The following is a 55,395-nucleotide window of genomic DNA, read 5'->3' on the forward strand; positions in this document are numbered from 1 at the left end:
CCCCGCACCCCGCACCCCGCACCCCGAACCCTCAGCCTCCGATATTCTCCTCCCACCAAGCCCGATAGGCCGCGTCCGGCGGCACCACCTTGGCCGTTGCCTCGCTGACACGGTTGCCCTGCGGGTCGACGATGGCGATCTGCATCTCGACGATTCCGCCGCGGATCAGGCGTGCGACCTCAAGCGTCACGACCAGCTCGTCGCCGGGATACAGGGGGCGGCGCAGGCGCTCGGGCGAGAAGGTCAATCCAAGCGTCCCGTCGCCCGGAAACTCGGTTCCGAAAAGGGCGGAGATGCGGGTCTGGACGAGTCCACCCGGGACGATGATGTCGCGGGCATCCGGGAACCGCACCCGTGCCGCGTCGAGGTCGCGATGGATCGCGTTGTGATCGCCGACAAGGGCACAGTAGTGGTCGACCTCTTCGCGGCTGAAGCTCAGGCGCGCCTTATGGCGCATGCCGACCTCGAGCATCGCGTCGGTCAAGCAGCGGGTTGGCGTCATGGTTGGGATCTCCCTGTTGTCCTGCCGAGTCCGGCACAGGCGTTCGCGGCCTTCGTGGCGACCGCGACGCCGCTCAAATGACTTCCAGCGCGCGGATCAGTGCCATCACGTCCGGCTCTTCCGCCAGCTCGCCTTCCCAGACGCGATAGACGCGGGTGTCGGGCGGGACGCCGAGGGCCAGCTCGGCGATGAACCCGGTCGCACCTTCAGGTGCCGGGTGCTCTCGGGGAGCGCCCAAGGCATCGATCAGTGCGGCGATCTCGCGGGTCTGACGCTCGTCGAGCGCGCCTTGGCGTGGCTTATGGCTGGTGTGATCGCCGCAGTCGATCCGATAAGTCCCCGTGGGCTCCAGGGTGATCTCCAGCACGTAGTCGTCTTGTCCGACGACCCGGTAGTGGACGCGCGGTAGTGACATGACGTGTTTGCCTCCCTCATGGTGGTGTGCCGGATTCGGGCGATTCCGAGTCCTGTCGACGCCCGTTAGTTTATACCGTGCCGCTTGCTTTTCCCCGAGTCCGTTGGCACGCTCCAAGCCTGCCGGGCGGCTACAGGGCGCTTGGCCGACGACGAAAAACAGAATATTTTAGGAGGAATTCGATGAAGTCTCGTTCTTTGGCGGCGCTCCTCGTTTTACTCGGAGCCGCCGCCGGCGCTTCCGCCCAGCCTTACGGCTACGCTCCCCCACCCATGCCTCAGGGCTACGGCCCGATGCAGATCCCCCACGGCGGCGCGTATCCGGCCATGCCCGCCATGCCGGAACTGCCCGCTGTCCCGGCGCGTCCGGCCGAGCCGCCAGCGCGTGCGCAGACCGCGGCGCCGGCTCGGGGTGCCGAGATGCCCGAGGGTCCTGCAGCGGCGGCCAGCGCGACGCTCAAAGAGGGCATGGATAAGCTCCTCGGCTTTCTCGCCCTTAAAGATGTGCCGAATCGGCTTCAGGTCGCCGCCTTCCTCGATCGCGAAATCGCGCCCTATTTCGACTTCGACCAGATGGCCAGATGGGTGGCCGGTCCGGCGTCCGGAGGTATGAGCGCCGAGGATAAGAAGGCGTTGTCGGCGCGGTTGGAGGCCGATTTCCTTGGCACCCTGGCGTCCCGGCTGATGGACTATCAGGGGCAGCAGATCCGCATGTTGCCGCCGCGCATGGGCCCGCGCGGCGACGTCAGCGTCAACGTGGCGCTTGTGCGTGCGCAGGGCTATCCCTCCAAGCTTGAGTTTCGGATGTACAACTCGCCGACCGGCTGGCGCGTCTACGACGTCGTCGCGAACGGTCAAAGTGCGGCCGCCTATTATCGGGTGCAGTTCCAGCGCATGGCTGGACAGGGGGCAGCGCCCGCGCGTTGATCCTCGACCGAGCCGCTCCTCGCCCGGGGCGGCTCGGTTGTAGGTGTGAATTGATTCGCACGGATTGATTTGCACCCGATGATTCCAGAGTGCGAATCAATTCGCACTCACGGGGTCGGCATGCCCCGCCGGCCCGGATCCGAGCGAACCACTTGAAGGAGAAGTAGCCAAAGGCCATAGACCGGACATTGCGAGAGGTCGCGACCTGCGATCATTTCGCCCGAAGAGGAGCCGACGATGGACGGACCGATGAACAGCGCGCCGCCGGGCGCCGACGACATGCCATCGAAGGTCGGTCGGGCGATGCTGTTTGCGGCATGGATCGTCGGATTGGCGCTGTTGGCCATGTTCTTCGACGGCGTGATCACCGGCCGCGACAATCCCAACCCGGATCCGGTCGCGTTGCACAGCGGCAGCGGCGTCCCCGAGGTTCGCCTAGAACGCAACCGTGCCGGACACTATATCGCCGGCGGCCGGATCAACGGTGCGCCGGTGCGCTTTCTGATCGACACCGGTGCAACCGATGTCGCCTTGCCGCTGTCGTTGGCCGAGCGCCTCTCACTTCCGCTCAGACCCGGCGGCATGAGCAAGACCGCAAACGGCATGGTGCGGACCTGGACGACCCGGCTCGACACCGTCGACCTCGGCGGAATGGTCGCGCGCAACGTTCGCGCCACGGTCTTGCCGAACATGCCCGGAGACGATGTCCTGCTCGGCATGAGTTATCTGAGCCAACTGGAACTGATCCAGCGCGGCGGCGTGCTGACGCTGCGTCCTCACCTCGGACCATCTTGATCTGTGTCGTGGTAACGGCTGCCCACGCCGGCTCGACGACACAACCTCGTCATCTTTATGGTTTCGGTTTAAGCTGGACCGAACCCGTGCATCGACGCGATGGCTCAAGCGCAATGACGGGTGGGCGGCCTGCGGCGATCCGGCCCCGCGATCGGGCATCGGAGTCAACGCCGACGGCGCTTCATTGGTATCGACGCACCCCGACGAACGATGATCAGACTGCAACGTATCCGAGAGAGCTCAGTCGCTTGGCTCAGACGCAAGATGCCGATCCCCGTGTTTTTGCTCGCGAGTCTGCTGGTGATCCTGCTGGCGCGCGATTTGGCGGAGCGCCGGGAGAATCCGAATCCGAACCCGGTCGCCTATCTCGGCGCCGGTGACGTGCCCGAGGTGGTTCTCAAAGAGAATCAGGTGAGTCAATACGTGACTACGGGTCGGATCAACGGGACACCCATCGAGTTTTTGGTCGATACCGGGGCCGTGGATGTCGCCATGCCCTACATGGTCGCCCAGACGCTCGGCTTGACGCTCCAACCCGGCGGGATCAGCAAGACCGGAAACGGCGATGTCCGCACCTGGGTCGCGCGGCTGGAGAGTGTGGATGTCGGCGGGCTGGTCGCCTACGACCTGAGCGCCACCATCCTCCCCAACATGCAGGGCGATCAGGTCTTGCTCGGCATGGCCTACCTCAGACGCATGGAGCTGGTCCTGCGCGGCGGAGAAATGATCCTGCGGCCGTATTCGAGTGAATAAGTAACCTGTCGGAAATCAGTTGGGCACCGTCTAATTGTTGTCGTTGTCGTTGTCGTTGTCGTTGTCGTTGTCGATTACGACAACGACAACGACAACGATTACTGTGGCAAAGGGACTTAATTCACCTGGAGCGCAACCCCCCCGCGTCTCGGATCACCCGCGCCGTGCGTGCTGCCGTCCGGGGCGACCGCCACGCTGTGGGCGCCGCCGAAGAAGACGCTTTCCCGATTCCAGACCTTCAGCGCCGGCCAGTGTGCGCCGATCGCGGCGAGCGTGTCGTCCGCGATCGGCGGCTCGAGATTCAGCACCCCGTCTTCGTAGTGCATCCTGGGGGATGCCACGGCCGCCTCTAGATCGAGCCCAAAGTCGATCAGGTTGGAGACCACCTGCAGGATGGCGCTGCGGATCCGGTTGGATCCGGACGAGCCGGTCACGACCCACCCCCTGTCCGCCAGTGCCAGAAGACTTGGCGCCATCATGGAGCTGATCCGCCGATTCGTCGGCCAGCGATGAAAGCCGTGCGGGTTGATGTCCTCTTCGCCCAGCATGTTGTTCAGCATGATGCCGGCGCCGGGCAGCACATAGCCGGCGCCTTCGCCGTTGGACAGGGTCACGCTGGCAAGGTTGCCCTCGCGGTCGGCGACACTGATCTGCGTGGTCCCGCGGCTGAAGGTCGCCGCACCCTCCATGAGCTTTCGATAGGCTTCCGGAATGCTCGGGGCCGAGTCCGAGAGCGACGCTAATAGCGGCTCTGGGAGCGCAGCCGGCTGCGCGCGACGCAGGCGCTGAGTCAACTCCTGGGCGAGGGCGAGCGCGTGCAGATGCGAGGCGCTGCCGCGTCCGAGACGGGCCGGCTCGACGGTGCCGAGTAGACCCAGTGTGATGCCGAGCAGGAACCCGCCCTGCGAGGGTGGCGGATTCGTGTATAGGTGCGCCTCGCGATAGGGGTGGACGAGCGGGGCGCGTCGCTCGACCCGGTAGTCGGCGAGATCCGCCGCGCTCAGATGTCCTCCGTGCTCGGCGCAATCGCGGACCAAGCGCACTCCCAAGTCGCCGCGATAGAAGGGATCAGTGCCCTCGCAGGCGATCCGCTCCAGGGTCTCGGCAAGCTGCGGGTTGCACAGCCGCGCGCCGACCGGGGCGAGCCGGTCGGGTTGCTCCGGGTCGGCATAGAGTGCGAGTGCCGCGGGGCTCGCGTGCAGGATCGGCGCAACGATTTCGGCGATAGTCAGTTGGACGCTGTTGACGATCACCCCGTCGCGGGCGAGACGGCAGGCCGGCGCGACGATGGCTGCGAGAGGAAGCCGACAGTGCTCGCGATGGATCGCGACGAGACCGGCGATCGTCCCCGGTGTCGCGATCGATCCTAGTCCGATGTGGAACTCCTGCGTCGCGTCGCCGAAATCGGCGAGGATCGGATAGAAGTCCAGCTCCTGCTCGGGGCGGTGTTGTTGCGGGGTCTGCACGAAAAAGTCGAAGAGCTCCGGCGCTGCGCCGGCGGGTCGGGCGAGCAGAAAGCCGCCGCCGCCGAGCGAGGCCAGGACCGGCTCGGCAATGCAGGCCGCGCACATCGCCGCGAGCGCCGCATCGAACGCATTGCCGCCGGCACGCAGGGCCTCGGCGGCCGCCTCGGCGGTCCGCAGATGCCCGGCTGCCACGCTACCGAGGGTGGTCATGGGAGCCGCTGTCCGGATGGGGTGTCGCGTGCATTGTCGACCTGTCGTCTGCCGATGGCGTGGTCCGAGGGATGGGGCGGTCGCCGCCTCTCGTGCTGGATGTGTCGTGCTCGGTGTTGCCCGAGACGTCGGCGGAGGTTCAACCCAAGGTGCAACCGACCGCCGATCATGCGAATCTTACGCGTCGCACGCGCGCAGCATGATCCGACGATGCCACCCGACGCTCAAGCCGTTTCAACCAATCCGATGCCCTCCTGAATGGTCGACGAAACGAACGTACAACCAACGGATGCCGATCGCGCCGAGACCGCGTTGTTGCGGCAGGCCCTGGGCGAGGTACGTCGCGAGGCCCAGCAGGAGGCCGCGCGCATCAATCGCCAGTTGAGCGAGCGCTCCGCGGTCGAGGGTGGAGCAGCCTCGGCCGCCGAGCAATTTGCCCTTCGTCAGGAGCTCGACAGCCTGCAGCGGACCCTCGGCGCGAAAGAGCAGGCACTCGACGCGATCACCGAGGAGTGTCGCCGTCTCGAGGACGTGTTGGAAGATCAGCATCTGGTCTTCGACGGCCTGCGCAAAGAGGTCGAGCGGCGTGAGCTCTCTCTGACGGCCGCGCAGGAGGAGGTCAGTCGTTTGAGACAGGCCCTGCTCGATCTGCAGGCGCAGGCGAGCGAGCCGGTGTTGCTTGAGCAGGCACCGCCGCGCGGACCCTCCGCAGAGGCACCGCAAGCCCGACGTCGCTCAATCAGCCTTGGCCTCTGGCCGCTGTTTCTTCTCCCGGTGCTCGCGTTGCTCCTCGTCGTCTGGCTGCGTGCCGACCGCCCGCCGGCCCCGGAAACAGTTTCCCCGGAGTCCTCGGGAACGGAGACCGTGGTTGGTGAGAGTACACGGCCTCCCGCCTCCGAGTCGACATCCGAGCCTCCTGATTCAACAATCGTTTCTGTCCCGACGCAGCGTGATCGGCTGCGCAACGGCGGCTTTGGTCCGATGCTCGCGAGGCTCCCGGGCGGGCGTTTCCGGATGGGTCGCAATCTCACGGTCGCGACCGATTTCGGGCCGGCGCACGAGGTCGAGATCACGTCCTTCTTAATTGGCGCCTACGAAGTCACCTTCAATGACTACGATCGCTTCGCCCGCGCCACCGGCCGCGGCCTTGCGAGGGACTTCGGATGGGGCCGAGGCAACCGCCCGGTCGTCGGTGTGAGCTGGGAGGATGCCCGTGCCTACACGACCTGGCTCTCCCGCGAGACCGGACGCGCTTACCGCCTGCCGAGCGAGGCCGAGTGGGAGTATGCGGCGCGAGCCGGCGGGCGCGGATCCTACTGGTGGGGGTTCGGGCTGGAGCCGAATCGGGCGGTCTGCTTCGATTGCGGCAGCGACTGGGACAACCGCTCGACCGCGCCCGTAGGGAGCTTCGACCCGAGCCCGTTCGGTCTCCACGACACGGCGGGCAATGTCATGGAGTGGGTCGCGGACTGTTATCAGGCGGGTTACGAAGGCGCACCGAGCGACGGTCGCGCCCGCACCGACGGTCCATGCACCTATCGTGTCGCCCGGGGCGGTGCCTTCAACAAGCCGTCCGCCTCGATGCGGACCTACGTTCGCGCACGCTTCGTTCCGGGGACGCGTCTGGATATGCTGGGGTTTCGCATTGCACGAGACATCTAATCCCGCCGGGTCCGTTCTGGGTGTCGGCATCGCCGTGCTCGACCTCGTCAACGAGGTCGAAGTCTATCCCTCCGAGGACGACGAGGTGCGTGCCCTCGCCATGCGCCGGGTGCGCGGCGGCAACGTCACCAATAGCCTCGCTGTGTTGTCGCGACTCGGACACGGCTGCCGTTGGGTGGGCACGCTGGGCGACGACCCGGCGGCCGACCTCATCCTCGCCGACCTTGCCGGTTACGGCATCGAGATACGCGATGCCGTGCGTGTCCCCGCCGGGACCACCCCGACCTCTTCGATCTTGCTCAGCCGCGCCGGCGGCAGCCGGACCATCGTCCATTTTCGGGACCTGCCCGAGCTGAGTGCGGACGATTTCGGTCGGGTCTCGCTCGATGGACTCGCCTGGGTCCATTTCGAAGGGCGCAACCCGCCGGAAACGGCGCGGATGATCCGCCGTGTCCGCGAGGAGGCCCCGGATGTGCCGATCTCGGTCGAGCTCGAAAAACGCCGCCCGGGGATCGATGCGCTGTTGACGGGGCCGCAGGTGCTGCTGGCGAGTCGTGCCTTTGCGCGTGCCGGCGGATTCGCGGATGCGAGTGATTTCCTGGAGGCCCTCCTCGAGCGAAGCGATGCACGGCTTTGCGTTGTTGCGTGGGGCGCGGAAGGTGCCGCGTTCCTTGTGCGAGGCGGTCATGTCCAGCGAGTGCCGGCCTATGCCCCGACGCCTGTCGTCGATACGCTGGGTGCTGGCGATGTCTTCAACGCCGGGGTCATCCACGGCCTGCTGCAGGGTCTGCCCGTCGCCGAGGCAGTCGCGCAGGCGGTCAAGCTCGCGGGTCTCAAATGCGGGCATCCTGGACTGGTGTCGGGGCGCGAATCGCCTCCGGCCTCCGACGGACCGACCGGCTGCTGAAGAAGAAGACTGCACAAGAGGGTATGCCCGCCGACGGTAGCACCGATCGGTTTTTAGACCCTCTCACGAAGTCACAGAGATACGGACGGCACGGAGGAAAGATCTCGAGCTCTCCGCGTTCTCCGTGTCTCCGTGAGAGGCATCTTGAGCTGGAACAAGGGTGCCGGCGTCAACTGATCGGTGGCAACCAGCCGAGTCGTGCGCAGGTCCGCTCCGATCGCATGTACAGCAGTGCGTCAGCCGCCGACCGGGTCCGCGATCGCTCCTTCCAGAAAGTCCATCGAATCCGGCATCCCGAACCCCTTCTCCCGTTGCGTCCAGGCCCACGCCGCCTGGATGGCGCACAGCAATGCGTCGAGCCGGTCCCCGCTCGGATCCTCGGCGAGGTTCGGCTCCGCCTCGACCTTCAGGCCGTAGATGGGTTGTGTCTCGCCTTCGAGGATCAGCGCAAGGAGCCTTTTCCTGGTCTCGTCCCGTTGCGCCGTCTGCTTGGACCGCGTGTCGTGTTTGTAACCCTGCTTGCCGATGAGCCGACGGGCGAGGACGCCGGGATAGGCTTCGACGACGATCCGCTCGGGGTCGCCGTCTTGGAGCCCGGGAATCTTCACGCCGGCCTTGCGCAGCCGCGGTGCACCCTCGAAGAACATAAGACCGACCGGTGTGCCGTAAAGCTTCTGCGGGCTGATCGCACCGGTTGCGCGATCCGTCGCGCGGCGGTGTTCTTTGTCGCCAGGCGCACGGACCGCCCTGTACCCATCGAGCGCGGCGCGGAATCCGTCGCGGCCGAGTCCTGCCGCGTGATCCAAGTAGCCCGCCCAGGTGCCCGGCCAGCCGACGTTTTCGATGAAGGTGCGCGATTGGCCGAACGGAAAGTCGATCCCGGCGATCCAGGGTCCGGGTCGCTGCAACGCGGTCTCGAAACCCTTGAAATCGCGCCATTCGGTCAGCTCGCCTGCTTCCAGTCGCACCCCGTCGAACCCGCACTCCAGACAGGTGATAGGCTTGCGGCGACTCGGTCGGCTGGTGAAGTCGATGCCGTAGATCTTCATGCGCGCGAGGTCCCGCGTAGGTGCGAAATGATTCGCATCGTCACGCTGCGACGTGCGAATCATTTCGCATCTACCACGCCTACGGCGCCGGATTCGGCTGCCGCGTATGGATCGCCTCGATCTCCGCGATCACCTCATCCGAGAGCGTGAGATCCGCGCTGGCGAGGTTGGCCTCCAACTGCTCGGGGGTCGTCGCGCCGATGATGTTGGACGTGACGAAGGGGCGGCTCGTCACCCAGGCGAGGGCCATCTGCGCCGGGTCGAGTCCGTGGCGGCGGGCGAGTGCGACATACTCGGCCGTGGCGCGCTCGGCCTCCGGGTTGGAATAGCGGTTGAAGCGCTCGAAGAGGGTGACGCGTGCGCCGGCCGGACGTGCGCCGTCCAGATACTTCCCCGAGAGCACGCCGAAGCCGAGCGGGGAGTAAGCCAGGAGACCGCAGTCCTCCCGAACGGCGACCTCGGCGAGGCCGACCTCGAAGGTCCGGTTCAGCAGACTGTAGGGGTTCTGGATGCTGACCATGCGCGGCAGGCCATGCTCCTGCGCGAGGGCGAGGAAGCCCATCAGTCCCCAGGGCGTCTCGTTGGAGACGCCGATTTGCCGAATCTTGCCGGCCTGGACCTGATCGGCGAGGACCTCGAGGGTTTCCAGCAAGGGGACGCTGTACGCGTCGTCCACGGGCGAATAGCCGAGCTTGCCGAAGTAATTGGTCTCGCGATCCGGCCAATGGAGCTGGTAGAGGTCGATCCAGTCGGTCTGCAGCCGTTTCAAGCTGCCGTTCAGTGCTGCCACGAGATTGGCGCGGTCCAACCGTGACCTGCCGCCGCGAAGATGCGGCAGCCATGCGCCCGGGCCGGCCACCTTGGAGGCCAGAACCATCCGATCCCGACAACCGCGCGACGCAAACCAGGTGCCGATATGGGCTTCTGTCCGGCCGATGGTCTCCGCGCGCGGCGGGACCGGATACATCTCGGCCGTGTCGATGAAGTTGATCCCCGCGGCGAGCGCGCGGTCGAGCTGTGCATGTGCCTCGGCCTCGCTGTTCTGCTCGCCGAAGGTCATGGTGCCGAGGCAAAGTGCGCTGACGCGGATGTCAGTGCGTCCGAGTGGTCTGAGCTCCATTGCGTCCTCCTCAATCGTATCGGTGATGGATCGAATCGCCCAAGCACATGATCGAGCGAAGAATCATCCCGATTCTAAACCGCGTCCAGAGCGACATGCGTCATTTTCATTTTGCTATTGGCTTCGGAGATGTCCTCGATCTCGGTGACACGCGAACGTTCGTGGGCCCTTCCCGCTCGTCAGGAGCCCCGGCCAGAGGGCGTTCCACACGCCATCGGCCGGGACCCGTGGCATCAGAACGCCGGCCCGCCGCGGGTCTTGCCCTCCGCACAGGGTTCGCCCGGACCTCCGCGCTTGGACCCGGGTCCGCGGGACTCGAAGCGTTTGAGCTGATCCTCGGTCATGACGGCCTTGATCTGCTCTCGGATCTCGCCTCTGGCCATGCCGGAATTGTCGTTCTTGGTCTGCATGACGGTGCGCACTTGGTCAACCTGCTCCTCGCTCAGATCCAGTCGGTCGGCGAGCCGATCGAGATGCCTTTCCATCCGCGCGTCCCGCTGCTCTTGGATGCGGGCCTGTTGCTCGGGCGTGAGAACGGCGCCGATGCGCGCCTGTACCTCCTTACGCTGTTGCAGCGCGTGCGCGCGTTGCCCCTCCAAGATGGTTAGGATCTCACTCTGCTGCTCGGCCGTCAGGTCCAGGCTCTTGGTCATACGTTCAATGCGTTGGTCCGCGCACGCGCTCGGGTCCTGCTCGTAGCCGCGTGGTCCGGCCAAGACCGAGGTGGAGGCCATGACTGCCATGACGGCGAACGCCAAGGTTGCGGTGCGAAAGCTCTTGCCTGTGTTCATAATGTGTCACCTTTGATGTCTTCGTTGCGTCTCGGGAAGGTCCCGATGTGATGTCGAGTCCAGTCCCGACGTACTGCAGGTTAGGTGACCAGGGTGCAGGAGTTATGCAGAGATCGTGCAGATTTCGTGGAAGCGGACGGGTCGGAGCCGAACGGTCGAGGCTCAGCCCGCTCCCCGCGAGAGGGTCTCGTTGGCGTCGGGCTCCTCGTAGCGATAGCCGACGCCGTAGACCGAGTGGATCAACTCGACATCCGGCGCCAGCTCGGTGAGTCGGCGCCGGAGCTTCTTGATGTGGCTGTCGATGGTGCGATCGGACACGACCCGGTTGTCGGGATAGATCCGGTCCATGAGGTGGTCGCGCGAGAGGATTCGGCCCGCAGCCTGATGGAGCGCGGCCAGCAATGCCAGCTCCACGGCGGTCAGCGTGATGACCTTGCCGTCGTGCGAGACCTGCAATCGCTCCGGCTCGAGTATCAAGAAACCGCTCCGGCGGTGCTCGGGCGCCTGGCTCGTCCGTCTCAGGACGGCCTTGACGCGGGCCACCAACTCCCGCGGGCTGTAAGGTTTACAGACATAGTCGTCGGCACCCAGCTCAAGTCCCAGCAGGCGATCGATCTCCTCGACCCGTGCCGTGGTCATGATGATGGGCACCTGAGCACGGCTGCGCACCTCGCGACAGATGCTCAACCCGTCCTGACCCGGCAGCATGAGGTCGAGCAGGATCAGATCCGGTCCTTCGCGCTCGATCCAGGCGACCGCACCCGTGCCGGTCGCCAAGTGATGGACCCGGAAGCCGGCGACGCGCAGATAGTCGCCGACCACGTCGGCCAAGCGCTCCTCGTCCTCGACGATGAGGATCAACGGCAGTGCGGTTCGGTTCATTTAAGGCGATGTCCGGAAAATTCGGTACCAGTAGGTTGTGCTGACGATAGGAAGCACAACTTGCGCCGACGGTTGGCTGTGCCTCGCACGGCTCGGCACAAACTACGGCTCGTCCGGCGTGGGGCCCTCCGATGCGCAGTTTGGCATAAGGGTTTCCGGAATTCGCCTAGATCTTCCCCCCTCGGTTTGCCGGCAGCTCGATCCGGATCGCACAACCGCCCGCTGCCGCAGCCTGTGCCTCGATGGTCCCGCCATGGGCCAGCACCAGGTTCTTCGCGATCGCCAGACCCAATCCCGCGCCGCCCGTGTGGCGGCTTCGCGAGGCGTCAACCCGATAGAGTCGGTCGAAGAGCCGCGGCAGATCCTCGTTCGGGACGCCGGGCGCCGTATCCTCGAAGGTGACCCGATAGCCGCCGAACGCAGCTGCGTCCAGGATTACCGTCAGCCCTCCGCCCGGATCCGTGTAGCTCAGGCTGTTGTGAAGCAGGTTGCCGAAGAGTTGGGAGATACGGCCGGCGTCCGCTTTTAGCGGAGCATCCCCGGCCTGAGCCGCGTCGCGCCGACCGGCAAGCCGATTGTCGAAGACCAATTCGAGCCCCGCGGCCTCGAAACGCGTCCGGAAGGCATCGATATCCTCGCAGAGGATCTCGGCAAGATCGATCTCCTGCATGCGGTAGGCGAGTGCACCGAGATCCGTCGTTGCGAGATCATTCAAGTCTTCGACCAGGCGCGAGAGCCGCAGCACGTCCCCGTGGAGTCGATCGACCTCCGCGCGGTCGAGCGGCCTCACGCCATCCTGCATCGCTTCCAGATGCGCCCGCAACAGCGCGATCGGTGTGCGCAGCTCATGGGAGATATCCGCGACCCACTGACGCCGCGCCCGATCGTTGCGCCCCAGCGCATCCGCAAGGGCGTTGATGTCGCGGCCCAAGCGAGCGATCTCGTCGCCGCCTCCGATCGCCACGCGGGCGTCATAGTCCCCGGCCGCCAGTCGGCGCGCGGTCCGCTGGAGCGCCTTCACCGGCCGGACCAGACGACTGGACAGCGGATAGGCCAAGGCGGCCGCAAGCACCAGCATCGCCGCCACGATCAGCCAGAGTCGTCCGCCTTGGCGCTCGACGAAATGCAGGTCGGCGAGCTCCGCGACCGGGGGACCCGCGATGACCGCAAGCGCACCGATCGGCGTACCGTCGAGATTCAACGGAAAACGCCGGGTGTCGGGCAACAGCTCCGGCCGACCATAGATCAGGGCGCCCTCGGCGTCGAGCAGCATCAAACGCAGCTCGATTGGCGGCCCCTGACCCCGTCGCTCGTCCCGCAACGCCGACGGTGGTGGCCAAACGAAGCCATCGCCTCCGTCCGCCTGATGATGCGGTGCGAGAAAGCGCCGCACCCACGGCGGAGAACGTGAGCCCTCGCCCGGTCCGCCCCAACGCCCCTCCGCGGGCCAATCGCGCCCCAGCAGCGCGCCGAGCCACAGCCGTGGCGACGCGCGCAGCGGCGCCCAACTCTCCTCCCGGGCATAGATCTCGGTGAGACGCTCGGCAATGATCTCGATCCGCGCCTGCTCGCGCGCCTCGGCCAGCTCGACCAGTCCGCGTTGAAGCGACCAGTGCACGAACGCCTGGGTGCCCGACAGCACCAGCACGCACGCGAACAGAAGCGTGAGGAAGACCTTGGAGTGAATGGAGAGTGACATCTTGACGGCAGCTCCGGACGGCTCGGCAAGAGCGGCCCGTGAATGGGGTGTTGCAGCAGGTGTGGTTTCGGTCGAGGGCATCGCCCCGCGTCGACGCAGGCTCGGCGCAATCAACGCCGTCGGGCGGCATCCGTTCGCCTGGATCGTGAGGCGGGCCACTCAAAACAGAAAGGGACTCGTGACACCCGCTCCGCGGTGTCGCGCATGCGCGCGGCGCTCTTGCGCAGCCTGCCGCGATGGGCGGAGTGACGGACAAGGCCACATCCGTTCTCGATTGACGGGCGACAATAACAGGCGACGGTGCATCAAAAAGGAATGCATCGACCCCGCGACGCTCGTGTTCCACATTTCGCAATGCGCGATGTATATCCGTGCGTTTCAATGGCGCCCCACGGATTTCGCGTCCAATCCATCCGAACCCGCGTCTACCAGGCGCCTGGCGCACGCGCCGAATCTTCGGGTGCGATCCCGGGGATGCGTTCTGTAAGTCCATCGGGCCGTCAGGCCAGCGGAAAAGACGACTGCAAGTGGTCGATCCCAGGGTGTTGTCGTTTCGCGACAATCGTAGGGCTCGCTGCCGGGCTGCGCGATGAGCGTTGCCGCCGTCTCGCCGATCTGACCTTGCGCCCCGAAAGAGCGAGGACAGTCACTCATCGACCTCGACCGGAGAGCATGATGACGATAACACGCATTATCCATGACGGGTTTCGTACCGGCATGATCGCCCTATACATCGGGGCTGCAGGCACGGCCCACGCGCAATCCTTCGCCGTGGACAATGGCGTCATCAGCGGCGTGACGGGTATCGAGATCCAAGGCAACCTCTACGAGGTCACCTTTGCGGATGGCTCCTTCAATGGCGTCTACCCCTCCGCGCTCAGCGGATACGGGGGGCTCGCACGGGCGGTCGCTCAAGCCCTCCTCGTTGCAAGCGAGAGCGGTGCGCTCCCGGCCAACCCCGGCGGTCAACGGAACCGACAACTCCATGGATGCAGCTCTCGTGAATCCTGCACGGTCTTGATCCCGGAGCATTCGACCGGCGCGGCACCCTCTGCGCAAACGATCTACGCGGTCGAGGTGATCTATTCCGGGGAGCTGTTCCGCTCGGTTCCATCCAAACTGTGGCCTTTCGATGCATCCACGGACACCACGCACATGCCGGACATGCTGTACGCGATCATCACTCCGGCCGGTTAGCGGTCGATTCGCGCGACAAGGACGCGTTGCGCGGCATCCTCGAGACGCTGCATTTCCTGGTGCAGCAGCACAACTACAAAGAAGAGGGGATTGTATACGATGACCGACGGGGCACTGCCGCAGCGAGCGGCGGACATGGCTGAGCTGATAGAGGATGCCCTGGTTGGGAGCGGATTGAACCGGCATGCCTTGGACGCAGCGATCGGCAAGACCGCTGCGGGACCACCAATCAAGCCTTTAGGCGATTCCCGGAAAATTCCATAACCGTAGGTTGTGCTGACGACAGGAGGCACAACTTGCGCCGACGGTTGGTTGTGCCTCGCACGGCTCGGCACAACCTACGATTTTCGGAGCCTGGAGCGCTACGATGCGCAACCCGGCATAACGGTTTCCGGAATTCGCCGTAACTGCGAGCACAGCGGGGTAGCCAACGGACCTCGCAAGGCCGTCGTGTTGCCGTGCGAAGTGACGAAGACCGAGCCCTGCTGTCATTCGCACACCGGCGGGCGGCGGGTTCTAACCTAGCCCGGCGAGGCCGCCTTCAAGCTGCCGGGAATGCATCGGAACCAGATGGCGCCCACGGCGGCTGGGCGCCCATCAAGACATCCTTACCTGGTTATGACGCTCTGGACGGCCGCATAAGCGTCCAGAATCCCTGCGCCACACAGGTCGGGGTCATCGCCACAGTCTGTGCCGTTCGGAAAGGGACGAGCGCTTGATTGAAGGGCTGCAAGGACCTCGCCGGGAGTCAGGCTCGGATTGACTGAAAACATCAAGGCGACCACACCGGCGACATGTGGCGTCGCCATGCTGGTCCCGTTGTACGCGCCATAGGTATCGCCTGTCGGTGCTTTCGTGCCGCTATCCAGTGTGGATAAAATGCCGCCCCCCGGCATCTGAACATCCCCGCCAGGGGCGCTGATCTCGATGCCCGGGCCGAAGTTGCTGTACCGTGCGAGATCCCCGGTTGGGTCGGTTGCGGCCACCGTGATCAGGTCGTCGCAACTGGCCGGGGTGAAGTTTGCTTCGTCGCTGCTGCTGTTGCCGGCCGCGACAACCAACACGCTGCCCTCGCCGACCACATCATCTACAGCCGATTGCCAAGCCGCATCACAGGCGCCGGAGCCGCCGAGACTCATGTTGAGCACCTTCGCCGGATTGCTGTTATCCGGTACACCCGGCACCGACAATCCAGCGGACCAACGCATTGCATCCAGAATGTCCGAGGTTATGCCCCCTAGGCGCCCGAGCGTTCTGACCGGCTGAATCGTCGCACCGAAGGCGATTCCGGCAACCCCGGTCGCGTTGTCGGTCGCCGCGCCGATCGTCCCGGCAACATGAGTCCCGTGCCACGAGCTGGACTGAAAAAAGGAGTAATCCCCTGGGTCGGTCGGGTCCGCATCTCGTCCGTTGCGATCGCGTGCGTTGAATCGACTGTTGATAAAGTCGTAGCCGCCGCTCCATTGCCCGACGAGGTCTTCGTGCTCGCCGCGGATGCCGGTATCCAAGACTGCAACATGGATATCTGGATCGCCGACCGTCAGATCCCAAGCGGCAGGCAAATTGATGCCCCCGATAGGACTAAAGTAATGCCACTGATCCTCGTAAAGGGGATCGTCCGGGGCAAGCTGAACTGTCGGACTCGCGGTGAACAATTGTGGAAACATAATCCGGTCGGGTACGGCGTAAGCAACGCCCGGCAGGACCTTGATACGGTCTACGATCGCCTGAGCTCTCTCGAGAGGCAGTCGAGCCGGGAGAGACAGCACACGGGCATCGCCCGACATGGCCCGAACCCGCGACAGGCGCAAACCGGCCGCCTGAGTCATCCGGGCGAGCTGCGCCGGGCTGATGCCGAGGTCACGCGCCGACCCATCGTAGCGTTCCAACCGCACAATGAGCGCTGAAACCTCGGTCGAGGTAGGATCCACCGCCACGTCGCTGCTCGCGGCAAGCGCGGGGGCAGACGTTCCTGCAATGAGAAAACCAGCCAACAGAGAAGCGGGCAATGCACCCATTTGCCGAGACATAAGAACCACCCTCAAGAAAACGGAGTTAACCGAACACCTATCTTAGGGTAGAAGTCACTGACAAGCCCGTCAAAAAATACTGTCCAGACGTCGTGGGCCGTGAGATCGCCCTTGTCCAGCGGCAAGCCCCCGGGCCGCGGATCGATACGTTCATGACGCCAGCCTCGCGTGGACAGTTGATCCACACCGAAACCTACCTAACTTTCCTTCAAATGAGGTTACCCCGACCAAGCCACCCCAGGCAGGCTCGACATGACGATCGACGGTACGCTGTTCTCGCCGGCCCTGCTCTGGGTCATGAACCTTCTCTTCGCCTTGATCCTGCTGCTCGCCTTGCGGTTGACGCCGTGGCGGAAGTTTCGCGACATGGAGCAACTGAACGTTTTTCTTGGGGCAGTCGTTGCGCTGCTGGTGCTCTGGCACATGGACGTTCAGGTGCAGTCCGGGTTGTCGTTTCATCTGCTCGGGGTGACGGCAATGACCCTAATGTTTGGATGGTCGTTGGCTGTGCTCGGGGCGGCGTTGGCGCTGCTCGGGGTGGTCCTGAACGCGGGAACGGGCTGGGACGGGTTTGCGATGAATGCCTTCCTCACGGGGGTCGTGCCGGCGACCCTCACCCAGGTCGCCTTGATCCTGATCCGCTGGTATCTGCCCAAACAGTTCTTCGTCTATGTGCTGGTGAACGGGTTCCTGACCGCCGGTTTGGTGGGCGTGATGACGGGCTATCTGGCAGCCGGGTTGCTGGTGGTCAGCGGCGCTTACAGCTTCGCCGACCTCAGCGAAACGGTGCTACCCTTCTTTCCATTGATGTTCATGCCGGAGGCCTTCCTGAACGGCTGGATCTTGGCCGTGCTGGTGGCCTTCAAGCCGCAGTGGGTCTACTCCTTCAGCGATGAACAGTATCTGAAAGGTAAGTAAGGGAGTTTTCGACATGGGTTGGGTCGGCACAGCCGTCGGCGGCGCCATCGGTCTGGTCGTGGGAGGTCCGGTCGGCGCGGTGTTTGGTGCGGCCTTGGGTCAGGGTGTCGATCGGGGCTGGATCGGCGGTGCGCGGCGCCCGGCCTTGACGGGTGCACAGCGGGCGCGGGTCCAGGCGCGTTTCTTCGAGACGACCTTCTTGGTGATGGGGCATGTCGCCAAGGCCGACGGGCGGGTCAGCGAGGCGGAGGTCGCCCTGGCGCGTTCGGTGATGGATCGGATGTCCTTGGGCACCGACCAGCGCCGCGTGGCGATTGATCTCTTCAACCAAGGCAAGTCGCCGGACTTCGATCTAGCGGGCGCCATCGCTGCGCTGAAGGCGGTCTGTGCGGGCCAAGGGACCTTGATTCACCTGTTCCTCGAGGTGCAGCTCCTGACCGCCTATGTGGACGGTGCCCCGACGCCGGACCAGCGACGCGCGCTCGAGACCATTCGGTGCGGGCTCAACGTCTCGGCCTTCGCCTATCGGCAGCTCGAAAACCTTTTGGTGCTGCAGCAGCGGATGTATGCCGGTGCGACCGGTCAGTCCGGCCGCGGCAGGTCCTCGACGGCTGCAAGGCCGGCGCCGCTCGCCAGCGCCTACGCCACCTTGGGGGTCGGACCCAAAGCGAGTGATGCGGAGATCAAGAAGGCGTATCGGCGTCTGATGAGCCAGCATCATCCGGATAAGTTGATGGCGAGGGGTCTGCCGGAGGAGGCGATGCGGATGGCCTCGCAGAAGACACAGGAGATCCGGCGTGCCTACGAGACCATCACTGAAGCCAGGGCGGCCTAGGCATGTGCGTCCGCGCGCCGAGTGAAAATCCGGTCCGCTTCGGTTAGAGTTCCTCACTTCCAACATCAAAACGGATCCGCGCCGAGGCGCATGTGCCGCGGTGCGCGAGATCTTAGAGGACAACAGCATGACGCCTGATCTGATCGCACCGTCCATCCTCTCGGCGAATTTCGCCCGGCTCGGCGAGGAGGTCGACAATGTGCTCGCCGCCGGCGCGGACATCGTCCATTTCGACGTGATGGACAACCATTACGTGCCGAATCTGACCATCGGCCCGCTGGTCTGCGAGGCCCTGCGCAAGCACGGCGTGACGGCGCCGATCGACGTGCATCTGATGGTGAAGCCGGTCGATCGGATCATCCCGGACTTTGCCGCCGCGGGCGCGACCTACATCACCTTCCATCCGGAGGCGAGCGAGCACATCGACCGCACCCTGCAGTTGATCCGCAACGAGGGTTGCAAGGCGGGTTTGGTCTTCAACCCGGCCACCTCGTTGAGCTATCTCGATTATGTGATGGACAAGATCGACATGATCCTGCTGATGTCGGTGAACCCCGGCTTCGGCGGGCAGAGCTTCATCCCGGCGACGATGGACAAGCTGCGCGCGGCGCGCAAGATGATCGATACGTCCGGGTTCGACATTCGGCTCGAGGTCGACGGCGGCGTGAAGGCGGACAACATCGGCGAGATCAAGGCGGCCGGCGCGGACACCTTCGTCTCCGGCTCCGGGATCTTCGGCAAGGGTCGCGACAGCGATCCGCATCGCTACGACAGCATTATCCGGGAGATGCGGGAGCAGATGGCGCGCTGAACCGCGTCCTGGGCTATGGTCGGGGTGGGAGTTTGGTCGATGCGGCCGAGCTTCCCTTCGCGATTCGAGTTGACGCGGTTCAGGTGAAGAAGGGCCTGAATGGTAAGCTCGATTTTTTGATCGTGTCGGTCGGGTTAGGCGCGTGTGGGACAGCGCTCGCTCTTGGCCCCCGGGTTTTGACGCGCGCCGTAACCGGAAGTCGGCGGTCTGCTCGGAGGTTTGATGTCGGATGACGCTGCGCTAATCCGACCTGCGGGGTTCTCTCTTTGACGTTTTGGTGGAGCTGTGATCGCATGCTGCGACCGAAGATGATCCTGATCGATGTGGATGGCACGCTGGTGGACAGCGTCCCGGATCTGGCCTTTTGTGTCGACGCCATGATGGAGCGGCTCGGCCGTCCGCCCCACGGGGAGACGGCCGTGCGCAACTGGGTGGGGAACGGCGTGGAACGGCTGGTGCGCCGGGCGCTGATCGGGCAACTCGACGGCGAGCCCGACGAGGCGGATTTCGAGGCGGCGCTTCCGATCTTTCTGGAGCTCTACGCGGACAATACCTCCAAGCGCTCGGTGCTCTATCCGGGCGTGATCGAGGGCATCGCCTTCATGAAGGGCGCGGGTTATCAGCTCGGCTGCGTGACCAACAAGGCCGCTCAGTTCACCGAGCCATTGCTGCGTGATTTGGGGATCCGCGACAATTTCGGCCTGGTGGTCAGCGGTGATACGCTACCCAAAAAGAAGCCGGATCCCATGCCGTTGCTCCACGCGGCGCAACACTTCGGTGTCGAGCCTGCGGAGGCGCTCATGATCGGCGACTCGGTGAGCGACGTGAAGGCCGCGCGTGCCGCGGGTTTCCGGATCATCTGCATGAGCTATGGCTACAACCACGGTCAGGACATCCGCGGGGCCAAGCCCGACGCGGTGATCGACACCATGGTCGAGCTCAAGGGTCTGTTGGCCGCGTAATCCGTTGGTCTCGTAGGGTGGCAAAAGCGAAACCCATCCTCCAGACCGCTCTAGTGCAGCACGACAGGTGTGTCGAGACTGTTCGTTGTCGTAATCGACCATCGATACGATTACGACAACGACAACGACAACGACAACGACAACGGCAACGGCAATGATCCCGGACGATCTCGGAATCTCTGCATTGCTCCACTAACCACTAACCACTAACCACTCTATGAAACCCGGGACGATGCGAGCGATGAACGGGTGGCGATGGCGAGGTTGAGACCGCGTTCCGACCAGCCTTAAATCCCATTGCTCGGAGACCCCGATGACACCCGCTGCCTTTCGTGCCTTGGCCGACCAAGGCCACAACCGGATTCCGATCCTGCGCGAGGTCCTTGCCGACCTCGACACGCCGCTCAGCGTCTATCTCAAGCTCGCCGAGGGGCCTTACTCCTATCTGCTCGAATCCGTCCAGGGCGGGGAGAAGTGGGGGCGTTACTCCATCATCGGCCTGCCCTGTCGCACCCTGCTGCGGGTGAGCGGGCATGCGATCCGCGTCGAGTGTGACGGCGATGTCATCGAGTCCGTCGAGACGGCGGACCCGCTCGCCTGGATCGACGCCTACCAAAAGCGATTCAAGGTTGCCGATCTCGCCTGTCTGCCGCGCTTCACCGGCGGTCTGATCGGCTATTTCGGCTACGACACCATCCGCTATATCGAGCCTCGTCTGGCGACCTGCCCCAACCCGGACCAGCTGCAGACGCCGGACATCCTGCTGATGGTCTCGGACGAGGTGGTCGTTTTCGACAATCTCAGCGGACGGATGTACATCATCCTCAACCTCGACCCGAGCGCCGGGGATACCCTGGAGGCCGGCGAGGCGCGCATTGATGCCCTGTGCGAGCGGATGCGGTGCGGTGCCCCGCGAGGTTCGTCGGAGCAGGGGCGCACGGTGAGCGAGACCGATTTCGTCTCCGGCTTCACCGAGGACGGCTTCAAGCACGCGGTCGAGCGCATCAAGGACTACATCCTCGCCGGCGACTGCATGCAGGTCGTCATCTCGCAGCGTCTCTCCATCCCCTTCCATGCGCCGCCGCTGGATCTGTATCGGGCGCTGCGCGGGCTCAACCCCTCGCCCTACATGTATTTTCTCGATCTGGGCGATTTTCACATCGTCGGCTCCTCACCCGAAATCCTGACCCGGCTCGAGGAAGGCGTGGTCACGGTCCGCCCGATCGCCGGCACCCGCCGTCGCGGCGAGACCGAGGCGGAGGACCAGGCACTCGAAGCCGAGCTGCTGGCCGATCCCAAGGAGCTGGCCGAGCACCTGATGCTCATCGACCTGGGCCGGAACGATGCGGGGCGCGTCGCCGCGATCGGCAGCGTGCGGGTGACCGACAAGATGATCGTCGAGCGCTATTCACACGTGATGCACATCGTCTCGAACGTGGTCGGCGATCTGCGCGAGGGCATGAACGCCATCGACGTGCTGCGTGCGACCTTCCCGGCCGGGACAGTCTCCGGTGCGCCCAAGATCCGCGCGATGGAGATCATCGACGAGCTGGAACCCGTCAAGCGCGGGATCTATTCGGGTGCGGTCGGCTATCTCTCCTGGAACGGCAATATGGACACGGCGATCGCGATCCGCACCGCCTTGATCAAGGACGGCATGCTCCACATCCAGGCTGGCGCCGGCATCGTGGCCGATTCGGTCCCGGACGCCGAATGGAAGGAGACCATGAGCAAGGGCCGCGCGGTCTTTCGCGCCGTGGCCTTGGCCGAGGCGGGCATTGAGCGCGGCGTTGGGCGAGTCGTTTGACCCTTGCGTTGCTATCATTGTTAGCACACTGGTTCGCCGGAGCAGGCTCGTGGCTAATCTCGTTGTCAGGAATCTCGACCACAGCATCGTCGAAGCGCTCAAACGTCGGGCGGCCGTCCACGGGCGCAGCGCCGAGGCCGAGCATCGTTTGATCCTGGAGCAGGTCTTATTGCATCCGCCCAAGCGCAGCTTTGCCGAGGTTCTGGCGTCCATGCCGGATGTCGGACGCGACAGCGACTTCGAGCGCGCCGAGGCCACGTTCGGATGAATGCGAATGTGGAAAGTGCTGCCAGACGATTCGTCGATCGGTTGCGCACGCGGTACGACGTCGCCGGTGCGTTGCTTTATGGAAGTCGCGCCCGTGGGGTCGCCGGCGATCTGAGCGACGTAGACCTTGCGGTACTTCTCGGAGGTCCGCAAGGAAATCGCGCCGATGCAGCGGTGGACATGGCTGGAATCGCCTTCGATCTCATGCTCGACACAGGTATTCTGGTCGACCCCCTGCCGATCTGGCTGGAGGAGTGGAAGCACCCCGAAGGATTTGCGAATCCAGCGCTGATCGAGACAATCCGGCGGGAGGGGATTCCCCTATGACCCCCGATGCCGAGTTCGATCGCGGATGATGGTATTCCCGTTTCAGAAGATGGCGTGACGTTCACTATGCTCCTGATGATCGACAACTACGACTCCTTCACCTACAACCTGGTGCAATACCTGGGCGAGCTGGGTGCGGAGGTGCGCGTGGTGCGCAACGACGAGCTGAGTCTCGACGAGGCGATTGCGCTCGAGCCCGAGCGGATCGTGATCTCGCCCGGACCCTGCACGCCGAACGAGGCCGGGATCTCGGTCCCGCTGATCAAGGCGATGGCCGGGCGTGTGCCCATCCTCGGTGTCTGTCTCGGCCATCAATCGATCGGCCAGGCGTTCGGTGGACACATCATCAAGGCGCCGAGCGTGATGCACGGCAAAACCTCGGCGATCCACCACACGAACGTCGGTGTGTTCAGCGGCCTGGAAAACCCCTTTGAAGCGACCCGATACCACTCGCTGGTGATCGAGCAGGAGACCCTGCCGGAGTGTCTCGAGGTGACGGCCTGGACCGAGACCGCCGACGGCGAGCGCGAGGCCATCATGGGGGTGCGCCATCGCGAGCTTGCGGTCGAGGGCGTGCAGTTCCATCCGGAGTCCATCCTGACGCGGCACGGGCACGACCTCCTCGAAAATTTCTTAGGAACGGTTCAAAAATAAGTAGAACAACTCGACGAGAGGATACCTTTTCGACGGTTGTCGTTGTCGTTGTCGTGATCGACAACGAGAACGACAACGACAACGATTAGATTCGGTGCTCAACATATTTCCGACACGTTATTTACAAACCGCGTCCATCGCGACCATCGATGTCGGCGGCGATGTCGACTCAGCAGTTCTCCAATGGGCTGGTGAGACGTGGTTTAGGATTTTAAAGAATAAAAATAATCACTTAAAACGCGCCGCTCCGGCGGTCGATGAGCGTGACAAGGTCAACCCAACATGAAAATCTCACCTAAACCAAAAGGCGCGTTTTAATGGAGCTGAAAGAGGCGATCAACCGCTGCCTGGAACATCGTGACCTGACCGGCGACGAGATGACCTCGGTTATGCACACCATCATGACCGGTGGGGCGACCTCGGCGCAGATCGCCGGCTTCCTGATCGCCTTACGCATGAAGGGCGAGACGGTGCCCGAGATCGCGGCGGCGGCGGGCGTGATGCGCGCGCTGGCGACCGGGGTGGATGTCGGAGGGCTCGATCATGTGGTCGACATCGTCGGCACCGGCGGTGATTCCTCGGGGACCTTCAACGTCTCGACCACCAGCATGTTCGTCGCGGCGGCGGCCGGCTGTCATGTCGCCAAGCACGGCAACCGGTCGGTCTCCAGTCGCTCCGGTGCGGCCGACGTGCTCGAAGCGGCCGGTCTGCGGCTGGATTTGACGTCCGAGCAGATCGCGCGCTGCGTGCGCGAGGTCGGCGTCGGCTTCATGTTCGCGCCGGGTCACCACAGCGCCATGAAACACGCGATCGGCCCGCGCAAGGAGCTGGGCGTGCGGACCATCTTCAATGTCCTGGGTCCGCTGACCAATCCGGCGGGTGCGCCTAATCAGGTGCTTGGTGTCTTCAGCGAGGATCTGCTCGAGCCGCTCGCACTGGTGCTGCAGCGTCTCGGCAGTCGTCATGTCTTGGTCGTCCACGCCCGCGACGGTCTGGACGAGATCAGCATCGGCGATATCACCGACGTGGCAGAGCTGAAGGACGGCGTGATCCACCGCTACGCCATTCATCCCGAGGGCTTCGGTCTCAAGCGTGCGGATCTGGATGCGATCCGCGTCGGGGATCCTGCCGAGAGCCTGGCGATGCTGCGCCGCGTGCTCGCCGATCAGCCGAGTCCGGCGCGCGATATTGTTCAGTTCAACGCAGGCGCGGCCATCTATGCCGCCGGACGTGCGCAGACACTGGCGGATGGACTGGCGAAGGCCAATGCAGCGATCGCGAGCGGGGAGGCGCAGCGTCGGCTTGAGCGCTTGATCGCGCTCACGGCGAGCTTCGAGCGTGCGACGGATGGCGTCTGACCATGGCCGATATACCTGACATCCTTAAAAAGATCATTCACCGGAAGGTGGAAGAGGTCTCGGCCCGGTCGGCGCGCGTACCGCTCGGTCGACTCGCTGCCGGCTTACCCGAGGTCGATCCCCCACGCGGATTTGCCGATGCGCTCCGGGCGAAGGTCGAGGCCGGTGTCCCTGCGGTGATCTCCGAGATCAAGAAGGCCAGTCCGAGCAAGGGTGTGCTGCGCCTGGATTTTCGACCTGCCGAGATCGCGCAGAGCTACGCCCGCAATGGCGCGGCCTGTCTCTCCGTGCTGACCGACCGGGATTTCTTCCAGGGAAGCGACGAAGATCTCAAGGCGGCGCGTGCGGCTTGCGCCCTGCCGGTGATCCGCAAGGACTTTATCGTCGACCCTTATCAGCTCTACGAGGCCCGTGCCCTGGGCGCCGACTGCATCCTGCTGATTGCGGCCTGCCTTGACGATAACCGGCTCGCCGAGCTCAATGATCTGGCCGAACAGCTCGGGATGGACGCGCTGGTAGAGGTCCACGACGCGGACGAGTTGGCGCGGGCGCTGGCGATCCCTGGCCGCCTGATCGGGATCAACAACCGCAATCTGCGGACCTTCGAGGTGACGCTGGACACGACGCTTGGACTGCTGGATCGGGTCCCGAGCGACCGGCTTCTCGTCACCGAGAGCGGCATCTTGACGCCGGAGGATGTCGAGCGGATGCGCGCAAGTGGTGTAAACGCCTTCCTCGTCGGCGAAGCCTTCATGCGTGCCGATGATCCGGGCGAGGAGCTGGCGCGGCTATTCTTCGGGGCTTCCTGAGCTCGCTCCCCCGGGATCGTCGACTTGCAGTCGACTCTTCGGCCTCCCGGACGAGCTCGGGTGACTCGTTATCGTTGTCGTCCGGAATCCGATTACGATCACGACAACGACAACGACAACGACAACGACAACGACAAATTCTGCGACGGTTTGCTCGAGACTGACGGCGTGACTTCCCTGTGACGCCTGCGCGGGTTGGGCACGCTGCGCTTTGCCCAACCTACGGCTGGCGGCCCCCTACCGCGTCCCGAACACCACGATCGTCTTGCCCTTCACGCTGACCAGCCCCTGCTCCTCCAGGCTCTTGAGCACCCGCCCGGCCATCTCGCGCGAGCAGCCGACGTTGCGCGAGAGCTCCTGTCGGGTGACGCGGATCTGCATCCCGTCGGGATGGGTCATGGCATCGGGTTGTTTGCAGAGGTCGAGCAAGGTGCCGGCGATACGGCCGGTCACGTCCAGGAAGGCCAGGTGACCGACCTTGCGGCTGGTTTGGCGCAAACGCTGGGAGAGTTGTAGTCCGACGCTGTAGAGAAAATCCTTGGCGTACTCTTTGAGCTCGACATCAAGCAGGCGATCGAGCCGCTGGTAGCTGATCTCCGCGACCTTGCATTTGGTGCGGGTGCGGATGATGACGCTGCGTGTCTTCTGAGGGACGAAGAGCCCCATCTCGCCGATGAACTCGCCCTTGTTGATGTAGGCGAGCAGCAGCTCGCGACGCTCCTCGGGGTCGTCGATCATCGCCGCGACCGAACCTTCGATGAGATAATAGAGCGTGTCCGCCGCTTCACCTTCACGGATGAAGTCCACGTTCTTGTCGTAGCTCTTGGCATGACAGTACTGCAACAAGGGTTCCAACCAGCGGGGATCTTGTTTCGGCGGCGTCAAAATGGTCATGGATCGCTGTGTCTGTCTGTCCCGGACATGGCTCTGGATTCTAGGCGTGCGTCTTGCCCTTGTCGAACCCGAGGGGAGGTTGGTTGCCCACTGGTCAGATTCAAGAATCTCTCACGGAGACACGAAGGGAGCAACGGAAAGAACTCGAATTCTCCGTGCTCTCCGTGCCTCCGTGAGAGGCATCTCGATCTGGAGCCGTGGAGCAGGGTGCCGGCGTTGATTGATCGGTGGTCATAGGGGCTGGGGCGTGCGTGGTCGCCGGATAAACCCGGAGCGCGCAAGACAGGGGCACGCGCCTGGCCTCTTCATGTTCAAGCGGAACGAGTCAGGGCGGAGAATCGAGATGAAGGCACGTGTGAAATGGATCGAAGGGGCGGCGATGCTGGGCGAGGCAGGCTCGGGTCATGCCGTCGTGATGGACGGGCCGCCCGATCTCGGCGGACGCAACATCGGGGTGCGCCCGATGGAGATGGTACTGATCGGGTTGGGCGGCTGCACCCAGTTCGACGTCCTGCTCATTCTGCGCAAGGCGCGGCAGGTGGTGACCGACTGTGTGGTCGAGTTGACGGCGGAGCGCGCGGAGACCGACCCCAAGGTCTTCACCGCGATCCATGTCCATTTCATCCTGACCGGGCGCACGCTTGATCCGCAACGCGTCGAGCGGGCGATCAAGCTCAGTGCCGAAAAATACTGCTCCGCATCCATCATGCTGGGGGCGACCGCGACCATCACGCACGACTTCGAGATCCGCGATCTCGATGTCGCTCTTGCATCCGACGAACCGGAACGGTAGCGTGCGCGCTCTCGTTGTCCAGGAGGTCTCACGCCGATGCCCATGACTCTGAAAAAGCTGCGTCTGGAGGGGTTCAACAACCTCACCAAGACGCTCAGCTTCAACATCTACGATGTCTGTTATGCGGACTCGGACGAGCAGCGCGAGGCCTACATCCAGTATATCGACGAGGCCTACAACGCCGAGCGTCTGACCGCGATTCTGACCGACGTCGCGGAGATCATCGGCGCGACCATCCTCAATGTCGCGCACCAGGATTACGACCCGCAGGGCGCGTCGGTCACCATGCTGATCTCCGAGGAGCCGATCGCGGCGGGGCAGATCTCCAACACCGCCTCGCCGGGCCCCTTGCCCGAGGCCGTGGTCGCCCATCTGGACAAGAGCCACATCACGGTTCACACCTACCCGGAGAGCAATCCGCAGACCGGGATCAGCACCTTCCGTGCGGATATCGATGTCTCGACCTGCGGGCGGATCTCGCCGCTGCGGGCCTTGAACTATCTCATCCATGCGCTGGAGTCCGACGTGGTGATCATGGACTACCGGGTGCGCGGCTTCACGCGCGACGTCGGCGGGCGCAAGCACTTTATCGACCACAACATCAGCTCGATCCAGAACTATCTGTCGCGCGACACCAAGACCCGCTATCAGATGGTCGACGTGAACGTCTACCAAGAGAACCTCTTCCACACCAAGATGGTGATCAAGGACTTCAGGCTTGACGACTATCTCTTCTGCGTCGAAGCCAAGGATCTGTCGGAGCGCGACGATCAGCGTATTCAGAAGCTGCTGCGCCGTGAGCTCAGCGAGATCTTCTACGGACGCAATCTCGGCCGGAACCTGGAATATCTCGGGGGCTGAATTCCGCTATCGCGGAATTCAGTGCGGTTCAGACCCAGTAGACCGTGCCTGTCATCACCTTGGAGGTCAGCCGCATCGCCGCACGAATCGGCGCCGGCAGCTCGGCTCCGCCGGCCGCATGAGCAATCTGCGCATGGTGGACCTCGTCGGCCTTCATCTGCTCTAGTATGGTGCGTGTCTTCTCGTCGTCGATCGGGATCTGCGCCAGATGCTCGTCGAGGTGGTCCTCGACCTGACGCTCGGTCTCGACGACGAAGCCGAGGCTCCATTTGTCGCCGGCCAGCCCGGCCGCTGCGCCCATCGCAAAAGAGCCCGCGTACCAGAGCGGGTTCAAGAGACTCTTGCGATCCCCCAGGTCTTCCAGGCGTGCGGCACACCAGGCGAGATGATCATTCTCTTCCTTGGCGGAGCGCTCCAGGCGTTTGCGCGTGTCTGGCAGCTTGGCGGTCAGCGCCTGACCCTGATAGAGGGCCTGGGCGCAGACCTCGCCGGTGTGGTTGATCCGCATCAGGCGGGCGACATGCCGGCGTTGCTCGTCGGTGAGGTCGGCCTCCGGGATGTCCTCTGCAGGGTTGGGCCGTTCGGTGGTCTGAGGACGCCCGAACAGGGTCCGCAAGGCGTGATCGGCGTTGATCAGGACCTGGTCGATCGGCGTCAAACGGCGTGTCGTCATGGGTTGCTCCGGTCGAAGGGTGTTGAGGTGCGGTCAGTATCGAGGATTCGCCGCTGTGTGACGAGTATGCGGGCGGCCGGGCTCGGTTCCATGTCCAATCATTGTCGTTGTCGAGATCGACGACAACAAACCTGCCAAAGCCCTTCTCTCGCCGAGCGCAGCGCCGGCATCACAGGGTGCAGAACAGGTCGGCTGGGAAAAGCGCAGCGTGCCCAATGGCTCCCCGTGATGCCGGCGCGGGTTGGGCACGCTGCGCTTTGCCCAACCTACGGCCTCTAAGCCTCGGGATCGAGTGCCGCGGCGATCAGCTCGACGGGGTGCATGACCGCGATATCCAGCCTCGCCTCGCGAACGCCCGCGGCCAGGTGCAGGGCGCACCCCGGATTGGTGGTCACGATCACGTCCGGGGGGTCCAGCCGCACCGGCGTCAGCAGATCGGCGAGCAGGGCCTCGGCCATGGCCGGGTGCTGGAGCAGGTAAGTCCCGGCAGCACCGCAGCAGCCTTGGCCCGGCGGCATCGGCGCTACCGCCAGACCGGGGATGCGCGCGAGCAGCCGATGGACGGCGGCATTCCCGCCAAGCTGGTTGCGATGCGAGCAGGGCTCGTGGACCAGGACGCGACGTCGATCGGGTTGAATCCTCAACGACTCAGGCCACTCGAGGCCGTCCAGGAAGGCGCACAGCTCCCGGGCGCCGTGCAGCGCCGGATCGCCCCGAAGCTCGGCAACGCAAGCGCTCGCCAAACCGATGAGCGGGCGGTCGCCGTGCGTCCGCACGCAGGCATCGCGCTGCGCATCGGCCTGCGCGGGCAATCCGTTGTGTCTGAGCATGGCCCCGCAGCAGGTGTCGGGCGAGACGATGCGGAAGCGCAGATTCAGTCGAGCCGCGACCCTCAGGGTCGCCTCGACGGCGCGTCCCTCTGCGGCCGAGCCCATGCAGCCGAGGAAGAGATCGCCGTCCGCGCCATCGGGATCAATCGGGGCGATCGGCCGCGCGACGTCCCCCATCGCGGTCGCCATTCTATGGTAGGGACGAAGTGCGGGGATTCGGTCGAGCCGGATCAGCTCCGCCAGTCGGGCCAGGCCAAGACGGAGGTAAAGGCGGGGGACCCAGGCGAATCCGCCCATCAGCCACGCGTTGGACAAGCCGCCGAGGGCGAGCCGCTTCAAGGTCCGCCGGGGCGCCGGCAAGGCGCCCGTACGCAGTGCCTTCGCCTGATCGGCGATACGCCCGTAGGCGACCTCCGAGGGGCAGACGCGCTCGCAATTCAGGCAGCCGAGACAGCCGTCGAGATGCCCGGCGAGGGTCGGCGTCAACGCCAGGTCCCCGCTTGCCCACCCTTGGATCAGGGCGATCCGCCCACGTGGTGAATCTGCCTCTTGGCGCGCATGATGAAACGTCGGGCAGTGGGGCAGACACAGCCCGCACTTGACGCACTGATCGGCGAGCTGCACCAGCTCACGGATTGCGCCGGCCTGCGAGAGGCTGCGCGGGTCTTCGGTCGAGGTCTTCAATCGCGGGGTGTCGTCCAGTGGCTTGCTCAGTTCGTTTACAGTGTGTCCATGCCGGCGAATCAGGTGCCCCGGACGCAGCATTCGGCCGCTGCAGACCTTGCTTATGTTACCCTTCCGGGGCGCCCTTAGCGTTGAGTTCAGGTGAGGCATTGGTCATCCTTTCGTCCAGGCCTCTTGGGTTCCCCGACCGGACGCGAGACTCCGGCCGCACCCCCGGGTACGCCGACTTCAGTCGGCACCTGGGGAAGGCGGACTTCAGTCCGCCGCGCGGGCGCGATCGGTCGACCGAAGTCGCCCGTCCCCGGGTGCCGGATGAATCCGGCGTACCCGGGCGGTCGCGGTCGGCGACCTAGTCACGGCCGATGTGGCCGAAACGATGATCAAGGCCCTCAGGTGATACTCAAACACGCGCCGGTTTTTCGGCTAACTCACTGTTCATGCGTTCGTTTCCAGCCACTAACCACTAACGACTAACCACTAACCACTAACCACTATTTTAAGATGTCGTACTACCGCTATCATGTCTTCTTCTGCACCAACCAGCGCGAGGACGGCAGCCAATGCTGCAACCAGTGCGGGGCCATGGCGATGCGGGATTTCCTCAAGCGTCGCACCAAGGAGCTGGGTCTGACCGGGCGCGGCGGGGTGCGCATCAACACCGCCGGCTGTCTCGACCGTTGTGCCGAAGGCCCCGTGATCGTGGTCTATCCGGAGGACACCTGGTACACCTACGTCGACCGCGAGGATCTGGAGGAGATCCTGCAGGAGCATCTGATCGGCGGGCGCGTGGTGGATCGGCTGCGGTTACCCTAAGCCGCGTCCAGAGCGAGATGCTGAATTTTCGAGTGAGCTCGACGTTTGGTGCATCCACAGCCCCTGGCGGGGACGTGGCTTTAAATCATCTCTTTTTTGAATACCTTAAACCGCGCTGGCTCCAACGTTCGTCAAATCTGCCGGGGCCGATCCCATCCAGAAACATCGCATACCGCGCCGGGCGCGGTTTAAGGTTACCGGCCTGAATCGCGGCTCAAATTCGGGTTGCGTACGATGCTGTCGTCACGTAGACTTCGCGGTCTTTCTCGACCCAGAAAACGAAATCGACGGCCCGCGCGCGCCTCGGTACTCGAACCGCACCGGCACGATGCCGTGTGAAGTGTTCGTTGTCGGGACAACGCGAGTACGGCATCCCGGAGCGAAGGACATGACGACGACAGTGAGTACAAAACCGGCGGAAGTCCGCCGTGCCTGGTATCTGGTCGATGCCGACGGCAAGACCCTCGGGCGGCTCGCCAGCGAATTGGCCCTTCGCCTGCGCGGCAAGCATAAGCCGCAGTACACCCCCCACGTCGACACCGGCGACTATATGGTTGTCATCAATGCCGAGAAGGTGCGGGTAACCGGGAACAAGCGCGAAGACAAGATGTATTACCATCACACCGGCTACATCGGCAACCTCAAGTCGACGAATCTCGCCAAGTTGCTCGAGTCCAAGCCCGAGCGAGCCATCGAGATCGCCGTGAAGGGGATGCTGCCGCGCGGACCCCTCGGGCGGGCCATGTTCAGGAAGCTGCGTGTCTACGCCGGGCCGGAGCACGGTCATCAGGCGCAACAGCCGCAAGTCCTTGAGCTCAACGTTTAGGAATCAGACGCATGTCCGAGAGACAACACGCCATCGGTCGACGCAAAACATCTGCCGCACGGATTTTCCTGACCCTTGGGTCCGGCAACATCACGGTCAACGATCGCCCGCTCGATGAATTTTTCGGCCGCGAGACGGCTCGGATGGTCGTGCGTCAGCCGCTCGAAACCGCCGGGTTGCTTAACCGGGTCGACATTAAGGCCACCGTTGCCGGCGGCGGCAACACGGGGCAGGCCGGCGCGATCCGGCACGGCATTGCGCGTGCGCTGGTTCTGTTCGACGAGAATCTACGTTCGCCGATGCGGCGCGCCGGATTCCTGACCCGCGATGCCCGCGAGGTCGAGCGTAAGAAGGTTGGCCTCCACAAGGCCCGCAAGCGTCCTCAGTTCTCGAAGCGTTAAAAAAGCACGACCAGAGAGCGATCGGCCCTCTTTCGCCGGCTCGGCACTCCCGAGCCGCGTCGATTTGAAGGCTGCAGCACGACAGCGCTCTCGACCTCGGTCGTCTTCTTAGGGCATCAAACCTCCTCGATGCCCGCGGAACGACCCGCTTTTGGGGGATCGTCTAGTGGTAGGACAGCGGACTCTGACTCCGTCAACCTAGGTTCGAATCCTAGTCCCCCAGCCACCCCCCCGCGCCCTCATGTCCGGCTCGGCAAGCATCTCGGACGCTCTCGCTTCGCCATCGTTCTCCCCTGTACACTCTACGCAACATCTTTTCGATGTGGCATCCAGGTCAGCCCCGGCATCGAAGCCATGTTCTCCTGCCGATCCCGGCGGGATCCGTCTGCGGTGCTTCTTCGATCCTGTTTCGGGCGCCCCGTGCATGCATGTCGCTTGCGGCGTTCGATGGTGGGGGTCGTGCTTAATCAAGTCTCCAGCCTGGCGTCGTCGCCGGTATCCAGCGACGCCATTACCGGTTCGCCCCTATGCAGCGGATCGGAATGTGCTGGCTTCGACTCGGGTCGATGCAAAAAAGCAACATGTTTCCTGTGTGTGTCTTTTTTTCCCTCACTCTGTTGCAAAACACTCCGCCTTCCACTATAGTTCGGTACGCAAAGCATGATTGCGTTGGTTTCTGCAGTCTACCTGACAAATTCACAACAGCGGAGAAGAGTATGAACAAGAAGATCCTTAGCCTCGCGGTCGCTGCCGCGATGGTCGCCCCGGGCGCCGCGATGGCCGAAGCTATCCTGTACGGCAAGCTGAACGTCTCCCTCGACTATGCGAACGTCAAGAACGTCGTCCTTCCGGAATACGGATTCGCGGAGGATGCCGACGGAAACGTCATTCTCGACGCCAACGGCAACCCGACCCTGGTTAAGACTGCTCCCGGCCAAGACTTCGATGGATGGGGCATGTCCGAGAATGGCTACATCCCCGGTGTGAACCGCGCAAGCCGACTCGGCGTCAAGGGTTCCGAGGATCTGGGCAACGGACTCAAGGCCATCTATCAGGTCGAGTTCGGCATCAACCTGAACGACACCAACAACAACGTCCTGAGCAATAGCGACTCCATCACCTACCGAAATACCTTTGTCGGTCTTGCTGGCGACTGGGGTACCGCCCTGCTCGGCCGTCACGACACCCCGATGAAGATTTCGACCGGGAAGCTCGACCTCTTCTCCGACACCATGGCCGACTACAACGGCACGGTCGGTTTCCGCGATCTGCGTGCGGACAACGTTGTTGCCTATATCAGCCCGAGCCTGGCTGGCTTCCAGTTGATGGGTGCCATCATTCCGGCCGGCGGTGCAACGGGCGGCGGACAGGGGCTGAACCTCAACGAAGACAGCCTTGCCGGAGCCTACTCCCTCGCGGCCATCTACAGCAACGGTCCCTTCTACGGGTCCGTCGCCTACGAGTCACTCGGCAATCAGCACTTCAATACTCAAAGCGTGAGCCTCACCGGCAACAACTGCCCTGTCGAGACGCCTAATGTCGCGAACCGCGATCCGAGCGATCCCTTCACCTCGACCTGCGCCTACACGGATGATGATTCCACCGCCTGGCGTATCGGTCTCGGTCTGCTCGATTGGAACGGCTTCAGCCTCACCGGTATTTACGAGCAGCGCGACAATGAATTCCCGAGCGGTCGCTATGAAGGCTTCACCGACCCGGTCGACGGGAGCTTCAACACCTTCTTCCCGGATGGTCCGGAAGAGGTCGAGCTCTGGCAGATCCAGGCCGGATATGCCTTCGGCAACAGCATGGTCAAGGCGATGTATGGCCAGGCCGACTACAGCGCCGATTACAACTTCGGGCCCAATGCTGTCGCTGCGGCGGGCGGCGCGCTCGCAGGCGAACTCGTGGACAACTTCTACAACGATAAAGTCGAGACCTGGGGCATCGGGTTCGATCACAACCTGAGCAAGCGTACCAAGGCCTACGCGCTGTACACCGCCGTGGATACGGATTCCAAGGACATTCTCCCCGGCAAGCAATGGGATGGCTTCTCGGTGGGCATGATGCACAGCTTCTAAGCCAACGAGCTTAGGTCTGGCATGGAACGTGAGACGGGGCCTTCGGGCCCCGTTTTTTTGCCGTTAGAAACTGTCGGGCTCCGATGGTGATGGGTGGATTGCTTAAACCGCGCCCAGCTCGGTAATACGATGTTTTCGGATGGGATCGGGCCCGGCAGACTTGACGACCGCTGGGTCGGCGCGGTTTAAGGCATTAAAAAATATATTATTTTTAACGCGTTCCCACTAATGATTGTAGCGGGTAGGCTGGGGTGAGCTTGCGAACCCCGGCATCCCCGGCGCTTGCGTCAAGCTGGGGTTCGCAAGCTCACCCCAGCCTACTTGTTTCGTTTGTTTTTGAATCGTTCCTAGGCGGGTCTGTCCCTCAGGGCCAAAAGGTCGGGCTCAGCAGCTCATCCTGTCGAAAGGGGCATCGCGGCGGAAACCGGTTCGAAGGCAAGCCGGTCTCGTCGATTGCCGATTCAAGTGCCTTGGGGTAGGCCTGCTCGATTATCTCGGGAAGTCGCTGTGCCAGGCTCGGGCTCTCCGCGACGATCTCCTCGATCTCTTGGCGGGCGTTGCGGATCGAGCGCCGCCACGAAGGTCCGCGGCGGGCCGGCTGCTCTTGCCATTTTAGGAGGTGCAGGAGCAAAACACGCAGGTGGCTCGCCAATGCCCGTTTTTCGCTCCGTCCCATATCCTCCAACTCCTCGGCGATGTTCTCCGCGTCCAGGCTGTCGAAACGCCCCTCCCTCAGCAGGCGGGCATTCGCGAACGCCCAAGCGACGAGATCTTGCTCGTAGATGGGCGCTCCGGGCTCATGAGCCGACTTCAGATTTCGTTGGCGCGTCATCGCGGTCGCCTCTTTTCTTGTTGACTCCGAGATACGCCCCCTCGGCGTGATTCCTCGATAAAACCGCGTTCAGGGCGAGATCCTGAGCTCCGAGTAGATCCAGCGTTGTATGCACCCCCGAAACCTCGGCGCAAACGCGTTTTAAAATTCTTATTTTTCAGAATCCTAAACCGCGTCGACCCGGACGTTCAAGGATCCGGCGGAGGCAGCTCCAATCCAAGAACGATTCATGCCGCTTCGGACGTGGTTCAGGCCCGCAGCGTCTTGGGACCTTCGGGGGTTCCCAGGATCAAGACATCGGCCGGACGCAGGGCAAAGATGCCGACGGTGACCACGCCTGCGATATTGTTGATGGTTTGCTCCAGTTTGGCGGGCTCCATGATCTCCAGATGCTGCACGTCGAGGATCAGGTTGCCGTTGTCGGTCACAAATCCGTCACGCCAGACCGGGGTGCCGCCCAATTGGACCAGCTCTCGTGCGACATAGCTGCGCGCCATCGGAATCACCTCAACCGGCAGCGGGAACGCGCCCAAGACTCTGACCAGCTTGCTCTCGTCGGCGATGCAGACGAACTGCCGGCTTGCCGCCGCGACGATCTTTTCGCGGGTGAGCGCCCCGCCGCCGCCCTTGACCAACTGTAGCTGCGCGTTGGACTCGTCCGCGCCGTCCACGTAGAGCGAGAGCTCGCCGACGGCGTTCAGATCGTACACCGGGATCCCATGCCCCTTGAGTCGTTCGGTCGAGGCGACCGAGCTCGATACCGCGCCCTCGATGCGTCCCTTGATGCCGGCCAGCGCGTCGATGAAATGATTCACCGTCGAGCCCGTTCCGACCCCGACGATGCCGTCCTCGACATAGGCAAGTGCGGCCTCGGCGGCCTGTTTCTTCATGGTGTCTTGTGCGTTCATGTGTCCTCCGGTGTGTTGGTCGAGTGTCGGGGGTAGGTTGTGCTGACGATAGGAGGCACAACTCGCGCCGAAGGTTGGTTGTGCCTCGCATGGCTCGGCACAACCTACGGTCCTTTTTCCGGCTCCGGCAGTATCATAGCAGAGCCCGGAAACCCCACAGATCCGTCCGGAGTGACATGGTGCCGAGAGTGAGAAGCTTCGTTTCGAGTGCGTCCAATGCCGAGCGTCCGTCCGGCGCTCGGCAGAGACACGGCTTAAGAACCCATATTCTTGACACTCTAAACCGCGTCAGCTCCGACGTTCCTGCAAGCAGTCGAGGCGGATCCAAGCCAAGAACAATGCCTATCACTCCGGACGCGGTTTAGATGCCTGACGCCTATATCGAACGGATCCTGCGTGCTCGCGTCTACGATGTGGCGCACGAGACACCGCTGACGCACGCGCCGCTGCTCTCCGCGCGGCTTGAGAACGCGGTCTTTCTCAAGCGCGAGGACTTGCAGCCCGTGTTCTCGTTCAAGCTGCGCGGGGCCTACAACAAGCTGATCCATCTGGATCCCGCGGTGCGCGCGCGCGGCGTCATCGCGGCCAGTGCGGGCAATCATGCCCAGGGGGTTGCGCTCGGTGCCGCCAAGCTCGGGGTCCCGGCGACCATCGTCATGCCGCGGACCACGCCTGCCATCAAGGTGCGTGCGGTGCGCCGTCTCGGCGGCAAAGCGATCCTACATGGCGACTCTTACGACGAGGCATTCTCCCATGCCATGACCTTGGTCGCGGAGAAAGGGCTGACCTTCCTGCACCCCTTCGATGATCCCGATGTCATCGCCGGTCAAGGGACGATCGGGATGGAGATCCTGCGTCAGCATCCGGTCCCGCCCTATGCGATCTTCGTCCCGGTGGGCGGTGGCGGACTGATCGCAGGTGTTGCGGCCTACGTCAAATGGTTGATGCCGGAGGTGCGCATCATCGGTGTGGAGCCGCAGGATGCGCCCACGCTGCATGCGGCGCTCGCCGCAGGACGGCGTGTGGAGCTGGCGCAGGTCGGGCTCTTCGCCGACGGCGTGGCCGTGAAATTGATCGGCGAGGAGACCTTCCGTATTGCACGAGAGCGTGTCGACGAGGTCGTGCTCGTGAGCACCGACGAGATCTGTGCCGCGGTCAAAGACGTCTTCGACGATACCCGCGGGATCGCCGAGCCGGCCGGCGCGCTCGCCGTCGCCGGCATGAAGCGCTATGTCGAAACGCAGCAGATCAAGGGCGAGCATCTGATCGCGATCGAGAGCGGCGCCAACGTCAATTTCGATCGTCTGCGCCATATCGCGGAGCGCGCCGAGCTCGGCGAGCGGCGCGAGGCGTTGCTTGCGGTCGAGATTCCGGAGCGTCCGGGGAGCTTTCTGGCCTTCTGTCGCGTCATCGGGCGGCGTCAGATCACCGAGTTCAACTATCGCTACTCGGATGCGTCACGGGCGCAGGTCTTCGTCGGTGTGGAGCTTGCGCGCGGCGACGAGGAGCGTGCCGAGCTGATCGGCCGCCTTTTGGAAAAAGGTTTCGGCGTACTCGACATGACCGAGAACGAGACGGCGAAACTGCACATCCGCTACATGGTGGGCGGGCATGCCGAAGGGATCGAGGGCGAGACGCTCGTGCGATTCGAGTTCCCGGAGCGCCCCGGTGCGCTGCTGGATTTTCTCTCGGCCCTCGGAAAGCGTTGGAACATCACACTGTTTCACTACCGCAACCACGGTGCCGCCTACGGGCGCGTCCTGATGGGCGCCCAGATTCCGCCGGACGAAACGGATGCCTTTCGCGGGGCGCTCGATACATTAGGTTATCAGTATTGGGAAGAGAGCGAGAATCCGGCCTATCGCCTTTTTGCCGGATCTAAACCGCGCTTGGGGTGATCTGCGATGGTCGCGAAGGACCGCTGCATTTTCGCAAACAACGGCCTCGGCGTGGCGCGGTTTAGATGATTTAAAAGGCAATCGAGGCGATTTCCGGGAACACGCGTCTCGACTGCGCACGGATGCAGGGCATGTAGGGGCGACTTCAGTCGCCCCGATCCATGTTGGTCGATGCTTTCGGGTCAATCACCCTCGAAAAATGCGTCCCGCAAGCGGGTCAGGCTCGAGAGAAGGACGAGCGGTCCGAAGCCAGCTTTATCACTCGGGACGCGATCTAAAATACACCCGCCGTTCGGTCACGACGGCATCGAGCGGAATATCCCAGGTGCGAGGCTCGATCTCCTCGATGCGCTGGCACTCGTGCGCGAGCCCGATCAGGCGGGGTCGCCGCCAAAATCGGCGTGCCTTCAGATAGGCCAGGGTCCGGTCGTAATAACCGCCGCCCATGCCGATGCGATTGCAGGCGCTGTCGAATCCCACCAGCGGGACCAGGATCAGGTCGAGATGGCGAGCGGGGCGGATGTGACGGCCACGCCGGGTAGGCTCGGGGATGCCGAAGCGATTGGGACGCATCGTCTCGCCGGCGATCCAACGCACGAAGCTGAGTTTGATCCGAGATCGTTCCCCGATCCTTCGGCTCAACACCGGAAGATAGACTGCTTTTCCGTCCTCGAGCGCATCCTTCAGCAGGGGTCGTGGGTCAAGCTCTCCATCGGCCGGCCAGTAGGCCGCGATCCGGCGGGCGCGCAGAAAGAAGATTTGACGACGAAGCAGTTGCGCCACGAGACGCGCATGACGACGCCGTGACCGGAGACTCAAGGACCGGCGGCTCGCGCGTAGTGCTAGACGGAGACGTTTTGGATCGCACATGGCGTGAGCAAAAGGGGGACACCCCCCGCCTGTGCCGTTGCAGACCTTTGTTCTTGAACCAAGAGGTTCAAGTGGGAACACTCGACTCGGCTTCAGGCTTCCCGCTCGAAGGCGGACATGCACAACAGCCTCGCTTCTGTGTCCCCAGGGCAGCGATTAGGCTCAAGAAAATACCCAGGCCACGATCGAACACTGCAGGGGATGTCTTGAGATGAAGGCTATACCCTTTCGCCCGACGCGTCCAGCGCCTGTTCGGCCGCCAGCGCTTCCGCGACTCGCGCCTGCAGGAGCGCCAGCCGCGGGTCGATCTCGCTACCATCGAGTGTGCGGGTCTTCTGAAGCTGAAGCAGCTCATGGGCGATATTGAGAGCCGCCATCACGGCGATACGGTCGGTGCCGATGACGCGACCGGTCTTGCGGATTTCGCGCATCTTGCCGTCGAGAATGCGTGCCGATGCGCGCAGTCCGCCTTCTTCATGCGGCGCGCAGGCGATGCGGTAGTCCTTGTCGAGGATCCTGATACTGACCTGAATCGGCTCGTCGCTCACAGACTTTCCTCCATCGCGCGCAGACGCGACAACATGGCCTCGACTCGGCTACGTGCCTGCTCGGTCTTTTCGATCAGCTCGCCGCGCTCGCCGATCAGCGTCTCCTGGCGAGCCCGCAGGGACTTGTTTTCGTCGCGCAGGCGTTGATTCAGGCGGATCAAGGTCTCTACCTGTTGTTCCAATTGGTCGAGGTCGAAATGTGCCAAAGTCCACGACTCCGTTGAAGTTCGCCGCACTATAGAAGGCGTGCGGAGGGCGGTCAATCGCGCGAAAGCGCATGGTATTATCGCATGGTATCCGGGCTTTTGATCTCCCGGTGCCCATCCCCCGTTTCCCGCACTCTTCCCCGAGAGGAGGTCGCCACGAATATCGACGACGATCGGCTTGCCCGTTATCTGGCGGGGGGCGCACTCTGCGCGACTCCCAGCGAGGCCCACGGCATCCTCTGCGGTTTGATGTGCGGCGGCGATGCAAACCCCGAGTCCACCTGGCTGCAACAGCTCCGGCCCGAGTCCGAGGCGGGTGATTTGTTGATCGACGAGGGGCGCGAGGCCCTGTCTGAGCTGGCGCGACTGACGCGCGAGGAGCTCGAGGCGTCTGAATTCGGTCTCTCCCTGTTCTTGCCCGACGACACTCGACCCCTTGCAGAACGGGCGATGGCCCTCTATGACTGGGTGCGCGGGTTTCTTTACGCGTGGGGAACGCTCGACCATACCGGCGCGCAGCCCTCTGCCGAGACGAGCGAGATCCTACGTGATTTTACCGAAGTGACGCGCATGGATCTCGATGGACTCGATGACGACGAGCAAAACGAAGGGGCATTGACCGAAGTGAGCGAATTCATCCGGGTTGCGGCCATGACGATTTATCAGGAGCGCGTTGTCGCTCGCGCTCACGTGCCCGAGTCATGACAGCGGCCGAGTACAAGCGACGACGTCGCGCCCTGGCTCAGTCGATCGGCCCGAACAGCATCGCGATCCTTCCGGCCGCGCGCGAGGTCGTGCGCAACCGCGATGTCCATTACCCGTTTCGCCAGAACAGCGACTTCGTCTACTTGACGGGTTTCTCCGAACCCGATGCCTTCGCCCTGATTGCGCCGAAACGCAAAGACGGGGAGTACGTGCTCTTCTGTCGGCCTCGCGATCCGGAGCGCGAGCAGTGGGACGGCCGTCGCGCGGGTGTGGAGGGTGCGACGGCGGATTTTGGAGCCGATCAGGCGTATCCCCTGAGCGAGCTCGACACGGTCATGCCGACCCTGCTCGACGGGCGTGAGCGGCTGTATTTCGCGATCGGCAGCGATGCGGCGCTCGACGCGCAGGTCATGGGCTGGGTCAACCGGGTCCGTGCGAACGTCCGCGCCGGCGCTTGCGCGCCCGCGACCTTCGTGACCATTGAGTCGGTGCTGCACGAGATGCGTCTGCGTAAAAGCCCTGCCGAGATCAAGCAGATGCGCCGAGCAGCGGAGATCTCCGCGGCGGCTCACCGGCGGCTGATGCAGATCTGCGAGCCCGGCATGAACGAGTCACGGCTCGAGGCCGAGTTTCACCACGTCTGCGCCGCCTCGGGTGCGCGCGATCAAGCCTACTCCCCAATCGTCGGCGGCGGCGCCAACGGCTGCATCCTGCACTATGTCGAGAACCGGGCGCCGCTGCGCGACGGGGATCTCGTTCTGATCGATGCCGGATGCGAGCTCGGGGGGTATGCCTCGGACATCACCCGGACCTTCCCCGTGAGCGGACGCTTCAGCGCACCACAGCGCGAGATCTACGAGCTGGTGCTCGAGGCGCAGGCTGCTGCGATCGGCAAGGCCAAGCCCGGCAATCTCTGGAACGAGCCGCACGACGAGGCGGTCAAGGTTTTGACCAAGGGGCTTATCCATCTCGGCCTGCTCAAGGGCAAGCTCGACGAGCTGATCAAGGAAGAAGCGCACAAGCCCTATTACATGCATCGCACGGGGCATTGGCTGGGAATGGATGTCCACGACGTCGGAAGCTACAAGCAGAAGGGCGCGTGGCGACCCTTCGAACCCGGGATGGTGTTGACGGTGGAACCCGGACTCTACTTGGCCGATTCGGATGAGATCCCGGAGCCCTATCGACAGATCGGGATCCGCATCGAGGACGATGTCCTGGTCACGGAGTCGGGCAACGAGATCCTATCGGCCGCGGCACCGAAGGATCCCGAGGCGATCGAATCCCTCATGGCGAACAACTAAACCGCGTCCGGAGCGACATGCGTCATTTTCATTTTGCGTTTGTCTTTGGAGATGTCCACGATCTCGGTGAGACGCGGTTTAGAATTTAATATTTTTTAGTACTTTAAACCGCGCCGGCTCCGACAGTCGTCGGAGCTGGTGCGGCCAAGCCACTCCAACACATCACGCATACCGCACCGGGCGCGGTTTAAAGGCAAGCATGCACGAATACGATCTGGTCATCATCGGCGGAGGCTTGGTGGGCGGTAGCCTGGCCTGCGCCCTATCCGGCTGCGGGCTGCGGATCGCGGTCGTGGAGGCAGTGCCGGCCTCGGCCGAGCACCAGCCGAGCTACGACGAGCGCGTTATTGCCTTGTCTTGGGGCAGTCGCCGGATCCTCGAAGCGATCGGCGTCTGGCCGGACATTGCCCCTGAGGCAGAGCCGATTCGGCAGGTCCATGTCTCCGATCGCGGGCATTGCGGGTTCACGCGGCTGGGCCCGGACGATGCCGGTGTCGAGGCCCTCGGCTACGTCGCCCCGGCGCGCGTGATGGGGGCCGCGATTCGCTCCGCACTCGCGTTGTCGCCGGACGTGGAGCTGCTCTGCCCGGCGCGGCTCTCGGAGCACCGTGTTGCGGCCGACCGAGTCGAGCTCGCGGTGCAGCACGGGGACGAGCGTTTGGGTTTGAGTGCGGCGCTGTTGGTTGCGGCCGACGGCGGAGATTCGGCGGTGCGACGGCAGCTCGACCTTGAGACCCGGGACGAGCGCTACGCGCAAGACGCCGTTATTACGACGGTCTCGCCGGATCGCCCGCGGACCGGCGTTGCCTTTGAGCGCTTCACCGACACGGGGCCGTTGGCCCTGCTGCCGATGACGGGCGGACGCTACTCGGTGGTCTGGACCTGTCGCGGCGAGGAGACGAGCACGCTGCTCGGACTCTCGGACGACGCCTTCCTGGCGCGCCTGCAAGCGCGTTTCGGCTACCGGCTCGGGCGTTTTCTGCAGGTGGGTCCGCGTCGCGCCTATCCCCTGAAGCTGGTGCTCACGCGCAACCCGGTGCAACCGCGTGTCGTGCTCATCGGCAACGCGGCACACACCCTTCACCCGGTGGCCGGCCAAGGCTTCAATCTAGGTCTGCGCGACGTCGCTGCCCTCGCCGAGGTCATCGCCCAGAGCGTCCGTGCGGGTGCGGATCTCGGCGGTCCGGCGGCACTCTCGGACTATCGGGACTGGCGCGGGTCGGATCAGCCGAGTACGGCGCGACTGACCGATCTGCTCGCCCGCGTCTTCGTCAACCCCTGGACCCCGCTGCGGCTCGCACGCAACATGGCCATGTTGGGGCTGGATCTCATCCCCCCGGCGCGCCACCGCGTAGCGCAGCGGTTCATGGGCGTGGGCGGGCGCCTGCCCCGCCTCGCCTGCGGGGTCCCTTTGGAGAAGACCGATGCACGAAACTGAGTCCATGTCATCGAGTGGCCCGGACACGACCGCCTCGCAAGAGGCGTTGTTCGATCTGCTCGTGGTCGGTGGCGGAATGGTCGGGGCCGCACTCGCCCGCGCCTGTTCCGGCAAGGGGCTGCGGATCGCGGTCATCGAGACCCGCACACCGCAGCGCGAGTGGCCCGCGGGCGAGGTCGACCTGCGTGTCTCCGCCTTGAGTCGAGCGAGCCAACGGATCCTCGCGCGGCTCGGCGCCTGGCAGCGCATCGGGGCGCTGGGCGCCAACCCCTATCGCAAGATGTGTGTGTGGGACGCAATCGGCGGCGGGAGCATCCATTTCGATGCCCAATCGCTCGGGGAGCCCGATCTCGGGCATATCGTCGAGAACCGCGTCATCCAACTGGCGCTTTGGGAGACACTTGAGTCCTCGCCGGACATCAGGCTCGTCTGCCCCGCGTCCATCGTCGAGATCGAACGCACGGAGACCGCATCGCGGGTGGTGCTCGCCGACGGACAGGTCATTGCGGGTCGCCTGTTGGTTGCCGCGGACGGGCGCGATTCACTGGTGCGCGAGCTCTCGGGCATCGAGACCGAAGGCCGGGACTATGACCAGCGCGCGATCGTCGCCAACATCTTGCCGCAGCAGTGGCACGAAGAGACCGCTTGGCAGCGCTTTCTGCCGACCGGACCGCTGGCCTTGCTGCCGTTGGCCGACGGGCGCTGCTCGCTCGTGTGGTCCGCCACCGAGGGGCGTGCCGCCGAGTTGCTGGCGATGGGCGATGCCGCCTTCTCGGCGGCCCTGACGGATGCCTCCGAGGCGCGGCTCGGCGCGCTCGTCGTCGAGGGGTCGCGCGCCGCCTTTCCGCTTCGACTCCAGCACGCCAAGCAGTACGTCCTGCCTGGGTTGGCCCTGGTCGGCGACGCTGCTCATGCGGTCCATCCACTGGCCGGACAGGGCGTGAACCTGGGGTTCCTCGACGCCGCCGAGTTGGCCGCGGCGATCGATCTCGCGCTGGAGCGGGGACGCGACATCGCGGGTCTCTGGGCGTTGCGCCATTACGAGCGAGCGCGCCGCGGGGACAACACCGTTATGCTGGCCGCGATGGATCTGATCAAACGGGCCTTCAGCAACGAAGCCCCGCCGGTTGCTGCAGCGCGCAGCCTCGGGTTGACCCTGACCGACCGAATCGGACCCATCAAGGCGCTCTTCATGCAGCGCGCGCTCGGCCTGGGGAGCGACCTGCCGCCGCTTGCGCGTCCGAATTAGACCGCGCCCAGCGCGGTATGCGATGTTTTTGGATTCGCAACATTCGGAAGCTGCTCGGCTGCCTTGACTTCAGTTATCGGTGTTATTCTTAATTCGAAGCCGCGCCGGGCACGATATCCGCGATCGCACGGCGCTGCCCAACCAACAAGGCCCGCGTTTTGTCGGTGATACGGCTCAGCCCGAGCGTGCCGTCGCGGAGCAGCGCGGGGAGCCACCTGGCCGCAAGCACTGAGCACAGACCGGGTATCCACGGACCGCATCGTCGGACAAGCGCCGACACCGAACGACAAGCATCTAAAGACAAGCATCTAAAGACAAGGGGACAGATATGACAGCCAAGAATGCCTTTTACGCACAATCCGGCGGCGTCACCGCCGTCATCAATGCCTCGGCCTGCGGCGTGATCGAAACCGCGCGGCTGCACTCCGTGCGGATCGGCAAGGTCTACGCCGGGCGCAACGGCATCATCGGGGCCCTGACCGAGGATCTGATCGACACCGGCCGCGAGTCCGACGAGGCCATTGCCGCGCTGCGTTACACTCCCTCGGGCGCGTTCGGCTCCTGCCGCTACAAGCTCAAGAGCCTGGAGGCCAACAAGCGCGAGTACGAGCGTCTGATCGAGGTCTTCAAGGCCCACGAGATCGGCTATTTCTTCTACAACGGCGGCGGCGACTCGGCCGACACCTGCTACAAGATCTCCCAGCTCTCCGAGACCATGGGCTACCCGGTGCAGGCCGTCCATGTGCCCAAGACGGTCGACAACGATCTGCCGATCACCGACAACTGTCCGGGCTTCGGCTCGGTCGCCAAGTACATCGCCACCTCGACCCTGGAGGCCTCGTTCGACGTGCGCTCCATGGCCAAGACCTCGACCAAGATTTTCGTGCTCGAGGTGATGGGTCGGCATGCCGGCTGGATCGCCGCGGCGGGCGGATTGGTCGAAGACCACGGCATCCCGGTCCTGATCCTGTTTCCCGAGATCGAGTTCGACCAGGAGCGCTTCCTCGCCGCGGTCAAGCAGAAGGTCGAGCAGCACGGCTACTGCACCATCGTGGTCTCCGAGGGCGCGAAATATCCGGACGGCCGTTTCCTCGCCGAGCAGGGCACACGCGATGCCTTCGGCCATGCCCAACTGGGTGGGGCGGCACCGGTCGTGGCCAACATGATCAAGGATGCCACCGGCTACAAGTTCCATTGGGCGGTCGCCGATTATCTCCAGCGCGCGGCCCGTCATCTGGCCTCCAAGACCGACGTCGAGCAGGCCTATGCGATGGGGCGGGCGGCGGTCCAATTCGCCCTTGAGGGGCACAACGCCATCATGCCGACGATCAAGCGGGTCAGCCAGGACCCCTATCGTTGGGAGGTCGGCGAGGCGCCGCTGTCGGAGGTCGCCAACGTTGAGAAGTTCATGCCGCGTGAATTCATCTCGGACGACGGTTTCGGAATCACCCCGGTCTGCAAAGAATATCTGATCCCGCTGATCCAGGGCGAGGACTATCCGCCGTTCGAGAAGGGGCTGCCCAAGTACATCACGCTCAAGAACGTCGCGGTCGAGAAGCGGCTGCCGGCGTTCGAGATCTGAGGGGGCTCGGGGGGAGGCGGCCGCCGGCCGCCTGCTTTTGACTTCTCGTCTTTAGCTATCAGCTATCAGCTATCAGCTATCAGCTATCAGCTATCAGCTATCAGCTATCAGCTATCAGCTATCAGCTATCAGCTATCAGCTATCAGCTATCAGCTATCAGCTATCAGCTATCAGCTTCCGGCCTCCGGCATCCAGGCTTGAGGCTGACGGCTGACGGCTGACGGCTGACGGCTGACGGCTGGATCCGCTTGGCGATCGAATGCCGCGTCGATCTCGGGCGCGACGCCGGACGCGGCTCAGTCCGCGGACGATCATTGGGATTTCCCGGCACGGGATGGGCTACAATCGGGCGGAATCGACCTGACCCCGCCAACGCGACCGGCCGTGCATCGGCGATTCGGTTGTGTCCCGGCGATTCCATCCGAACCACGGAGGCTGACCCATGGATCCGAAGCGCGTCCCACGCGGCGACAATATCCCGAGCGAAATCAACGTCATAATCGAGATACCCTCGCACGCCGAGCCGGTGAAGTACGAGATGGACAAGGCGACCGGCGCTATGTTCGTCGATCGTTTCATGTCCACGGCGATGCACTATCCCTGCAACTATGGGTATGTGCCGAACACCTTGTCAGCGGATGGCGATCCGGTCGACGTGATCGTGGTCACACCTTATCCCCTGATCTCGGGGTCCGTCATCAAGTGCCGCCCGATTGGCGTGCTCAAGATGACCGACGAATCCGGGGACGATGCCAAGATCCTGGCACTCCCGATCGACAAGCTCTTCAAGGGTTACCGCGAGATCGAGAGTTTCCGCGACATGCCGGCCCATCTGCTCGATCAGATCTCTCACTTCTTTGAACATTACAAAGATTTGGATGAAGGCAAGTGGGTCCGCGTCTTGGGCTGGGGCGGCCGCGAAGACGCGCGCGAAGAGATCATGAACAGTGTGAAGATGTTTGAGGAAGCACCGGAGAAGCCGGCCTTCTGATGCGTCCGTCGCTCGCCCTTCCTCGGGGCGAGCGCCCTATACGGCGTCTCGGTCGGGCTATTCGCCGAGATCCTTGTCGTTCTCCCCTGTTGGTGTCCTTGCCGGCCCCTTAGACCCTCCACTTCGCGGATCGCAGATGCCGTTCACACATTTCGACGAGAAGGGTGCGGCCCGTATGGTGGATGTGGGGGATAAGGCCGTCACCAAACGCCGGGCCGTCGCAGAGGGGAGCATCCGGATGGAGCCGTCCACGCTCGACCTGGTCCTCAGCGGCGAGCACCGTAAGGGCGATGTGCTTGGGGTTGCGCGGATCGCAGGGATCATGGGCGCCAAACGCACCGCCGATCTAGTGCCCTTGTGTCATCCGTTGAGTCTGACCCGGGTCGCCGTCGAGCTGGAGCCGCGTGCCGAGTCCTCGGCCGTCTATTGTTCGGCTACGGTCGAGACTAGTGGCCCCACCGGGGTCGAAATGGAGGCGCTCTGCGCGGTGCAGATCAGTCTCTTGACCATCTACGACATGTGCAAGGCGGTGGATCGGGGCATGAGTATCGAAGGTGTACGCGTGCTTGAGAAGGATGGAGGGCAATCCGGCCGTTGGGTCCGGGGCGTTGCGTCTCCCGGCGACTGCGATCCGGATTCGGACGACCCCGTTACAGGCGATCCCGCTTGAGGTGACTCGGATGAGCGCCGCGCATCATGGAAAAAGCAATGACTCAATTCGTGGAGTGGTCAGCCGCGCTCAGCGTCGGCATCGACGAGATCGACGCACAGCACCAAGCCCTGATCGACTTGATCAACGAGCTGCAGGATGCGGTCGTCGCGGGTATCGAACGCGAGCGGCAGCTTGAGGTTCTCGGCAGGCTCGCCGAATACACCAAGATCCATTTCGCCGTCGAGGAGAGCCTGATGCGCATCTTCGGCTATCCGGATTACGAGCGCCACAAGACACAGCACGAAGGGCTGATCCGCAGCATGCTGGATCTGCAGCGTCGCCTCGACGTCGATCGGACGCCGCTCGACGAGGGCCTGATGCGGCATCTCAAGCATTGGCTGCTCGATCATATCCTGCACAGCGATCAGGATTACAGTCGATTCTTTCTCGCCGCAGGCGCCTTGTCGCGCCACCAAAAGCCGTCTTGGGCGACCCGGATGTGGGATCACCTGCACTTTTGCGGCTCCAAGTGTTGGAGTTAAACCGCATCCAGCCCCAGCTTACGATGAATCCATTCTACCAACGCGCCCATTTTCTGACGGCTGCCGCTCGGGTTGAGCAATGTCCCGCGGACGAGGGGCGCGAGGTTGCCTTTGCGGGGCGGTCGAATGCCGGGAAGTCCAGTGCGATCAATGCACTTTGCCATCAGAACGCGCTCGCCCGCACGAGCAAGACACCCGGACGGACGCAGCAGCTCATCTTTTTCGAGCTCGACGAGGCGCGGCGCTTGGTCGATCTCCCCGGTTACGGATATGCCAAGGTTCCGGATACGGTCAAGCGCGACTGGCAGCAGCACATGGCAGCCTATCTCGAGCAGCGTCGCTCGCTCGGCGGTCTCGTCGTCGTTATGGATATCCGCCACCCGCTCGCCGAGTTCGACCGCCAGATGCTCCATTGGGGTGGGCGAGCCGACCTGCCGATGCTCGTGTTGCTTACCAAGGCGGACAAGCTCAAGGCCGGGGCGGCCCGCGCAACTCAGCATGCGGTCGAGCAGGCCGTCTCGGGTATGGTGGGGGAGGTCGAGGTGATGCTGTTCTCGGCCCTAAAGCGACAAGGTGTGGACCCCGTTCAGCGGTTGCTCGACCTCTGGCTGGAGGTGGGCAACGCGATGACACCAGTCGGGCCTCCGGATCTCGACTGAATGCGGGCCGTCCGGGGGCGGGCCGAGGGCGCCGGTCGGATCGAGCCGGCGCCCCGTCAGCCCGCGTCGGCGTCCCTCGATCAGTTACCCATGCCCTGCCGAGGCAGACCTTGGTCGTAACCGGGTGCACCGTAACCGGGCATCATGGGCGGATGACCCATACCGCCACCCTGCTTGCCCGGATAGGGCATGCCTCCGGGATACCCGCCTTGGGGGCCGTAACCGTATCCTTGGCCTTGGGGCTCATAATAGCCGCCGTAAGGCGGCATGCGCGGCATTTCGGGCATCGGGGGAGGGCTTCCGAACAGGGCGCGGGCCGCCTCGATTTGTTCTTCGCTCATCGCCTCGACCGTCTTGCGATAGGTCTCGAATTGCTCCTCCATCTCTTTGCGGCGTTGCTCGGCCTCCGCCCAGGGCGGCGTCTCGGGCATCTCGATCCCGCGTTCCTCCGCGTCGGCGCGCATTTGCTGCCAATGGGCGTCGCGCATGGCGCGGCGCTCTTCGGGGGTCATGGAGCGCATCTGCTCACGCATCGCCCGTCGTTGCTCGCGCATCGCCTCCATGTCTTCGGGCGACATGCCGCGACCCTCGGGCATGGCCGGCGGCTCAGGCATCGGCGGCCGCTCGCTCGACTCCCACGGCGGTGTTTCGGGGAGCGCCAGGCCGATCTCGGCGGCACGCGCGCGCAGTTCTTCGTAGCGTTTTTCCCGTTCGGCCGTCATGGCGGCCCGGCGCTCTTCGGCCTTGGCTCGAGCCGCCTCGGCCGGTGTCGGTGCATCCGTCGAGGCATTGGCAGGCGCACTGGTCGGCGCATCTGCCGGAGCCGATGCCGCTTCGTTTGTCGGCTCGACCGGCGTTGGGTTCGCGTCCGGCGCCTGCGGATCGGCGAAGGCGCCTTGGCCGATGACGAGCGCCAGCGTTGCCGCCGAGACGAGCGGAATCATGCGAGACGTGTCGGGCATGGAGGTACTCCTCGATGTGGTGGTCGTCAGTGAAGTTCGGCGGATCCGTCGCCTTCGGCGCGGTGTTGCTTGACCGGGCAGGCGTGGCCGAGCCCATCTCCGTGATCCTGCACCGGTTGCCGCCGTGGCCGTCGGGAATCAACATCCTTTGTGCTTTATCAGGGCAGGTCGATGCCCCGAGACGAACGTCGACAGCACCTCCGAGCTTAACCGATCCGTGACCCCGAGGGACACCCCCTTTCGGACGGTGATCGAGCTGAACGGCAGTCGTCTTCGGCCGTGCAGCGCCGCCATGCGCCGACCCACGCCATCCACCTCCTCCCCGGGTTAGGATGGGGCCGCGTAGGTTACGATAGCCCGAAATCGACGCGAGGAGCATGTATGCAGATCGGCGACTTGATGACCATGAGCGGGGTGGCGTTCGGAACCAGCGGTGCACGCGGGTTGGCGCAGGCGATGACCGATCGGGTGTGCTATGCCTACACGGCGGGCTTTCTCGGCTATCTTCGCGCGAGCGGCGGGCTCGCGGCGGATGCTCAGGTCGGCTTGGGTGGCGATCTGAGACCTAGCACAAGCAGGATCCTCATCGCCTGCGCCCGGGCGGTGCTGGATCTCGGCTGCCGACCCCGCTATCTGGGGCGTATCCCGAGTCCGGCCGTTGCCGCCTGGGGACTGGCGCGCGGTGCTCCGAGCCTAATGGTGACCGGCAGCCACATCCCGGACGACCGCAACGGCATCAAGTTCAATCTGCCGACGGGCGAGATCCTCAAGCGCGACGAGGAGGGTATCCGCGCGCAACCGCTCGAGGTTGCCGAGACGCTCTTCGACGCGGCCGGCACCTTTGTCGAAGATCAGTCCGCCGCGCTTCCGAAAGAGGATCCCGTCGCCTATCGCGACTATCTCGATCGCTATCTGGATTTCTTCCCGTCGCGTTGCCTGGGCGGTCTGCATGTCGGTGTCTACGAGCATTCCAGCGTCGCTCGGGGCGCCTATGTCGATGTGCTGGAAGGGCTCGGCGCACGCGTGACGCGCCTGGGATTCTCGGAGGTCTTTGTCCCCGTCGATACCGAAGCGATTCGCCCGGAGGATGTTGCGCTCGCGCACGATTGGGCCGCGACGGGGCGTTTCGACGCCCTGGTTTCCGCCGACGGGGACGGCGACCGTCCGCTGGTCGGCGACGAGACGGGAGACTGGTTGCGCGGGGACATCGCCGGGATCTTGTGCGCGCGCCAACTCGGCGCCCGCGGGGTGGTGACGCCCGTGAGCAGCAACACGGCGGTCGAGCGATCCGGTTGCTTCGAGACGGTGCTGCGCACCCGGATCGGATCGCCCTTCGTTATCGAAGGGATGCAGAACCTCATCGACCGAGGCATGGACCGCGTGGTCGGCTACGAGGCGAACGGCGGCTTCCTGATCGCCACCGACATCGAGCAGGACGGCCGAATCCTGCCGGCCTTGCCGACCCGCGATGCGGTCTTGGTCGCGATCGCCATCCTGCGCGCCGCAGTCGAGCAGGGAAAACCCGTGTCTGCCCTGTCCGCCGATCTCCCGCGTCGCTTCACGTGGAGCGATCGTCTGAAGGATTTCCCGACCGAGATCGCTCGGGAGCGTCTTGCCGAGATCCATCGCGGCGATCCCGCCCGAGACAAGGCCGCCGCACAGGCCATCTTCGGCGCCGCATTCGGTTCGGTCGCCGATCTGGATGTCACCGATGGCCTGAGGATTACCTTCGTAAGCGGCGAGATCGCGCACCTGCGCCCGTCGGGCAACGCGCCCGAGCTGCGCGCCTATACCGAGGCCGACAGTCCGGAGCGCGCGGAGGAGATGAATCGGATCTGCATGGAGATCCTCTCGCGCTGGCGTGCTTAAACCGCGTTCGGCATGGCCCGCGCTCGTCGGCGGGTCGGTGCGGCCTCGCAGCAGCCCACAGCCGTCGGCGCGACGCGGTTTAAGGAATTTTGGAAATGATTCAAGAACAGCCGATAGCCGTAGGATGGGTAGAGCACAGCGAAACCCATCCTCCACGCGCCAACGCCCCGCTTGCGGCACCGACAGACCACAGCGAAATCCATTCTGTCCGCGCCAAGGTCATCCGATCGAAACCCGGAAGCGCGGCGCTTTGGAGGATGGGTTTCACTATCGCTCTACCCATCCTACGCGTGAATCAAGGTGTTCACCTTGCTTCTGCATCGTCTCTTAGATTTTCCTTTTCTTAAACCGCGTCAGGGATAAGGCCTTTGGTGGCCTCAAGGGTGCCGTTTTCAGGCCGAGATTGATGTAGACCGTCGGACGCGGTTTAAGCGCGGTTTAAGCGGCGTTGAGCTCGTCGATCAGGCCCCCCGGGTCCGTGTCGTCGAGGCGGGCATAGAGTGCTTCGGTGCGGCGTTGTAAATCGCGTGTGTCGGCCTGCAGCACGAGCTCTTTAACATCCAGGATGGCGCCCGGCTGCATGCTGAATTCGCGTAGGCCCATTCCGAGCAGCAGGCGGGTGAAGCGCGGATCGCCTGCCATCTCGCCGCACATGCTGACCGGTCGGTTCAACTCGCGCGCGGCCTCGATGGTCATGCGCACCAACCGCAGGATCGCCGGGTGGGTGGGGTCGAACAGGTAGTTGACGCCGTCGTCGAGTCGGTCGATCGCAAGGGTGTACTGGATCAGGTCGTTGGTGCCGATCGACAGGAAATCCAGGCGGCGCGCGAGCGCGCGAGCGCAGAGGGCTGCCGCGGGGACCTCGATCATGGCGCCGATCGGGAGTCGCGGGTCGTAGTCGAGACCGTCAAGGTCGAGTTGACCTTTGATCTGCCGGATCAGCGCGAGAACCGTATCGACCTCGTGGACGTTGGAGACGAGCGGAAGCATCAGGCGGATCGGGCCGATCGCGGAGGCACGCAGGATCGCGCGCAGCTGCGGCCGGAAGAGATCGGGCTCCTTCAGGCAGAGTCGGATCGCGCGTAGTCCGAGCGCCGGGTTCGAGACCCCGGGGCCCGGCTCGAGCAGGGTATCGACGCGTTTGTCGACGCCTAGATCGAGTGTGCGGATGGTCACGGGGATCCCGCCGAGCCCGGCGACGATCTCGGCATAGCTCGCCAGATGCTCCTCCTCGTCGGGGAGATCCCGGCGATTCATGTAGAGGAACTCGGTGCGATAGAGACCGACCCCGCTGGCCCCATTGGCCTTCGCAAGCGCCACGTCCTCGGGGAGCTCGAGATTCGCGAGGAGACCGATCTCAACCCCGTCGCGCGTGACGGACGCTCGTCCGACCAGACCGCGCAGGCGCACCTGACGGGCCTCCGCCGCGCGCAGGCGGTCGCGGAAAAAGTCCAGCGTCAGCGGATCGGCATCGGCAAGGACGGTGCCGGTCTCGCCGTCGACCAAGATGAGCTCGCCTTGGCGCAGATAGCGGGTGATGTTGTGGATGCCCATCACGGCGGGTACCCCGAGGCTACGCGCCAGGATCGCCGTGTGGGACATGGGCCCACCGAACTCGGTCACGAATGCGACCGCGCCGCGATGACGCAGTAGAATCGCATCCGCGGGCGTGATATCGCGCGCCACCACGACCCGACCTTCCAGATCCTGCGCCGAGGGCTCGTCGTGCTCGACCGCGCCCTGCAGAAAGGTCTGAATCTGCTGAACGACATGCTCGACGTCGTCGCGGCGGGTGCGCAGATAGGGGTCGTCCATCTCGTCGAAGACCCGCACCAGGGTGTCGCGTTGCCGTTGCAGCGCCCACTCGGCATTGCAGAGCTGCTCGGCGACGATGCGGCGCACCTCATCGACCAAGGCGGCGTCTTCGAGCATCAGCAGGTGCGTGTCGATGAACTCGGCGATGTTGAGCGGCGTGTGGCGCGGGATCTGGTTGCGCACGGCCTTCAGGGCCTGGCGCGCTGCCGTGACCGCCAGGTCCAGTCGCTCGATCTCGGCGGCGACTTGGTCGGCCTCGATCGAGGATTGTAAGACGGTACTGCCGCCGCGCCCGTCCACGAAGGCAGGTCCGAGTGCCAGCGAGCGGCTCGTCGAGATGCCGATCCCCTGAAAGGCGGTGGTCATTCCGACTCTCCGAAGCGATTGCCGATCAACGCCTCGATCGCCGCCATGGCGGCATCCTCGTCCTCGCCGGTGGCCTCGACCCTGATCCGGGTGCCCTGACTCGCGGCCAGCATCATCACGCCCATGATGCTTTTACCGTTGACGCTCTGACCGCGCCGCTCGATCTCCACATGGCTGACGAACCGTCCGGCACATTGCACGAGCTTGGCCGCCGCGCGCGCATGCAGACCGAGCTTATTGAGGATCTCAATCTCTTTGCGAATCATGCACGGTCGTCTCTTCGGGGGCAGAGCAAGACGCCGTCGCGCCCGCCCTGCAGCGCCTTCTCGGCCACGGCATCCAGGTCGAGCGAGGCGTAGGTCAGAGCGCGCAACAACATGGGTAGATTCAGGCCGGCGATGACGCTCAACCGCTCGTGGATCGCGAGCAGCGATACCGCGACGTTGGCCGGTGTCGAGCCGTAGAGATCCGTCAGGATCAGGACGCCCTCGCCCGCGTCCAAGCGCTCCAAGCACTCGGCGGCTTGCGCCGTCAGGATCTCGCAAGGCACGTCGTTGACGACATCCATCGCCTCGACCCCCGGCGGACGTCCGCCGAGAATCGCCGTCGCGACCCGCAGCAGGTCCGCGCCGAACGGCTGATGGGTGATCATCAGGAGCCCGACGCTCAAGGCAGATCCCGATGCCGCACCATCACCTGATGGCCGTCGGACTCGAAATGATGCCGCAGGGATTCGGTCATATAGACCGAGCGGTGCTGCCCGCCCGTGCAGCCGATCGCAATCGTCAGATAGCTGCGTCCGTCCGTCTCGAAGCTGGGGATCCAGCGATCGAAGAACCCCTGGATGTCGGCGCGCATTCGGCAAAAGGCTCCCGCGGAATCGAGAAATTCCATCACGGGGCGATCGCGCCCGGTCAAGCGCCGAAGCTCGGGTTGCCAATGTGGATTGGGCAGGCTGCGCAGGTCGAAGACGAAGTCAACATCGTGCGGGACCCCGTGCTTGAAGCCGAAGGACTGAAGCAGGATGGATACCTTCGGCGAGTCGCCGCCGACCAAGCGGCTGCGCACCAGATCGCGCAGCTCGTGGACATTGGTCAGGGTCGTGTCGATACGAATGTCCGCGCAGCTTCGAATCGGCTCGAGGAGTTGGCGCTCGAGCGCGATCGCCTCCGGCAGCGAGCGGTCGCCGCGGGTCAAGGGGTGCTTGCGACGGGTCTCGCTAAAGCGCTTGATCAGGGTTTCGGTCTGGGCGTCGAGGAAGAGGACATCGCAGCCGATGCCGCGCGCGCGTGCCGAGCGAACCAGCTCGGGAAGGTGTCGGAGCTCTTCCGGGCCGCTGCTCGGGCTGGTGCGGGCGTCGATGCCGACCGCCGTCTTCATGAAGGCGTCGTCGAGCCCCTCGTGCAGTCCGAGGGCCAGATCCTGCAGCAGGAAGAGCGGCAGGTTGTCGATGCAGTAAAAACCCACGTCTTCCAGGGTATGGAGTGCGACGCTCTTGCCCGAGCCGGAGAGGCCGCTGAGGATGACGAGCCTCATCGGCTTGCCGACGGACTGAGGCGGTTCAAGCACCTGCTCCTCTGCCGGTGGTTGCATCATGACGGTGATCTCGGCGGGTCGGGTCGATCGATGCTGATGGCACGGGCCTGGCGGTCGACGAAGTCGACGCCGGCATCGTATCCGCGAATGCGTAAAATCTGGTGTCGTACGGCCGCCTCCACCAGGATCGCCAGATTGCGACCGGGTGCGACCGGCATCGTGATCTTGGGGACGGCGACCCCGAGGATGGTGCGGACCGAGAGACTGCCGCTGAGGCGATCGATGCACTCGAGCTGCTGTTGGTCGAGCGGCTGGAGATCGATAATGAGATTCAGCGTCTTGCTGCGCACGACGGCGCCCTCGCCGAACATGGCGCGGATGTTGAGAATCCCCAAGCCACGGACCTCGAGAAAATCACGCAGCGCCTCGGGACAGGTGCCCTCCAGGGTCTCCGG

58 protein-coding genes, 1 tRNA gene and 1 other RNA gene (1 of these 60 only partly in view) are annotated in these 55,395 nt (G+C 64.1%); 36 read left to right on the forward strand and 24 right to left on the reverse strand.

Annotated elements, in window-relative coordinates; all coding sequences use genetic code 11:
• Positions 1–31: 31 nt before the first annotated feature.
• Positions 32–502 (reverse strand): hypothetical protein, encoded by a 471-nt coding sequence (locus AADX97_RS10810; RefSeq protein ID WP_374236973.1) that lies wholly within the window; start codon positions 500–502, stop codon positions 32–34.
• A gap of 73 nt (positions 503–575) precedes the next feature.
• Positions 576–917 carry a hypothetical protein gene (locus AADX97_RS10815; protein ID WP_374236974.1) on the reverse strand — a complete coding sequence of 114 codons (342 nt, stop codon included), beginning with the start codon at positions 915–917 and terminating at the stop codon, positions 576–578.
• Positions 918–1,099: 182 nt separating this feature from the next.
• On the opposite strand from AADX97_RS10815, the gene AADX97_RS10820 reads away from it, so the two are divergent.
• From AADX97_RS10820 to AADX97_RS10830, 3 genes are all read left to right on the forward strand, one after another.
• Positions 1,100–1,843 (forward strand): ABC transporter substrate-binding protein, encoded by a 744-nt coding sequence (locus AADX97_RS10820; RefSeq protein ID WP_374236975.1) that lies wholly within the window; start codon positions 1,100–1,102, stop codon positions 1,841–1,843.
• Positions 1,844–2,080: 237 nt separating this feature from the next.
• Positions 2,081–2,638, forward strand: a complete 558-nt coding sequence (locus AADX97_RS10825) for a TIGR02281 family clan AA aspartic protease (protein ID WP_374236977.1) — start codon at positions 2,081–2,083, stop codon at positions 2,636–2,638.
• 210 nt (positions 2,639–2,848) lie between these two features.
• The gene (locus AADX97_RS10830) at positions 2,849–3,391 is read left to right on the forward strand and encodes a TIGR02281 family clan AA aspartic protease (RefSeq protein ID WP_374236978.1); all 543 of its coding nucleotides are present in this window, start codon (positions 2,849–2,851) and stop codon (positions 3,389–3,391) included.
• 116 nt (positions 3,392–3,507) lie between these two features.
• Here the strand turns inward: AADX97_RS10830 and AADX97_RS10835 are convergent, their stop codons facing one another.
• Positions 3,508–5,067 carry a gamma-glutamyltransferase gene (locus AADX97_RS10835; RefSeq protein WP_374236979.1) on the reverse strand — a complete coding sequence of 520 codons (1,560 nt, stop codon included), beginning with the start codon at positions 5,065–5,067 and terminating at the stop codon, positions 3,508–3,510.
• Positions 5,068–5,325: 258 nt separating this feature from the next.
• On the opposite strand from AADX97_RS10835, the gene AADX97_RS10840 reads away from it, so the two are divergent.
• Both AADX97_RS10840 and AADX97_RS10845 read left to right on the forward strand, forming a co-directional pair.
• Positions 5,326–6,729, forward strand: a complete 1,404-nt coding sequence (locus AADX97_RS10840) for an SUMF1/EgtB/PvdO family nonheme iron enzyme (protein WP_374236980.1) — start codon at positions 5,326–5,328, stop codon at positions 6,727–6,729.
• The gene (locus tag AADX97_RS10845; protein WP_374236981.1) at positions 6,713–7,636 is read left to right on the forward strand and encodes a PfkB family carbohydrate kinase; all 924 of its coding nucleotides are present in this window, start codon (positions 6,713–6,715) and stop codon (positions 7,634–7,636) included. The genes AADX97_RS10840 and AADX97_RS10845 overlap by 17 nt, the downstream gene beginning before the upstream one ends.
• 236 nt (positions 7,637–7,872) lie before the next feature.
• Here AADX97_RS10845 and AADX97_RS10850 read toward each other — a convergent pair whose 3' ends face one another.
• The 5 genes from AADX97_RS10850 to AADX97_RS10870 all read right to left on the reverse strand — a co-directional run bounded on the left by AADX97_RS10850 (position 7,873) and on the right by AADX97_RS10870 (position 13,177).
• Positions 7,873–8,685: a DUF429 domain-containing protein gene (locus tag AADX97_RS10850; RefSeq protein WP_374236982.1), complete on the reverse strand. Its 813-nt coding sequence runs from the start codon at positions 8,683–8,685 to the stop codon at positions 7,873–7,875.
• 79 nt (positions 8,686–8,764) lie between these two features.
• On the reverse strand, positions 8,765–9,805 hold the full coding sequence (locus tag AADX97_RS10855) for an NADP(H)-dependent aldo-keto reductase (protein ID WP_374236983.1): 1,041 nt from the start codon (positions 9,803–9,805) through the stop codon (positions 8,765–8,767).
• A 233-nt stretch (positions 9,806–10,038) separates the two neighbouring features.
• The gene (locus AADX97_RS10860) at positions 10,039–10,596 is read right to left on the reverse strand and encodes a Spy/CpxP family protein refolding chaperone (RefSeq protein ID WP_374236984.1); all 558 of its coding nucleotides are present in this window, start codon (positions 10,594–10,596) and stop codon (positions 10,039–10,041) included.
• Positions 10,597–10,758: 162 nt separating this feature from the next.
• The gene (locus AADX97_RS10865) at positions 10,759–11,478 is read right to left on the reverse strand and encodes a response regulator (RefSeq protein ID WP_374236985.1); all 720 of its coding nucleotides are present in this window, start codon (positions 11,476–11,478) and stop codon (positions 10,759–10,761) included.
• Between the two features lie 166 nt (positions 11,479–11,644).
• A complete protein-coding gene (locus AADX97_RS10870) occupies positions 11,645–13,177 on the reverse strand; it encodes an ATP-binding protein (RefSeq protein WP_374236986.1) in 1,533 nt (510 codons plus the stop codon).
• Between the two features lie 675 nt (positions 13,178–13,852).
• On the opposite strand from AADX97_RS10870, the gene AADX97_RS10875 reads away from it, so the two are divergent.
• Positions 13,853–14,374: a hypothetical protein gene (locus AADX97_RS10875; protein ID WP_374238751.1), complete on the forward strand. Its 522-nt coding sequence runs from the start codon at positions 13,853–13,855 to the stop codon at positions 14,372–14,374.
• A gap of 608 nt (positions 14,375–14,982) precedes the next feature.
• Here AADX97_RS10875 and AADX97_RS10880 read toward each other — a convergent pair.
• On the reverse strand, positions 14,983–16,392 hold the full coding sequence (locus AADX97_RS10880) for a S8 family serine peptidase (protein ID WP_374236988.1): 1,410 nt from the start codon (positions 16,390–16,392) through the stop codon (positions 14,983–14,985).
• Positions 16,393–16,656: 264 nt separating this feature from the next.
• Here AADX97_RS10880 and AADX97_RS10885 point away from each other — a divergent pair, with 264 nt between their 5' ends.
• The 12 genes from AADX97_RS10885 (at position 16,657) to AADX97_RS10940 (ending at position 25,335) form a co-directional block, all read left to right on the forward strand.
• The gene (locus AADX97_RS10885) at positions 16,657–17,322 is read left to right on the forward strand and encodes an energy-coupling factor ABC transporter permease (protein ID WP_374236989.1); all 666 of its coding nucleotides are present in this window, start codon (positions 16,657–16,659) and stop codon (positions 17,320–17,322) included.
• 13 nt (positions 17,323–17,335) lie between these two features.
• On the forward strand, positions 17,336–18,157 hold the full coding sequence (gene djlA, locus AADX97_RS10890; RefSeq protein WP_374236990.1) for a co-chaperone DjlA: 822 nt from the start codon (positions 17,336–17,338) through the stop codon (positions 18,155–18,157).
• Between the two features lie 127 nt (positions 18,158–18,284).
• Positions 18,285–18,968: a ribulose-phosphate 3-epimerase gene (gene rpe, locus AADX97_RS10895; protein WP_374236992.1), complete on the forward strand. Its 684-nt coding sequence runs from the start codon at positions 18,285–18,287 to the stop codon at positions 18,966–18,968.
• A 293-nt stretch (positions 18,969–19,261) separates the two neighbouring features.
• Positions 19,262–19,930 (forward strand): phosphoglycolate phosphatase, encoded by a 669-nt coding sequence (locus AADX97_RS10900; RefSeq protein WP_374236993.1) that lies wholly within the window; start codon positions 19,262–19,264, stop codon positions 19,928–19,930.
• Positions 19,931–20,243: 313 nt separating this feature from the next.
• Entirely contained in the window at positions 20,244–21,737 is a 1,494-nt protein-coding gene (gene trpE / locus AADX97_RS10905) for an anthranilate synthase component I (RefSeq protein ID WP_374236994.1), read from the forward strand.
• A gap of 49 nt (positions 21,738–21,786) precedes the next feature.
• The gene (locus tag AADX97_RS10910) at positions 21,787–22,005 is read left to right on the forward strand and encodes a DNA-binding protein (protein ID WP_374236995.1); all 219 of its coding nucleotides are present in this window, start codon (positions 21,787–21,789) and stop codon (positions 22,003–22,005) included.
• Positions 22,002–22,331: a nucleotidyltransferase domain-containing protein gene (locus tag AADX97_RS10915; protein ID WP_374236996.1), complete on the forward strand. Its 330-nt coding sequence runs from the start codon at positions 22,002–22,004 to the stop codon at positions 22,329–22,331. The genes AADX97_RS10910 and AADX97_RS10915 overlap by 4 nt, the downstream gene beginning before the upstream one ends.
• 66 nt (positions 22,332–22,397) lie before the next feature.
• Complete coding sequence (locus AADX97_RS10920; RefSeq protein ID WP_374237002.1) at positions 22,398–22,985, forward strand: aminodeoxychorismate/anthranilate synthase component II; 588 nt, start codon at positions 22,398–22,400, stop codon at positions 22,983–22,985.
• 94 nt (positions 22,986–23,079) lie between these two features.
• A complete protein-coding gene (locus tag AADX97_RS10925) occupies positions 23,080–23,271 on the forward strand; it encodes a hypothetical protein (RefSeq protein WP_374236997.1) in 192 nt (63 codons plus the stop codon).
• Between the two features lie 31 nt (positions 23,272–23,302).
• Entirely contained in the window at positions 23,303–24,343 is a 1,041-nt protein-coding gene (gene trpD, locus AADX97_RS10930; RefSeq protein WP_374236998.1) for an anthranilate phosphoribosyltransferase, read from the forward strand.
• Positions 24,344–24,345: 2 nt separating this feature from the next.
• Positions 24,346–25,152 (forward strand): indole-3-glycerol phosphate synthase TrpC, encoded by an 807-nt coding sequence (gene trpC, locus AADX97_RS10935; protein WP_374236999.1) that lies wholly within the window; start codon positions 24,346–24,348, stop codon positions 25,150–25,152.
• Positions 25,153–25,212: 60 nt separating this feature from the next.
• On the forward strand, positions 25,213–25,335 hold the full coding sequence (locus AADX97_RS10940; RefSeq protein ID WP_374238606.1) for a hypothetical protein: 123 nt from the start codon (positions 25,213–25,215) through the stop codon (positions 25,333–25,335).
• Positions 25,336–25,389: 54 nt separating this feature from the next.
• On the opposite strand, the gene crp is transcribed toward AADX97_RS10940, so the two are convergent.
• On the reverse strand, positions 25,390–26,046 hold the full coding sequence (crp, locus tag AADX97_RS10945; protein WP_374237000.1) for a cAMP-activated global transcriptional regulator CRP: 657 nt from the start codon (positions 26,044–26,046) through the stop codon (positions 25,390–25,392).
• A gap of 343 nt (positions 26,047–26,389) precedes the next feature.
• Between crp and AADX97_RS10950 the strand changes: the two genes are divergently transcribed.
• Both AADX97_RS10950 and speD read left to right on the forward strand, forming a co-directional pair.
• Positions 26,390–26,839 (forward strand): OsmC family protein, encoded by a 450-nt coding sequence (locus AADX97_RS10950; RefSeq protein WP_374237001.1) that lies wholly within the window; start codon positions 26,390–26,392, stop codon positions 26,837–26,839.
• Positions 26,840–26,875: 36 nt separating this feature from the next.
• Positions 26,876–27,700 (forward strand): adenosylmethionine decarboxylase, encoded by an 825-nt coding sequence (speD, locus tag AADX97_RS10955; protein WP_374234283.1) that lies wholly within the window; start codon positions 26,876–26,878, stop codon positions 27,698–27,700.
• 28 nt (positions 27,701–27,728) lie between these two features.
• Here speD and coq7 read toward each other — a convergent pair whose 3' ends face one another.
• Together coq7 and AADX97_RS10965 are read right to left on the reverse strand one after the other, a co-directional pair.
• The gene (gene coq7 / locus AADX97_RS10960) at positions 27,729–28,373 is read right to left on the reverse strand and encodes a 2-polyprenyl-3-methyl-6-methoxy-1,4-benzoquinone monooxygenase (RefSeq protein WP_374234284.1); all 645 of its coding nucleotides are present in this window, start codon (positions 28,371–28,373) and stop codon (positions 27,729–27,731) included.
• Between the two features lie 275 nt (positions 28,374–28,648).
• Entirely contained in the window at positions 28,649–29,887 is a 1,239-nt protein-coding gene (locus tag AADX97_RS10965; protein WP_374234286.1) for a (Fe-S)-binding protein, read from the reverse strand.
• A 501-nt stretch (positions 29,888–30,388) separates the two neighbouring features.
• Here AADX97_RS10965 and AADX97_RS10970 point away from each other — a divergent pair.
• The 5 genes from AADX97_RS10970 (at position 30,389) to AADX97_RS10990 (ending at position 34,008) form a co-directional block, all read left to right on the forward strand.
• Entirely contained in the window at positions 30,389–30,700 is a 312-nt protein-coding gene (locus AADX97_RS10970) for a ferredoxin (RefSeq protein ID WP_374234287.1), read from the forward strand.
• 388 nt (positions 30,701–31,088) lie between these two features.
• The gene (rplM, locus tag AADX97_RS10975) at positions 31,089–31,526 is read left to right on the forward strand and encodes a 50S ribosomal protein L13 (protein ID WP_374234288.1); all 438 of its coding nucleotides are present in this window, start codon (positions 31,089–31,091) and stop codon (positions 31,524–31,526) included.
• Positions 31,527–31,537: 11 nt separating this feature from the next.
• Positions 31,538–31,927, forward strand: a complete 390-nt coding sequence (gene rpsI / locus AADX97_RS10980; protein ID WP_374234289.1) for a 30S ribosomal protein S9 — start codon at positions 31,538–31,540, stop codon at positions 31,925–31,927.
• Positions 31,928–32,079: 152 nt separating this feature from the next.
• A tRNA-Gln gene (locus tag AADX97_RS10985) sits at positions 32,080–32,153 on the forward strand.
• A 490-nt stretch (positions 32,154–32,643) separates the two neighbouring features.
• Positions 32,644–34,008 carry a porin gene (locus AADX97_RS10990; RefSeq protein ID WP_374234290.1) on the forward strand — a complete coding sequence of 455 codons (1,365 nt, stop codon included), beginning with the start codon at positions 32,644–32,646 and terminating at the stop codon, positions 34,006–34,008.
• 364 nt (positions 34,009–34,372) lie between these two features.
• Here the strand turns inward: AADX97_RS10990 and AADX97_RS10995 are convergent, their stop codons facing one another.
• Positions 34,373–34,840, reverse strand: a complete 468-nt coding sequence (locus AADX97_RS10995) for a DUF29 domain-containing protein (protein WP_374234292.1) — start codon at positions 34,838–34,840, stop codon at positions 34,373–34,375.
• A gap of 248 nt (positions 34,841–35,088) precedes the next feature.
• Positions 35,089–35,748 (reverse strand): ribose-5-phosphate isomerase RpiA, encoded by a 660-nt coding sequence (gene rpiA / locus AADX97_RS11000; protein WP_374234293.1) that lies wholly within the window; start codon positions 35,746–35,748, stop codon positions 35,089–35,091.
• A 365-nt stretch (positions 35,749–36,113) separates the two neighbouring features.
• Between rpiA and ilvA the strand changes: the two genes are divergently transcribed.
• The gene (gene ilvA, locus AADX97_RS11005; protein WP_374234294.1) at positions 36,114–37,646 is read left to right on the forward strand and encodes a threonine ammonia-lyase, biosynthetic; all 1,533 of its coding nucleotides are present in this window, start codon (positions 36,114–36,116) and stop codon (positions 37,644–37,646) included.
• A 258-nt stretch (positions 37,647–37,904) separates the two neighbouring features.
• Here the strand turns inward: ilvA and AADX97_RS11010 are convergent, their stop codons facing one another.
• From AADX97_RS11010 to AADX97_RS11025, 4 genes are all read right to left on the reverse strand, one after another.
• Positions 37,905–38,516 (reverse strand): 5-formyltetrahydrofolate cyclo-ligase, encoded by a 612-nt coding sequence (locus AADX97_RS11010; RefSeq protein WP_374234296.1) that lies wholly within the window; start codon positions 38,514–38,516, stop codon positions 37,905–37,907.
• Between the two features lie 18 nt (positions 38,517–38,534).
• A non-coding RNA gene (gene ssrS, locus AADX97_RS11015) (6S RNA) lies at positions 38,535–38,720 on the reverse strand.
• A 14-nt stretch (positions 38,721–38,734) separates the two neighbouring features.
• Positions 38,735–39,064, reverse strand: coding sequence for a cell division protein ZapA (locus tag AADX97_RS11020; RefSeq protein WP_374234297.1), 330 nt, complete (start codon positions 39,062–39,064; stop codon positions 38,735–38,737).
• Entirely contained in the window at positions 39,061–39,270 is a 210-nt protein-coding gene (locus tag AADX97_RS11025) for a TIGR02449 family protein (RefSeq protein WP_374234298.1), read from the reverse strand. Before AADX97_RS11025 ends, AADX97_RS11020 begins: the two co-directional genes overlap by 4 nt.
• 84 nt (positions 39,271–39,354) lie before the next feature.
• Between AADX97_RS11025 and AADX97_RS11030 the strand changes: the two genes are divergently transcribed.
• The 9 genes from AADX97_RS11030 to yihA all read left to right on the forward strand — a co-directional run bounded on the left by AADX97_RS11030 (position 39,355) and on the right by yihA (position 48,392).
• Positions 39,355–39,975 carry a UPF0149 family protein gene (locus AADX97_RS11030; RefSeq protein WP_374234300.1) on the forward strand — a complete coding sequence of 207 codons (621 nt, stop codon included), beginning with the start codon at positions 39,355–39,357 and terminating at the stop codon, positions 39,973–39,975.
• Positions 39,972–41,279, forward strand: a complete 1,308-nt coding sequence (gene pepP / locus AADX97_RS11035; protein WP_374234301.1) for a Xaa-Pro aminopeptidase — start codon at positions 39,972–39,974, stop codon at positions 41,277–41,279. The genes AADX97_RS11030 and pepP overlap by 4 nt, the downstream gene beginning before the upstream one ends.
• 199 nt (positions 41,280–41,478) lie before the next feature.
• Complete coding sequence (gene ubiH, locus AADX97_RS11040) at positions 41,479–42,717, forward strand: 2-octaprenyl-6-methoxyphenyl hydroxylase (protein ID WP_374234302.1); 1,239 nt, start codon at positions 41,479–41,481, stop codon at positions 42,715–42,717.
• Positions 42,704–43,966, forward strand: a complete 1,263-nt coding sequence (locus AADX97_RS11045; protein WP_374234303.1) for a UbiH/UbiF/VisC/COQ6 family ubiquinone biosynthesis hydroxylase — start codon at positions 42,704–42,706, stop codon at positions 43,964–43,966. Before ubiH ends, AADX97_RS11045 begins: the two co-directional genes overlap by 14 nt.
• A 328-nt stretch (positions 43,967–44,294) precedes the next feature.
• Positions 44,295–45,548, forward strand: coding sequence for a 6-phosphofructokinase (locus AADX97_RS11050; RefSeq protein WP_374234304.1), 1,254 nt, complete (start codon positions 44,295–44,297; stop codon positions 45,546–45,548).
• 442 nt (positions 45,549–45,990) lie between these two features.
• The gene (ppa, locus tag AADX97_RS11055) at positions 45,991–46,539 is read left to right on the forward strand and encodes an inorganic diphosphatase (protein WP_374234306.1); all 549 of its coding nucleotides are present in this window, start codon (positions 45,991–45,993) and stop codon (positions 46,537–46,539) included.
• Positions 46,540–46,675: 136 nt separating this feature from the next.
• Positions 46,676–47,209 (forward strand): cyclic pyranopterin monophosphate synthase MoaC, encoded by a 534-nt coding sequence (moaC, locus tag AADX97_RS11060; protein WP_374234307.1) that lies wholly within the window; start codon positions 46,676–46,678, stop codon positions 47,207–47,209.
• A 38-nt stretch (positions 47,210–47,247) separates the two neighbouring features.
• The gene (locus tag AADX97_RS11065; protein ID WP_374234308.1) at positions 47,248–47,733 is read left to right on the forward strand and encodes a bacteriohemerythrin; all 486 of its coding nucleotides are present in this window, start codon (positions 47,248–47,250) and stop codon (positions 47,731–47,733) included.
• A 23-nt stretch (positions 47,734–47,756) separates the two neighbouring features.
• On the forward strand, positions 47,757–48,392 hold the full coding sequence (yihA, locus tag AADX97_RS11070) for a ribosome biogenesis GTP-binding protein YihA/YsxC (RefSeq protein WP_374234309.1): 636 nt from the start codon (positions 47,757–47,759) through the stop codon (positions 48,390–48,392).
• Between the two features lie 80 nt (positions 48,393–48,472).
• Here the strand turns inward: yihA and AADX97_RS11075 are convergent, their stop codons facing one another.
• Positions 48,473–49,354, reverse strand: coding sequence for a hypothetical protein (locus tag AADX97_RS11075; protein ID WP_374234310.1), 882 nt, complete (start codon positions 49,352–49,354; stop codon positions 48,473–48,475).
• Positions 49,355–49,735: 381 nt separating this feature from the next.
• Here AADX97_RS11075 and AADX97_RS11080 point away from each other — a divergent pair, with 381 nt between their 5' ends.
• Positions 49,736–51,223, forward strand: coding sequence for a phosphomannomutase (locus AADX97_RS11080; protein ID WP_374234311.1), 1,488 nt, complete (start codon positions 49,736–49,738; stop codon positions 51,221–51,223).
• Between the two features lie 438 nt (positions 51,224–51,661).
• Here the strand turns inward: AADX97_RS11080 and ptsP are convergent, their stop codons facing one another.
• The 5 genes in view from ptsP to hprK are tightly spaced (at most 56 nt apart) and all read right to left on the reverse strand, a layout consistent with a single transcriptional unit that may run on beyond the window.
• Positions 51,662–53,404, reverse strand: a complete 1,743-nt coding sequence (gene ptsP / locus AADX97_RS11085) for a phosphoenolpyruvate--protein phosphotransferase (RefSeq protein WP_374234312.1) — start codon at positions 53,402–53,404, stop codon at positions 51,662–51,664.
• Entirely contained in the window at positions 53,401–53,670 is a 270-nt protein-coding gene (locus tag AADX97_RS11090) for an HPr family phosphocarrier protein (protein ID WP_374234313.1), read from the reverse strand. The genes ptsP and AADX97_RS11090 overlap by 4 nt, the downstream gene beginning before the upstream one ends.
• A complete protein-coding gene (locus tag AADX97_RS11095; protein WP_374234314.1) occupies positions 53,667–54,074 on the reverse strand; it encodes a PTS sugar transporter subunit IIA in 408 nt (135 codons plus the stop codon). The genes AADX97_RS11090 and AADX97_RS11095 overlap by 4 nt, the downstream gene beginning before the upstream one ends.
• Positions 54,071–54,940, reverse strand: coding sequence for an RNase adapter RapZ (rapZ, locus tag AADX97_RS11100; protein WP_374234402.1), 870 nt, complete (start codon positions 54,938–54,940; stop codon positions 54,071–54,073). The genes AADX97_RS11095 and rapZ overlap by 4 nt, the downstream gene beginning before the upstream one ends.
• Before the next feature lie 56 nt (positions 54,941–54,996).
• On the reverse strand, positions 54,997–55,395 hold the 3' portion of the coding sequence (gene hprK / locus AADX97_RS11105; RefSeq protein WP_374234316.1) for an HPr(Ser) kinase/phosphatase. It continues 564 nt past the right edge of the window; 399 of the gene's 963 nt are visible here — the last part of the coding sequence; its start codon lies off the right edge, out of view; its stop codon occupies positions 54,997–54,999.

The organism is Thiocapsa sp. C2-2m, from assembly GCF_041903745.1.
GTDB classification, from domain to species: Bacteria; Pseudomonadota; Gammaproteobacteria; order Chromatiales; family Chromatiaceae; genus Thiocapsa; species Thiocapsa roseilacustris.

Coding starts and splice junctions, on each gene's coding strand:
- AADX97_RS10840 (WP_374236980.1), top strand. CDS start 5,326: ATGGTCGACGAAACGAACGTACAACCAACGGATGCCGATCGCGCCGAG.
- rplM (WP_374234288.1), top strand. CDS start 31,089: ATGACGACGACAGTGAGTACAAAACCGGCGGAAGTCCGCCGTGCCTGG.
- AADX97_RS10870 (WP_374236986.1), bottom strand. CDS start 13,177: ATGTCACTCTCCATTCACTCCAAGGTCTTCCTCACGCTTCTGTTCGCG.
- moaC (WP_374234307.1), top strand. CDS start 46,676: ATGCCGTTCACACATTTCGACGAGAAGGGTGCGGCCCGTATGGTGGAT.
- yihA (WP_374234309.1), top strand. CDS start 47,757: ATGAATCCATTCTACCAACGCGCCCATTTTCTGACGGCTGCCGCTCGG.
- AADX97_RS10915 (WP_374236996.1), top strand. CDS start 22,002: ATGAATGCGAATGTGGAAAGTGCTGCCAGACGATTCGTCGATCGGTTG.
- AADX97_RS10875 (WP_374238751.1), top strand. CDS start 13,853: ATGACGATAACACGCATTATCCATGACGGGTTTCGTACCGGCATGATC.
- rpe (WP_374236992.1), top strand. CDS start 18,285: ATGACGCCTGATCTGATCGCACCGTCCATCCTCTCGGCGAATTTCGCC.
- AADX97_RS11065 (WP_374234308.1), top strand. CDS start 47,248: ATGACTCAATTCGTGGAGTGGTCAGCCGCGCTCAGCGTCGGCATCGAC.
- AADX97_RS10920 (WP_374237002.1), top strand. CDS start 22,398: ATGCTCCTGATGATCGACAACTACGACTCCTTCACCTACAACCTGGTG.
- rapZ (WP_374234402.1), bottom strand. CDS start 54,940: ATGAGGCTCGTCATCCTCAGCGGCCTCTCCGGCTCGGGCAAGAGCGTC.
- AADX97_RS10865 (WP_374236985.1), bottom strand. CDS start 11,478: ATGAACCGAACCGCACTGCCGTTGATCCTCATCGTCGAGGACGAGGAG.
- trpD (WP_374236998.1), top strand. CDS start 23,303: ATGGAGCTGAAAGAGGCGATCAACCGCTGCCTGGAACATCGTGACCTG.
- AADX97_RS10850 (WP_374236982.1), bottom strand. CDS start 8,685: ATGAAGATCTACGGCATCGACTTCACCAGCCGACCGAGTCGCCGCAAG.
- AADX97_RS10825 (WP_374236977.1), top strand. CDS start 2,081: ATGGACGGACCGATGAACAGCGCGCCGCCGGGCGCCGACGACATGCCA.
- AADX97_RS10860 (WP_374236984.1), bottom strand. CDS start 10,596: ATGAACACAGGCAAGAGCTTTCGCACCGCAACCTTGGCGTTCGCCGTC.
- AADX97_RS10970 (WP_374234287.1), top strand. CDS start 30,389: ATGTCGTACTACCGCTATCATGTCTTCTTCTGCACCAACCAGCGCGAG.
- AADX97_RS11030 (WP_374234300.1), top strand. CDS start 39,355: ATGGTATCCGGGCTTTTGATCTCCCGGTGCCCATCCCCCGTTTCCCGC.
- AADX97_RS11075 (WP_374234310.1), bottom strand. CDS start 49,354: ATGCCCGACACGTCTCGCATGATTCCGCTCGTCTCGGCGGCAACGCTG.
- ilvA (WP_374234294.1), top strand. CDS start 36,114: ATGCCTGACGCCTATATCGAACGGATCCTGCGTGCTCGCGTCTACGAT.
- AADX97_RS10900 (WP_374236993.1), top strand. CDS start 19,262: ATGCTGCGACCGAAGATGATCCTGATCGATGTGGATGGCACGCTGGTG.
- AADX97_RS10950 (WP_374237001.1), top strand. CDS start 26,390: ATGAAGGCACGTGTGAAATGGATCGAAGGGGCGGCGATGCTGGGCGAG.
- trpE (WP_374236994.1), top strand. CDS start 20,244: ATGACACCCGCTGCCTTTCGTGCCTTGGCCGACCAAGGCCACAACCGG.
- rpsI (WP_374234289.1), top strand. CDS start 31,538: ATGTCCGAGAGACAACACGCCATCGGTCGACGCAAAACATCTGCCGCA.
- AADX97_RS11090 (WP_374234313.1), bottom strand. CDS start 53,670: ATGATTCGCAAAGAGATTGAGATCCTCAATAAGCTCGGTCTGCATGCG.
- AADX97_RS11080 (WP_374234311.1), top strand. CDS start 49,736: ATGCAGATCGGCGACTTGATGACCATGAGCGGGGTGGCGTTCGGAACC.
- AADX97_RS11045 (WP_374234303.1), top strand. CDS start 42,704: ATGCACGAAACTGAGTCCATGTCATCGAGTGGCCCGGACACGACCGCC.
- AADX97_RS10885 (WP_374236989.1), top strand. CDS start 16,657: ATGACGATCGACGGTACGCTGTTCTCGCCGGCCCTGCTCTGGGTCATG.
- AADX97_RS10835 (WP_374236979.1), bottom strand. CDS start 5,067: ATGACCACCCTCGGTAGCGTGGCAGCCGGGCATCTGCGGACCGCCGAG.
- speD (WP_374234283.1), top strand. CDS start 26,876: ATGCCCATGACTCTGAAAAAGCTGCGTCTGGAGGGGTTCAACAACCTC.
- AADX97_RS10820 (WP_374236975.1), top strand. CDS start 1,100: ATGAAGTCTCGTTCTTTGGCGGCGCTCCTCGTTTTACTCGGAGCCGCC.
- ubiH (WP_374234302.1), top strand. CDS start 41,479: ATGCACGAATACGATCTGGTCATCATCGGCGGAGGCTTGGTGGGCGGT.
- ppa (WP_374234306.1), top strand. CDS start 45,991: ATGGATCCGAAGCGCGTCCCACGCGGCGACAATATCCCGAGCGAAATC.
- coq7 (WP_374234284.1), bottom strand. CDS start 28,373: ATGACGACACGCCGTTTGACGCCGATCGACCAGGTCCTGATCAACGCC.
- djlA (WP_374236990.1), top strand. CDS start 17,336: ATGGGTTGGGTCGGCACAGCCGTCGGCGGCGCCATCGGTCTGGTCGTG.
- AADX97_RS10995 (WP_374234292.1), bottom strand. CDS start 34,840: ATGACGCGCCAACGAAATCTGAAGTCGGCTCATGAGCCCGGAGCGCCC.
- AADX97_RS10815 (WP_374236974.1), bottom strand. CDS start 917: ATGTCACTACCGCGCGTCCACTACCGGGTCGTCGGACAAGACGACTAC.
- pepP (WP_374234301.1), top strand. CDS start 39,972: ATGACAGCGGCCGAGTACAAGCGACGACGTCGCGCCCTGGCTCAGTCG.
- AADX97_RS10990 (WP_374234290.1), top strand. CDS start 32,644: ATGAACAAGAAGATCCTTAGCCTCGCGGTCGCTGCCGCGATGGTCGCC.
- trpC (WP_374236999.1), top strand. CDS start 24,346: ATGGCCGATATACCTGACATCCTTAAAAAGATCATTCACCGGAAGGTG.
- AADX97_RS11010 (WP_374234296.1), bottom strand. CDS start 38,516: ATGTGCGATCCAAAACGTCTCCGTCTAGCACTACGCGCGAGCCGCCGG.
- AADX97_RS10880 (WP_374236988.1), bottom strand. CDS start 16,392: ATGGGTGCATTGCCCGCTTCTCTGTTGGCTGGTTTTCTCATTGCAGGA.
- crp (WP_374237000.1), bottom strand. CDS start 26,046: ATGACCATTTTGACGCCGCCGAAACAAGATCCCCGCTGGTTGGAACCC.
- ptsP (WP_374234312.1), bottom strand. CDS start 53,404: ATGACCACCGCCTTTCAGGGGATCGGCATCTCGACGAGCCGCTCGCTG.
- AADX97_RS11050 (WP_374234304.1), top strand. CDS start 44,295: ATGACAGCCAAGAATGCCTTTTACGCACAATCCGGCGGCGTCACCGCC.
- AADX97_RS10830 (WP_374236978.1), top strand. CDS start 2,849: ATGATCAGACTGCAACGTATCCGAGAGAGCTCAGTCGCTTGGCTCAGA.
- rpiA (WP_374234293.1), bottom strand. CDS start 35,748: ATGAACGCACAAGACACCATGAAGAAACAGGCCGCCGAGGCCGCACTT.
- AADX97_RS10810 (WP_374236973.1), bottom strand. CDS start 502: ATGACGCCAACCCGCTGCTTGACCGACGCGATGCTCGAGGTCGGCATG.
- AADX97_RS10855 (WP_374236983.1), bottom strand. CDS start 9,805: ATGGAGCTCAGACCACTCGGACGCACTGACATCCGCGTCAGCGCACTT.